The organism is Paraburkholderia phenoliruptrix (assembly GCF_902859825.1).
Taxonomy (GTDB): Bacteria; Pseudomonadota; Gammaproteobacteria; order Burkholderiales; family Burkholderiaceae; genus Paraburkholderia; species Paraburkholderia phenoliruptrix.
The window spans coordinates 1-43989 of record NZ_CADIKB010000043.1 but is presented as its reverse complement, the minus strand read 5'-3'; the positions used below and the strand labels follow the sequence as shown (position 1 = coordinate 43989).

46 protein-coding genes and 1 pseudogene are annotated in these 43989 nt (G+C 60.8%); 27 read left to right on the top strand and 20 right to left on the bottom strand.

Features of this window, described 5'->3' with window-relative positions; all coding sequences use genetic code 11:
* Nucleotides 1–111: 111 nt before the first annotated feature.
* From HV711_RS28160 to HV711_RS28150, 3 genes and pseudogenes are all read right to left on the bottom strand, one after another.
* Nucleotides 112–1125, bottom strand: a pseudogene (locus HV711_RS28160) (AAA family ATPase); the annotation flags it as partial.
* 514 nt (nucleotides 1126–1639) lie between these two features.
* Nucleotides 1640–2083 carry a hypothetical protein gene (locus HV711_RS28155; protein ID WP_035478293.1) on the bottom strand — a complete coding sequence of 148 codons (444 nt, stop codon included), beginning with the start codon at nucleotides 2081–2083 and terminating at the stop codon, nucleotides 1640–1642.
* Between the two features lie 359 nt (nucleotides 2084–2442).
* The gene (locus tag HV711_RS28150; protein ID WP_035478295.1) at nucleotides 2443–3792 is read right to left on the bottom strand and encodes a replication initiation protein; all 1350 of its coding nucleotides are present in this window, start codon (nucleotides 3790–3792) and stop codon (nucleotides 2443–2445) included.
* 350 nt (nucleotides 3793–4142) lie between these two features.
* Between HV711_RS28150 and HV711_RS28145 the strand changes: the two genes are divergently transcribed.
* Nucleotides 4143–4778: a 2OG-Fe(II) oxygenase gene (locus tag HV711_RS28145; protein WP_035478297.1), complete on the top strand. Its 636-nt coding sequence runs from the start codon at nucleotides 4143–4145 to the stop codon at nucleotides 4776–4778.
* A gap of 76 nt (nucleotides 4779–4854) precedes the next feature.
* Here HV711_RS28145 and HV711_RS28140 read toward each other — a convergent pair whose 3' ends face one another.
* Nucleotides 4855–6336, bottom strand: coding sequence for a conjugal transfer protein TraH (locus HV711_RS28140; RefSeq protein ID WP_035478300.1), 1482 nt, complete (start codon nucleotides 6334–6336; stop codon nucleotides 4855–4857).
* A 2-nt stretch (nucleotides 6337–6338) separates the two neighbouring features.
* Nucleotides 6339–7361 carry a conjugal transfer protein TraF gene (locus HV711_RS28135; RefSeq protein WP_082201392.1) on the bottom strand — a complete coding sequence of 341 codons (1023 nt, stop codon included), beginning with the start codon at nucleotides 7359–7361 and terminating at the stop codon, nucleotides 6339–6341.
* A gap of 42 nt (nucleotides 7362–7403) precedes the next feature.
* On the opposite strand from HV711_RS28135, the gene HV711_RS28130 reads away from it, so the two are divergent.
* The 22 genes from HV711_RS28130 to HV711_RS28025 all read left to right on the top strand — a co-directional run bounded on the left by HV711_RS28130 (nucleotide 7404) and on the right by HV711_RS28025 (nucleotide 27975).
* Entirely contained in the window at nucleotides 7404–8051 is a 648-nt protein-coding gene (locus tag HV711_RS28130; RefSeq protein WP_051223941.1) for a lytic transglycosylase domain-containing protein, read from the top strand.
* On the top strand, nucleotides 8048–8476 hold the full coding sequence (locus HV711_RS28125; protein WP_035478305.1) for a hypothetical protein: 429 nt from the start codon (nucleotides 8048–8050) through the stop codon (nucleotides 8474–8476). Before HV711_RS28130 ends, HV711_RS28125 begins: the two co-directional genes overlap by 4 nt.
* Entirely contained in the window at nucleotides 8473–9753 is a 1281-nt protein-coding gene (locus tag HV711_RS28120; RefSeq protein WP_051223943.1) for a GspE/PulE family protein, read from the top strand. The genes HV711_RS28125 and HV711_RS28120 overlap by 4 nt, the downstream gene beginning before the upstream one ends.
* A gap of 7 nt (nucleotides 9754–9760) precedes the next feature.
* Nucleotides 9761–10468, top strand: coding sequence for a thioredoxin domain-containing protein (locus HV711_RS28115; protein ID WP_035478306.1), 708 nt, complete (start codon nucleotides 9761–9763; stop codon nucleotides 10466–10468).
* Nucleotides 10468–11013 carry a hypothetical protein gene (locus tag HV711_RS28110; RefSeq protein WP_035478308.1) on the top strand — a complete coding sequence of 182 codons (546 nt, stop codon included), beginning with the start codon at nucleotides 10468–10470 and terminating at the stop codon, nucleotides 11011–11013. The genes HV711_RS28115 and HV711_RS28110 overlap by 1 nt, the downstream gene beginning before the upstream one ends.
* 388 nt (nucleotides 11014–11401) lie before the next feature.
* Complete coding sequence (locus HV711_RS28105) at nucleotides 11402–11857, top strand: hypothetical protein (protein ID WP_175145417.1); 456 nt, start codon at nucleotides 11402–11404, stop codon at nucleotides 11855–11857.
* Nucleotides 11854–12132, top strand: a complete 279-nt coding sequence (gene traL, locus HV711_RS28100) for a type IV conjugative transfer system protein TraL (protein ID WP_035478312.1) — start codon at nucleotides 11854–11856, stop codon at nucleotides 12130–12132. Before HV711_RS28105 ends, traL begins: the two co-directional genes overlap by 4 nt.
* A complete protein-coding gene (locus HV711_RS28095) occupies nucleotides 12129–13052 on the top strand; it encodes a TraE/TraK family type IV conjugative transfer system protein (RefSeq protein WP_082201393.1) in 924 nt (307 codons plus the stop codon). The genes traL and HV711_RS28095 overlap by 4 nt, the downstream gene beginning before the upstream one ends.
* Before the next feature lie 442 nt (nucleotides 13053–13494).
* Complete coding sequence (locus HV711_RS28090; RefSeq protein WP_035478319.1) at nucleotides 13495–14250, top strand: TraK domain-containing protein; 756 nt, start codon at nucleotides 13495–13497, stop codon at nucleotides 14248–14250.
* A gap of 2 nt (nucleotides 14251–14252) precedes the next feature.
* Nucleotides 14253–15530 carry a TraB/TrbI/VirB10 family type IV secretion system protein gene (locus tag HV711_RS28085; protein WP_051223946.1) on the top strand — a complete coding sequence of 426 codons (1278 nt, stop codon included), beginning with the start codon at nucleotides 14253–14255 and terminating at the stop codon, nucleotides 15528–15530.
* A gap of 9 nt (nucleotides 15531–15539) precedes the next feature.
* Nucleotides 15540–16118: a TraV family lipoprotein gene (locus tag HV711_RS28080; protein ID WP_175145415.1), complete on the top strand. Its 579-nt coding sequence runs from the start codon at nucleotides 15540–15542 to the stop codon at nucleotides 16116–16118.
* Nucleotides 16119–16207: 89 nt separating this feature from the next.
* Complete coding sequence (locus HV711_RS28075; protein WP_051223949.1) at nucleotides 16208–16531, top strand: hypothetical protein; 324 nt, start codon at nucleotides 16208–16210, stop codon at nucleotides 16529–16531.
* A 175-nt stretch (nucleotides 16532–16706) separates the two neighbouring features.
* Complete coding sequence (locus HV711_RS28070; protein WP_035478324.1) at nucleotides 16707–19130, top strand: TraC family protein; 2424 nt, start codon at nucleotides 16707–16709, stop codon at nucleotides 19128–19130.
* Entirely contained in the window at nucleotides 19127–19867 is a 741-nt protein-coding gene (locus HV711_RS28065) for a hypothetical protein (RefSeq protein ID WP_175145413.1), read from the top strand. The genes HV711_RS28070 and HV711_RS28065 overlap by 4 nt, the downstream gene beginning before the upstream one ends.
* The gene (lepB, locus tag HV711_RS28060) at nucleotides 19860–20372 is read left to right on the top strand and encodes a signal peptidase I (RefSeq protein WP_035478327.1); all 513 of its coding nucleotides are present in this window, start codon (nucleotides 19860–19862) and stop codon (nucleotides 20370–20372) included. The genes HV711_RS28065 and lepB overlap by 8 nt, the downstream gene beginning before the upstream one ends.
* A 70-nt stretch (nucleotides 20373–20442) precedes the next feature.
* Nucleotides 20443–21498, top strand: a complete 1056-nt coding sequence (locus tag HV711_RS28055; RefSeq protein ID WP_175145411.1) for a TrbC family F-type conjugative pilus assembly protein — start codon at nucleotides 20443–20445, stop codon at nucleotides 21496–21498.
* Nucleotides 21499–21500: 2 nt separating this feature from the next.
* A complete protein-coding gene (locus HV711_RS28050; RefSeq protein WP_035478334.1) occupies nucleotides 21501–22655 on the top strand; it encodes a TraU family protein in 1155 nt (384 codons plus the stop codon).
* A 39-nt stretch (nucleotides 22656–22694) separates the two neighbouring features.
* Complete coding sequence (locus tag HV711_RS28045; protein WP_175145409.1) at nucleotides 22695–23162, top strand: hypothetical protein; 468 nt, start codon at nucleotides 22695–22697, stop codon at nucleotides 23160–23162.
* 554 nt (nucleotides 23163–23716) lie between these two features.
* On the top strand, nucleotides 23717–24784 hold the full coding sequence (locus HV711_RS28040; RefSeq protein WP_175145407.1) for a tetratricopeptide repeat protein: 1068 nt from the start codon (nucleotides 23717–23719) through the stop codon (nucleotides 24782–24784).
* 53 nt (nucleotides 24785–24837) lie between these two features.
* On the top strand, nucleotides 24838–25266 hold the full coding sequence (locus HV711_RS28035; RefSeq protein WP_035478339.1) for a hypothetical protein: 429 nt from the start codon (nucleotides 24838–24840) through the stop codon (nucleotides 25264–25266).
* The gene (locus tag HV711_RS28030; protein ID WP_175145405.1) at nucleotides 25259–26485 is read left to right on the top strand and encodes a hypothetical protein; all 1227 of its coding nucleotides are present in this window, start codon (nucleotides 25259–25261) and stop codon (nucleotides 26483–26485) included. The genes HV711_RS28035 and HV711_RS28030 overlap by 8 nt, the downstream gene beginning before the upstream one ends.
* Nucleotides 26486–26667: 182 nt before the next feature.
* A complete protein-coding gene (locus tag HV711_RS28025; RefSeq protein WP_035478343.1) occupies nucleotides 26668–27975 on the top strand; it encodes a hypothetical protein in 1308 nt (435 codons plus the stop codon).
* A gap of 102 nt (nucleotides 27976–28077) precedes the next feature.
* Here HV711_RS28025 and HV711_RS28020 read toward each other — a convergent pair whose 3' ends face one another.
* From HV711_RS28020 to HV711_RS28000, 5 genes are all read right to left on the bottom strand, one after another.
* The gene (locus HV711_RS28020; protein WP_035478345.1) at nucleotides 28078–28293 is read right to left on the bottom strand and encodes a hypothetical protein; all 216 of its coding nucleotides are present in this window, start codon (nucleotides 28291–28293) and stop codon (nucleotides 28078–28080) included.
* Nucleotides 28290–28580 (bottom strand): hypothetical protein, encoded by a 291-nt coding sequence (locus HV711_RS28015; RefSeq protein WP_035478347.1) that lies wholly within the window; start codon nucleotides 28578–28580, stop codon nucleotides 28290–28292. Before HV711_RS28015 ends, HV711_RS28020 begins: the two co-directional genes overlap by 4 nt.
* Nucleotides 28581–28706: 126 nt before the next feature.
* Complete coding sequence (locus tag HV711_RS28010; protein ID WP_175145403.1) at nucleotides 28707–31103, bottom strand: hypothetical protein; 2397 nt, start codon at nucleotides 31101–31103, stop codon at nucleotides 28707–28709.
* Nucleotides 31052–33673, bottom strand: coding sequence for a DNA topoisomerase (locus HV711_RS28005; RefSeq protein WP_051223953.1), 2622 nt, complete (start codon nucleotides 33671–33673; stop codon nucleotides 31052–31054). The genes HV711_RS28010 and HV711_RS28005 overlap by 52 nt, the downstream gene beginning before the upstream one ends.
* Nucleotides 33674–33676: 3 nt before the next feature.
* On the bottom strand, nucleotides 33677–34714 hold the full coding sequence (locus tag HV711_RS28000; RefSeq protein ID WP_035478349.1) for a single stranded DNA-binding domain-containing protein: 1038 nt from the start codon (nucleotides 34712–34714) through the stop codon (nucleotides 33677–33679).
* A 215-nt stretch (nucleotides 34715–34929) separates the two neighbouring features.
* On the opposite strand from HV711_RS28000, the gene HV711_RS27995 reads away from it, so the two are divergent.
* A complete protein-coding gene (locus HV711_RS27995; protein ID WP_028199931.1) occupies nucleotides 34930–35418 on the top strand; it encodes a helix-turn-helix domain-containing protein in 489 nt (162 codons plus the stop codon).
* A 270-nt stretch (nucleotides 35419–35688) separates the two neighbouring features.
* Nucleotides 35689–35982 carry a helix-turn-helix domain-containing protein gene (locus HV711_RS27990; RefSeq protein ID WP_082201401.1) on the top strand — a complete coding sequence of 98 codons (294 nt, stop codon included), beginning with the start codon at nucleotides 35689–35691 and terminating at the stop codon, nucleotides 35980–35982.
* A gap of 389 nt (nucleotides 35983–36371) precedes the next feature.
* On the opposite strand, the gene HV711_RS27985 is transcribed toward HV711_RS27990, so the two are convergent.
* The 3 genes from HV711_RS27985 to HV711_RS27975 all read right to left on the bottom strand — a co-directional run bounded on the left by HV711_RS27985 (nucleotide 36372) and on the right by HV711_RS27975 (nucleotide 39053).
* Nucleotides 36372–37094: a hypothetical protein gene (locus HV711_RS27985; protein WP_035478351.1), complete on the bottom strand. Its 723-nt coding sequence runs from the start codon at nucleotides 37092–37094 to the stop codon at nucleotides 36372–36374.
* A 120-nt stretch (nucleotides 37095–37214) separates the two neighbouring features.
* The gene (locus HV711_RS27980) at nucleotides 37215–38156 is read right to left on the bottom strand and encodes a DUF8359 domain-containing protein (protein WP_035478352.1); all 942 of its coding nucleotides are present in this window, start codon (nucleotides 38154–38156) and stop codon (nucleotides 37215–37217) included.
* 117 nt (nucleotides 38157–38273) lie between these two features.
* On the bottom strand, nucleotides 38274–39053 hold the full coding sequence (locus HV711_RS27975; protein WP_035478353.1) for a hypothetical protein: 780 nt from the start codon (nucleotides 39051–39053) through the stop codon (nucleotides 38274–38276).
* 207 nt (nucleotides 39054–39260) lie between these two features.
* Here HV711_RS27975 and HV711_RS27970 point away from each other — a divergent pair, with 207 nt between their 5' ends.
* Nucleotides 39261–39716, top strand: coding sequence for a hypothetical protein (locus HV711_RS27970; RefSeq protein WP_035478354.1), 456 nt, complete (start codon nucleotides 39261–39263; stop codon nucleotides 39714–39716).
* 10 nt (nucleotides 39717–39726) lie between these two features.
* On the top strand, nucleotides 39727–39864 hold the full coding sequence (locus tag HV711_RS27965; protein WP_156034550.1) for a hypothetical protein: 138 nt from the start codon (nucleotides 39727–39729) through the stop codon (nucleotides 39862–39864).
* A 313-nt stretch (nucleotides 39865–40177) separates the two neighbouring features.
* Here HV711_RS27965 and HV711_RS27960 read toward each other — a convergent pair whose 3' ends face one another.
* The 7 genes from HV711_RS27960 to HV711_RS27930 form a co-directional block, all read right to left on the bottom strand.
* Nucleotides 40178–40480: a hypothetical protein gene (locus HV711_RS27960; RefSeq protein ID WP_035478355.1), complete on the bottom strand. Its 303-nt coding sequence runs from the start codon at nucleotides 40478–40480 to the stop codon at nucleotides 40178–40180.
* A 5-nt stretch (nucleotides 40481–40485) separates the two neighbouring features.
* Nucleotides 40486–40782, bottom strand: coding sequence for a hypothetical protein (locus tag HV711_RS27955; protein WP_035478358.1), 297 nt, complete (start codon nucleotides 40780–40782; stop codon nucleotides 40486–40488).
* A gap of 93 nt (nucleotides 40783–40875) precedes the next feature.
* Nucleotides 40876–41085, bottom strand: a complete 210-nt coding sequence (locus HV711_RS27950; protein ID WP_175145401.1) for a hypothetical protein — start codon at nucleotides 41083–41085, stop codon at nucleotides 40876–40878.
* A gap of 103 nt (nucleotides 41086–41188) precedes the next feature.
* The gene (locus HV711_RS27945; protein ID WP_035478361.1) at nucleotides 41189–41380 is read right to left on the bottom strand and encodes a hypothetical protein; all 192 of its coding nucleotides are present in this window, start codon (nucleotides 41378–41380) and stop codon (nucleotides 41189–41191) included.
* A gap of 27 nt (nucleotides 41381–41407) precedes the next feature.
* Nucleotides 41408–41845: an SET domain-containing protein gene (locus HV711_RS27940; RefSeq protein ID WP_035478373.1), complete on the bottom strand. Its 438-nt coding sequence runs from the start codon at nucleotides 41843–41845 to the stop codon at nucleotides 41408–41410.
* Between the two features lie 66 nt (nucleotides 41846–41911).
* A complete protein-coding gene (locus HV711_RS27935; protein WP_175145399.1) occupies nucleotides 41912–43009 on the bottom strand; it encodes a DUF746 domain-containing protein in 1098 nt (365 codons plus the stop codon).
* A gap of 50 nt (nucleotides 43010–43059) precedes the next feature.
* A complete protein-coding gene (locus tag HV711_RS27930) occupies nucleotides 43060–43650 on the bottom strand; it encodes a hypothetical protein (protein WP_175145397.1) in 591 nt (196 codons plus the stop codon).
* Between the last annotated feature and the right edge of the window lie 339 nt (nucleotides 43651–43989).

Genomic DNA, 43989 nt, shown 5'->3' with positions numbered 1-43989 from the left:
ACGCGCTGCTTCCCTGGAAGCTGCCGGCCAACCTACGCTGATCCGCGTTCCCACCACATGTCACACGCTCCGTCACCTGAATTGAGGGGCGTCGCTGATGGACCGCATACACACAAGGTAAAGCTCCTCCGGCCAGACTTCGGAGTCGACAACTTGGTTTCTCTCCTCTCCGTCGGCAATCAGGCAGCGGACGGCTTCGAAAGTTGTCGATTTTCCCGTGCCACGGCCGCCGATGATGCAGTTGAGGTTCGGACTGAACTGGATCGTCTGACCCGAAAGGAAGCCCCCGTCGATGTTGACGCCCATCACGCGCGGGATCGAAGACGGAACCAAGTCTTCTATCCGTACTCTGGCGTCGGCGTCTTCGAGTGCGATTCGCAAAGCGTCGAAGCTTGGGTCGTCCATCTTGTAGCGGGTGACCTTGCGCGCGCTTTCGGCGTTGCGTCCCAGCGCCGTCAATGAATGGGCGTCTGAGTTGAGGACCCGTGCGAGATACTGCTTCGAACCAAGCTGAAGTCGCTTGATCCGTTCCTCGCCCAGCCGGGTGCGGTTGGGCTCCGGATCACTTGCTGAATACGCGATCACGGACGAGGCGTTTTTGAGTTCCATGCCCAAGAGGGCGGGATGGCACAGGACGTCGGCCTTGTGCGGCGACGCACCGGTGACTTCTTGCTCGAAGCCCGACGGAGCATCCACGTGAGCCAGCAGGCAGAACCCGCCTAGCGCCTGCACCAGGTTGAGACATTCGAGCATCGACTGTTGACACCTTGAGGTGGACAGTCCGCTGTCGAGCAGAGACAGCTGTCCGTGAAAGCGCCGCAGAAGCTGCAGAGACTTGAAGTAGCACAGCAGGTGTCCTTGCAGTGTTGACAATTCGATAGCGGGGATCACGATGAGGGGTGTGCCTACTGCGACCGCCAAGGCTCTTTCAACACTTGAAATTTCGTTATGGTCTGCGATCGCAATCAGGGTTAGTTTCTCCTTCACCGCGGTCGCCACGACCGCTTCCGGCGTCATGGCGGGGTCCGTGACGTCGTGGGAGCCGCCGTAGCAATGTACGTGAAGGTCGGCGCGAACGAATGTCGCCCCGACTGGTTGTTCAAGTATCGTCTCAAGAATTTGCATGCTGCGCTCCCCGAACGTTGTCTTGAGCACATTATGGCCTGGCGGGTCCGCGCAGCCAAAGCACACAACTTGCCGCTCAAGCGAGGGTTCAACGCACCATGTAGTGAGCGACAAACAGCAGGGTGAAATCGCGCAGCCTTCGGCGATTGACGAATGTCGGCTGCGCGTCGACGCAACGATGCTTTCGTACGGCCGCGTCACGCCCTGAGGCAGTCTGTCAAGCGGTTCGGGGCGGACGTGCCGGGCTTCCCAATCAGTAAGACTCCTTTGGCAGTAGGGCTGGCCGCCCGGGGGAATTGCAACGGATCTCTCCCCCCGCACCTGCCACAAGACCCAATGCCATTGCGCCAAAGCGCGCAATGGTAGGTCACTGGTACTGGAGATCGAGGACAATCACCGCCACCGCGAAACCGAAGACAGGAATCGGATTGATCGGCACAAACGATTCCTCATCGGATCGCACACGTCAAGGTCGCTATCCAGAAAGCCCAGTCATTCAGTGACCGACGATACGCTAGGATGCCTCGAAGCGCTCCCATTTGAAGGATTCGCTCATGACTTGTACTACCAGGCCATCAATCGGAATTGAGTCGACCGAGCCGCACCACGCCGCGGGATACGCCTGCTGCAGCTTCCCCGCCGTATACAAGGCCGCCCAGACCTCGTGGGTCATCCGTGCTTTTCGCCGCAGCGCTTCGCCGGCGTACAGTCGTTTAACATCGCAGCCATACCGCACGAGTCCGCCGCTCGCCACGTATGTTTCACGCATCGTCAGGCGGCGCACTGGTTGTCCAGCCTCCTGGCACGCGTTGCCAGCGGTTTGCTCCCAGTGCTGATGTCGCGAGAACCACAGCACTGGCGTCCCGGCAGGCTCGACCCTGATGCCGCCCGGGATTAGCATCCCGCTTGAGCTGATGTGCTGAAATTTGCGTCCCGTCGTGTAGTGCCATGCCAACATCGTTTGCTCCGATCAGATTTGCCAGCCACTGCCATTATTCGTCTCCTGTCTCAACCTGTTCGAAGTGCCGCGATCAATCGCCAGGTCGTTGGAAAAGGTAGCTGCGCATGAAACCGAGTATTGAAGATCCTGTTCGCTTGAGGCCGGGCCCATGGACACATCGGCATCGACCATATGGCACCGGCAGGGGGAATGTACCGCGTCGGCGCGGTACGCGAGTGGCCGCCACGCATGCACGAAGCTACCGGGCGCAAACACCCCGTCTAAACCTGACGGCGAGGCTGACCGGACTCAGGGGAACTCGCGATGATATCGCCGCCGTCCGTCTCGCTGCCCATCGGCAGCTACGTGGCGCCGCGTTACGCTGCCCGGGGTTGGCTCAGGGTGAAGGCGAGCAAATCGCCATCGGTCGGCTCGCCCCAGGTCTTGCGAGCCAGCCAGTCGAAAAAGGCTGTCTCAACAAGCTTTGAATCGAGTCCGCGCCGGCGCCAATCGTCGCGCATGTGCGAGCCCAGGTCCGGCAACTCATCTTCTTCGAACGACTGACGTGCGAGTTGGCGCTCAGACTCGCCCTGCTCCTCGTAGACGGCTCGCGCTTCCTTGCGCCGGAAACCCGAATACTCGCCGAGCAAACGCGCTTTCAGGTCGTCGGCCGGTGCGGCCGCGACTCCCTTGCTGTTGCTGGCTGACGGCAGTGCCTCGACCGGCGGTGCATAGCCTTTCTTCAATGCGTCCTTGAATAGCGCGGGTGCGCTTCGCACAGGTGGCAGCGACGTACTGCGCATGCGCTGTTCGGTCATCTGCAACGCTGCGCGAATACGGTTTTCCTCGTTGTCAGCGTAGAGCGTCTGTGCTTCCTTGAGCGGAATCCCGATCTTGATTATTCTGTCCACGAGCGTGCTATCGAACACGTTCGGATGCTGGTCGAGCGCGAGCATCGGCTGCTTGCTCTCCGTGACGCGGAACTGAATTTCCGCGACGCGCCGACCTTCACGATGTTCGATCAGCTCGACCAGGATGTTGGTGACTGCATTCACTTCGGCGATCGCCGGCCGCAGATAGTCGCGCTTGAAGTATTTGTACTCGCGTTTTGCCTCGTCGCCAGCTTCGGTGTCGGGCGTGCCAGACAGGATAGGCCGCCACCATTCCGGCGGTTCGCGCATCGTCAGATGGCTTGGGTTTGTCAGGTATCGAACGCAAATCTCATACAGCGCGAGGCCCGCGCTACTGCGCAACTGGCTCTGGAACTGTAGGCTCAGGCGCGCATACTGAACAGGGTCGAGCAGCTTTTTCTTGATCTTCGGCGCAAACGAGAATTCGACCCACACCCGCCGCGTGACGGGGTCTTCGATAATCTCCGCGTCGGCGATCAGCGTGGAAATCCCCCACTTGCGGCCCGGCTTCTGGCTTGAAGTACCCGTACTCCATTCGACCTGCACCGACACCATACGCCGCAGGTGCTCCTTGACGAGCGCCGTGTCGTTTGAATCGAACGACGAGTTCGCGACAATATCGGAGAGCAGCGCGCGGTACGTGTCGCCGGACTCGTCCGCCTGCTGGGCAACAGCGAGCAGCACGTTGAACAGCTTCCGGGTGAGGAGCGTGATCTTGCCGTGCTTGGGCTGAATTGCGATCGCCTCAACGGCTTTGCGCAATTCGGCTGAGCTTGGGCTCACCAGATCGGTCTTCTTCGCGCGCGTTGTGGCCATGCATCCGGTCGAGGAAGGATTTTGTGCGAGCATACCGGCTGGGGTGATGCGCGTCTATAGCGTTTATCTCACCATTTACGGTGAAGTGGGTTGGAGAATCGCAACTCACCTTGGTTTACTTCGGTAAATGGAGGAATTGGCCCATCCCCCTACAAACAGTTCCGCTTTCGTTTGCAGTCGATTCCACGCTGGACCCATACGACGACCACGCGAAGTGCGGGCGTCGGGCCTCGGGGCTTGTCAGACGTCGGTGTTAGTATCTTTCGCACAGATCAAGCCCACCTTGCCGATACCCGCCTCGGACGGCCGTTCGAATTTCTACCCAGCACCTCCGTTCGAAGGAACAAGCAGTGACCCGACCACACTCGCCGGCGCGTCTCGATGCACCCGGAGATGATCAGCATCGACGTATCGTGGATGCCATTCATGACCATGGCTGGTCGGAACAGGACAATTTTTTCCCACCGGATTTGACGCTCGCGCTGGCGTTGGAATGTGCAGCGCTTTCGACGGCCGGGACACTCACATTGGCGCGTGTCAGCCAGGGCGCGGCGCGTTCGCTCCAGCCCGATGTGCGCGGCGACAGGATTCAGTGGCTGGAGGCGGGCCAGTCCGAAGCCTGCGACCGGTATCTCGCGATCATGGAAATGCTGCGTATGGCGTTGAATCGCGGGCTCTTTCTGGGACTCGAAGAATACGAAAGCCACTTCGCATGCTACGCTCCGGGCGCGTCGTATCAGCGACACCGCGATCAATTTCGCGATGACGATAGCCGCACGGTGTCCGTCATCGTCTATCTGAATGCGGACTGGCTGCCTGAGCACGGCGGTGCGTTGCGGCTATATCCAGAGGGCTTGAGCACGCAGGACATCTCGCCACTCGGCAGCCGGATCGCAGTGTTTCTATCCGCCGACATGCTGCACGAAGTATTGCCTGCGACGCGCGACCGCATGTCGCTCACGGGATGGTTTAGACGCCGCTCGTGATCCCCCTGGCGGTTCTCATGCCTTCCCCTTCCTCTCGTCGGCGCCGCCGGTACTTCGCCGAATACTCCCGTGAGCATCAATGCGTGCTGCTTACCATGCTGTTTTCGGAACGAAGCTCCTTGAGTTCTGCCACGACCGCCATTACGCGCTGCGCACGCGCTTCATAATCGCTCTTCACCTGTGCGTCACGCTCAAATTTCTCGAACGCCGCTTTCTGTTCGGTGCTCATCGGAACGATACGCTTGAGTTGATTGTCGATCGACTGCGAGGCCTGTGAGGTCGGGTTGTAGGCCTGCTGGACGGAACTGATGATCGTGAATGCAACCGACGCTGTTACCTGGTCTGCGATGACGTCCATCAACTGGTTATACAGCTGGATGGCGTCGTTCTGGTTCAACCCGGAAAGCTCTATCATCATCCGTTGCATGTTCACTCCCAGCACGTTCACAAAGGACTGCTGAGTCGACGACAAAGCGATCCCGGCGTTGAAGTTCGCAATGATCGATCCAGGCTGGATCGTCGTAATGATGTTCCCGGGTTGTCCCGCCGTAGCCCCTGACGCTGTCGGCTGCACGCCAGCCAGCTGATCGATCAGGTACCGGCGGATTCCCTGATAGGTGAACGCCGTCTGTGTGACCCGCTGGCATCCCTCGTCGTTCGCCTGGAAGTCCATGCACTGATATACGACTCGCGGTTTGGCCGGGTCGTAACCGTCCTTCAGGTCTTCCCACGTCAGTGTCGCAGGGAAAACCTTGTCGTCCTTCGGGGAAGTGGAGACCGGACTGTTGTTCAGGTCAGGTGTGACGGACGTTCCGAAAAGGCTCATCATCAGTTCCATGCCTGGCTCGGCGCCACCCAGCACACCCAGATCCATGGTGTTCGGAGCCCCCGTCGCGTACATGGTGTTGAAAAATGTGTTGCGATACGCCGTCGTGTCGTCCTGGCGTGCTCCCCGAGATACGTTCGGGCCGTTGGAAAAAGCCGCCGTGAGGCCCGCGTACATGTCCGAGTACCAGCCTTTGGCGACCGCAGCCTGCTTCTCGACATCCTGCTGGAATGAGCCGCCGACCTCGTCGTCGAGACCCGTTGCGTGAATCGCAGAGCCGATCACCGCCTTGGAGACCGCACACGAATTGATCTGCCCGTTGTTGAGCATGTCGGCGTAGTGTTTCATCGCGGCCATGATCGAGTAGCAGTCGTCGCATACCGCCTTGATCGCAAGCTGCATCAGGTACCCGGGAGCGGCCTGAATGATGTTGCGCACCAGCGATTCGAGCTGCGCTCCGGAAACCATCGAGAAACTTCCGAAGAACGTGTCGATTCCGGAACAGCCGGCCGCAAGCCGCGGCGGGTCGATGTGCACGAGTTCATAGCTCTGGACTGGAGCCCGCATGTAATACGAGGGTCCGTAGACCCCCATCCCGTTCTGCCCCGTCACTGTACCGCCTGCTGACGAGGTCCACATCGCATTGAGGGATGAGTTGATATCTGCGTGAGAGCCGATACAGACGAGAGAAAATGCCGTCGCGATCGCGACATGACTGAGCCGAAGTTTCATCGCTAATGATCCGGGGAGTTCTGTGTCAAATCCGGCATGTGCCGTCCCACTGCCTCACGCATGAGCTTCACGAGCTGCTGCGGGTCGTCGGTATCGGCTGCGGCTGCCTGCGCTTTCATCCGTTCGATGTCACCTGGGCTCACAATGCCGCGCTCCTCAAGCTGCGCGATGTCCATCAGATCGTGGGGCACGAGTTGGCCATCGATCGCTGCCTCCACAATCTTGCGCTGCAACTCGTCTTGCGCCATCGCTCCGTGTGCGACAACCATCGCCGTCGCCGGCGGCACTACCAGTACCACCGCCGGTGTGAGCTTGAGTTCGAAGGCCTTGAATGTCCCATGTCCACGATCGACGACCATCGCGGCCCGCGCCATGCCTTGCAGAGGCGCACCATCCTCGGATATGAGCTGCAGAGGGAAGTGATATCGCTCCGCTATGCCCTTCACTACGGGAAGTTCTTGCGCGCAAAACGCGCAGCGTGAATCGAAGAAGAACCACAGTCCCGCGCGGCCAGAGAGGTTCTTCAGGATCTCGTCGCGCGCGCGGTCAATCTGCCACAGGGCGTTGCTTCGGGCGGCAGCGGCGGTCGGAAAGCGCACAGCCTCGTTGAGATAGGGATCGTCCGCGGCCACCTTCGAGCCGACATCCGCGAAGTTCTGGCTCATGTCGAGCATCATCCGCTGCGCCCACATGAAGGCCTCGAGGTTCTCGACGGTTGGATGGTTCATCGAGTTCAACTGCAGGATCTTGATCTTCTGACGCAGCCATTCCACCGAAAACGGCTCCGGCTTTGCCTGGTTCGATGCGGCCGCGGGCGGCGCAGCCACAGGCGCGCTGGTGGTCGGTGCCGCCTCGGACGCACTTACGGTCGACCCCGGGGGCGTGCGTCCATCGTCATAAAAGTACCAACCCTGTCCCTTCCCCTCGTAAAAACCGTCCGCCTCCACGCCAGGGCTCCCAAGGCCGGCCGCTGCGGCAAGCAGGACCGCGTAGGCGAAATTTCGGCTGGCTCGGCTGGATGGCATCGTCGATTAAATTCACAATCTGAATGAGATTATAGTAACCCGATGATGAGTGATTATTTTTTCCAGATGAGCCGACTGATAATTTCCTTCATTTTCTTTACTGTGTCGACGGCCGTGCTGGCCGCGCCAGGCTCCGATATCAGCGCGTGCTTTGAGGCTTCTGGTGCGAAATATCACATCGACCCTCGCCTGCTGTGGGCCATGGCCGAAACCGAGTCGAGCGGTCGCGCTTCGGCGCAGAACCTCAACCACGTTTCCCGGACAGGGACCGTGGATCTTGGCCTCATGCAAATCAACTCGTCCTGGCTACCGACGCTCGCGCGCTACGGGATCACCCGCGAACAGCTGATGGCGGATCCTTGCCTGAACATCGACGTGGGTGCGTGGGTTCTCGCGGGCATCATCAAACAGCAAGGAGCCCGCTGGGACGCTATCGGTGCTTACAACACCGCCTGCACCCAGCTCAAGGGCGAGGCCTGCACCGCGTCACGCGCAGCGTACGTCCGCAAGGTCTGGAGCTGGTATCAGGACTCTCGTCCGGCGACGTTGCCCGCGGTCGGACCTGACGCAAGTAGCCGGGCACGACGTTCCCCGCTGACGGCTGCTTCGCAACCTCAACGCGCACCCGTGCTAGGCGCATCTGCGAACGGCTCAGACATCGTCTTTACCGCCGAGGATGGCGCCGAATGAAAACAGTCATCTCCTACGTTGCCGGCGCCGCACTTGTCGGCTGGGTTGCGTATATCTTTGTCTCAACCGAACCGGCCACCCGGGTTAGCCGCACCTGCATGCCGGTGGGGGGCGCAGTGCGCGCGCTCGGATCGCTCATGCGCATGCTCGACGAGGAAACCGGCCAGGATCTGGCGGACGAGGCCCTGCCATTCATCCAGGCCTGCCGGTCGTCGGTCTGGTACTGGGCATACGACGGGCAGCCACTTCCTTCTTTCAATGATGTGGATGCGGTATTCGGCGACTATCGTCCCCGCGGAAGCCCGGCGCTGCGTGTCGACACCCCTTCGTCCAGCCCATCCGCGACGTCTGGCGCGCACCGGCACGAAGGCGACGCCGCGAGGACCGCGCCGGCGTCGGGGGCAGACGATGGAGAGCGCCTGTGAACGCCCCTGACCTTGTGCAGGCCACTGTGCCCGATTTCAGTCCGCTGCTCGTCTCGTCGACGGGATACCTGCGCGAGGGGCTCGATCGCTTTATCTCCACTGCCAACGGTGACAGCAAGGTTGTCGACTTCCTCAACTACCTCTTTCCGGCGGCCTGCCTGGAAGGCGCGTCCGACATACACATGCGGCATCACCCGGATGGCTTTCGCATCCTCGTGCGTGTCAATGGTGTTCTCCAGGAGCGTTACTTCCTGAACAGCGCGGCGGCTCGCGAAATCAATATCAAGCTGCGTTCCCGATGCCGCCTCGAAGTGTCCGACACTGAGTCGCCTCTTGACGGCAAATTCGCGGTCGCTCTCGGGAACCGCCGCGTCGAGGTCCGTGTATCACTCCTGCCCAACGACCTGGGCCAGTCCATCGTCTGCCGCCTTCTTGACGAAGCGAATGCGGCGCGCCAGCTTGACGACATCTGGATGCCACCGCTTTTACGGGGGGCGTTGATGGAGGCGCTCGCGTATGAAGAAGGGATCATTCTCAACGTTGGACCGACAGGCTCCGGCAAGACGACGACCCTCTACGCCTGCCTGAACCACCTGAACGAGCCCGGTATTCATATCATCACGGCCGAAGATCCGATCGAATATGCACTGAAGGGCGCCAACCAGGTCTCGGTTCACCCCCCTTACCGGACGTTCGCGAAGATCTTGCGCTCTGCGTTGCGTCAGGACTTCGAAGTCGGTCTCGTTGGAGAAATCCGCGATTCGGAAACCGCGAACATTGCGTTCACTGCGGCTAACACCGGGCACCTGATGCTCTCGACTCTCCATACACGGACCACGCTTTCGACGATCACCCGGTTGCTCGATCTCGGCGTCAAGCCCTACGAGATCGCTGACGCGCTACGCCTCATCACCGCCCAGCGTCTTGTGCGCAAAATCTGCGACAGTTGTTCAACGCTGTTCGTCCCCGCAGCGGAGCAAGTCAGGGCGCTGCGTGCTCAGAACGGTGGCGAGCGAATCGAACTCGATCGCCCCTTCTACGCCGTTAACCCCCGCGGCTGCGAACATTGCAAGGATGGGTACCAGGGGCGGATTCCCGTTATGGAAATGCTGGTCGGCACTGCGGCCCTTCGCGAAGCGGTCGAGCGCGGTGATCGCCAGGCAATGCGTGAAGAAGCTTTTTCGCAACCGCAGTATGCCCCGCTCCTGCAGATCGGAATGGAGATGAGCTCAAAGCGCTTTGTTGACTTCCACACGGCACTCAAGTTCAGCCAGTGAGCGACTCATGACCAACCGCCGACGCTTTCTCCTGTCCGCCGCTGCAGCTGGTTTTGCCACCCTGGGCGGCGCAGCTTCGCCGATTGCCCGTGCGCAGGCCAGCAACGACGACGATGTCGTAACAGGGACGCCGAACGTGCCTGGCCGCGGCTCGCAGGAAGACTCGAAGATCAACATTCGTCCCTATCTCGAGATCGGCAATTTTGCTGAGGACCGTAATCGTGTCTTCATGTTTTTCCTCTACACCTGTCCTTTCTGCGCCCAGTATGCGCAATCCCTTGAGTCGTGGGGCAAAACGATGCCGAAGCCGATGCTCTTCGTTCCTGTACCTCTGATGATCGACGATCCCGTCGCGCTTTCTGCCGCCGCCGCATACTACGTCGCGCGCTCACTGGTGCCCGACAGGATGGCGGACTTTGAGGGGTTCGCATACACCGCAGGTCAGCAGCACTACCCTGCTCCTACCCCCGTGGACTTCCCCCAGATCCTCTACCGCATGGGCCTGCAGCGCAATGCGGTCCTCACGGCGCTCCATTCGCAGGAAACCCGCGACCGCCTGCAGCGTGCAGCGGCTCTTGCCCGACGCTATCGCATCAATGTCACTCCTGATTTTGGCGTTGGTGGCCGGTTCGTCACCAACGCGAATTACACGGGGGGCAACTATGACACCCTCGTCCAGCTCCTGAATGGTCTTGTTTCGAAGGTCATGAGTTGATGAAACGTCGCCACTTTCTCCGCGCGAGCCTTGGCAGCCTCGCGACGATCGGCATGTCCGCTTCTGGAGCGCTCGCGCGCGCTGCTACGGGCGTGTCCGAACGCCCCGACCCGCCGCGTGTCGATCTCACGCAGCTTCACTTCATCGTAGACGAACGGTCCTTGGGCAGGACACCCCTATGGTTCATCCTTGATTCAGGCTGCAGCATTTGCCGCACCGCATATTCTGACCTCCGCTCACGCGCCGCGCTTCACGATCGCACGTTCGCGACCTTTCAGGTCCGCTTCGTTCCCGTGGGCGATACCCATGACTCTGCGCAGGCGGCCGCCCGTGCCTTTGCCGCACATAGCATGGAGGGCTTCTTTGTCCCCGGCTGGGATATCCAGCTGGTGCCGGGCGTGTGGCAGACCGTCGAGGAGGACGTGAAGCGGAACACGGCAGCGGCCCGAACGTTGCCCGGCTATCCCGCCTTCGTTATCGAGGGCCGACCGATCAAACTGGGGTATGACGGATGGCACGGCCTTTCCGACTGGCTCTCATCCTGATAATCACAGCCGCACTCACCGTACATGCTACGGGCGCGGCGCGTACCCAGAACAGCCATCCACCGACAGTCTCCACGAACCAGGCCCCGTGGGCAGCACCTCCCGCGCTCGCACGCTGCGACAGCTGGCAAGTCCGTAGCCCGTTTCTCTCGGCCGTCCTGTCAACGCTCACGCTCAGCCTGTGGCCAACCAGTTTCGGCGACGATTGCCGCCCCGTCTCCGTCATCGCAGAGAAGGGGTGGACCTCGGCGACGTTAGACCTCGTCAAGCCTCACGCAGAAAACGCGTTTTTTAACGCAAGGAGGATTATTTACCTCATTGAGATTTTGTTACTCTGGCGAATCATCAGACCCGTACGGGCTTTGCGGACCTTGCGCAGGAGCAAAACTTGAGAGGTTTCATCCGGCCGGTTACTGCCAGTTCAGCACGTGCGGTCTGTTCATACCTGCTTTCCACGTCAGGCGCGCTGATTTTGACCAGCGTTCTCTGTTTGCTCGGCGGGTGCGTCCCCGCACAAGCTCCTGAGCCGTTCGTGGCCAAGCGCACATGGCTCGGTGTCGAGACGCGATCGACCGGCTCCGACTACGCAACGCTCGGTTATTCCCAGGAGGCGGTCATCACCGCGCAGCCCGTCCAGTCATTGCCAAAGGACTCGTGGCAGGTCCAGCACACCGAGCCGATCGAAGTTTCCGTGCCAGTTGAGATCGTGGAGATGCCGGGTGACCAGCCGTCTGTGCGTCGCGGCCGCCGCGCGTATCGCGCGGGCGCACGTCACGTCGCAAAGCACCTGCCTGCGCGCCCGGCGGCCATGTGCCGTGAATCGAAGCCACGGACCCCGTCATGATCGAACGCGATATCCCTCAGATGATCGACAACTTTCCGCAGATCGCTTTCTGGGAAACGGACGACCTGATGCCGATCATTCTCTCGATGTTCGTCGGCGTCATTTTTGATGTCATGACCATCTCGATCATTAGCGGCCTCGTTCTCAGCACGATCTACATTCGCTACAAGCGCAAGGCGTTGCCGGGTTCTCTTCATCACATCGCCTACTGGTACGGCCTGTTGCCGCTGAACCGGATCTTCACCAACGGGCTTGCCAGGGAATACATTCAATGAAAATGCCGCGCCTCTTCGCCACGTGGAACGGCACGCGCAGCGCCAACTACTGCCTCTCGGTGTCTGTTGGTGGCCTCGTTCTGATAAATCTCATGTTGACGTTCAAGGTGGTGTCCATGCACGAGCGCCTCGTTGAACAACCGCCCAACATGACCGCCGAATACTCCGTGGGCTGGGACAGCGCATCGTCCAACTTCTACGAGGCGTGGGGTCTGTACGTTGCCAGCGCGGTCGGATCGGTCACGCCGCAGACCGCACATTTTGTTGCTGATCATCTCGCGTTCATCGTCGACGCATCTATCTACCCTGCAGTGCGCGACCAGATTTATGCGATCGCCGATGATCCGGCCTACGTCTCAAGCGGGTCACTCAATGTCTTCGTGCCACGCAGCAGCAAGTGGGAAGCATCAACGCACCGCGTATTCATCGAGGGTACGCTTAACACAACGGCATACAAGACCACTGCACAACCCCTCGCACAGCTGCCCGTGACGTACGAACTGACCATGAAGATGGTGGCTGGCCTGCCCAGGATCACCGCCTTTACGTCGTATGTTGGTGAGGCCCGCACACTTCAGTGGCAGAAGGCGCATCCGCCGACGACAGGGGTGGCCTCTGGCCACGATCGCCTGCATCCGAATATCGTCCCTCAGGCGAATGACATCCGGCACGCACTTGAATCCGGTCAGGGGCGTGTCAACCCCGCTGACAACACAGCCATCCCGTCGACCGCGCCTGCTACGCCAGCGCGCGGGGCGCGCGCCCTCACGGGGAGCGCGACCGGTGTCGCGCAACCTGCAGCGGTCGGGTCCCAGTCGCCTGGGAACGGCGGGACAGAAGGTATTGCCGGGCCGTTGCCTGCGCTGCCAGTCGATCCGGCACAACGCGACAACGCGAACGCAGCATCCGGACGCCTATAAGGGAAAGACCGTGCCCATCCTTCCGTCCCTCACAGAGCACCTGACTCGCCGCACAGCCCGACCCGGGGTGTATTACTCGACGTCGGCGCGCGCTCTCGCGCCCTTCATCCTCGCGATCGCTGCAGTGGCAGGCCCTGCGGCTGCCCAGGACGACGGCGTGGTGCGCAACGTGCACATCCAGATGGATCCAGCCGGCGTCGCGCCCCCGCCCCCCGCGACTGGAATACCGATATCGTCCGCCCCGGTGCAACCGCCGGTGCTCACACGCGCGGACATTTCGAGGCTCATTACTTCGCTCAAGAGCGGGCAAAACGACGGTGCTGCCGCGGCTGTGCCGGTTGTGCCGTCCACCGATGTCTCCCCGCAGCGCGCCACGGCATCTATCCCGTCGGCCCCTATCTCTCAGGGCCTTGGCCCCAACGAGACTGTCGTACGCACGGTCATGCAGCAGCTTGTCTCCGCAGGGGACCGAACCGTGCTGGGTAACCGGGGACATTTTCCGGCGCCGCCGACGCCGGCCGTGGCCCAGATGCCTGCCGAGAATCCAGCGGTTCTCCACGTTCGACATGGCGTGACGGCTGACTTTGAAGTGTCTGCCGCGCAGCCGAACATGGTTGCGACACCATTCATGAAGCCCAAAGTAGTTAACAAACGCGTCAACGGTGAGGACCTGTCGGGCTCGCGCGTGTGGGGGAGCGATATCTTTTTTTCGCCCAAAGAGGAAACAACAGTCTTCATCAAGGATTCAGGGCTGCCGAACTCGCCCGTTGTATCGCTGCATCTGCTGCCCCGGAAGATCGCCGGGCGTTCGGTCACGCTGGTGCTCGACGGTGCGATTCCGCAGGGCCGCGGCGATCCGCACAGTTCCGGTGAAGAGTCAGGGTATGTCGAAGGAATCACGGCCACGATGAAGCAGGCCGTGCTGGGCCAGGTTCCAGATGGATACACCGAAGCCCTGCTCGATGCTCCGATGGCTATTTCCGGCCCGATCAAGGCCACGCCGATCGGGCGTTATGCGGGAACTGACGCCGACATATACCGCTATCGGCTGCTCAACACTGGCACAGAACCCATCACGCTGTCCGAAGAAGCGTTCGGCAGCGACCATGTACTCGCCGTGACGATCTTTCCCAATCTGGCGGTGAGACCGGGCGAAACGACGGACGTCCTCATCATGTTCGCCAAGCAGGTAATGTAATCATGTTCGACCAGCTCAAACGGAACTGGGCGCTGATGACGCCCGCGCGGCAAAAGCGGACCGTGGTCGTCGGCACCGTGACCGCGTTCGCCGTCGGCGCCTGGATCTTCAGCGTGAAGACGACACCGCCGAAGCCGCCCAGCGACCATCTGGCTGTCAATGTCGTTGCTCCGCCACAGCGCAATACCGACCTGGCAGACGTCAATGCATCCGTCACCGCCCTGCAGCGCCAGATTTCCGACTTCGATCACCGTCTGCAGAGCCAGCAAGATCAGGTTGATCACAGGTTCGACGTGCTGGAGGCCCAGCAGCGCGGCGGCGCCAGCAATTCCTCAAGTCACGGAACCGCACCGACAGGTACCGGAGCCAGCGCCCAGCTTCCCCCGCCCGGCACAGGCGATACCATCACCCCTCCCGGCTCGGCGCCGTTTCCGGCTGGCGGACAACCTCGATTGAACAGTTTGCTGCCAGGTGCGGCCGGCGCGGGCAGCACCGCCTCCCCCATCAGTCCCGGGCGTACCGGTGCCGACTCTGCCACCACCCCTGACGCCGAGCCGGCCGATGGCATCCAGATCGTCGGAGACGACGGCGACGGTGCAGCCGACGCCGCGACCGGCGCGGTCAGGACCGCATCGGCGAAAGCGGCCGAAGTTCCGGAGACGTTCCTTCCGATGGGCTCGATCGTTACGGGGTTTGCGATCAACGGCGGCGATTTTCCGACTACACGATCGGCGCAGCGCAATCCCATGCCGATGCTCATTCGCGTCAAGAAGGACGCGATTCTCCCCAACAATCAGCGAGCCTCCGTCAAGGAGTGTTTCATGATGGTGTCTGGCAATGGCGAGCTCTCCACGGGCCGCGCCCAGCTGCGCGCCGAGCGTATGTCGTGCGTGCTCAAGAACAAGCGTGTCGTTGAGGTTGCCGTGGACGGCTATGTAGTCGGCGAAGATGGTAAGCCGGGGCTGCGCGGCAATCTCGCGTCCAAGGACGGCGCCGTCATCGCCAACGCCATGCGTGTCGCTCTGATTGGCGCGGCCGGCGAGGGGCTGGCAACGGTCGTTTCGAACGAGGCCTCCAACATCCACAGCGCTGGTGTCAACGTGCAGCTGGGAAGCAACAGCAACAGCGGTTCGCAGATGAGCGCGCCGATCGGCACCGCGTTCCAGAACATTGCCCAGTACTACACCGACCTTGCCAAGGAAATCGTGCCTGTCGTGGAGATTAATCCCCTCCGGCAGGTCGACGTGATTCTCGTCAAGGGCGTGAGCATTCCCATTTGAGGACAAGCCGTGCGAATCCAATCCATTCTGATGACCTTCTTCGGGTCGGCACTGCTGACCGGGTGTGCATCCATGTTTGGCATCGGCACCTCATCGCCAGCCTGCCCGGGCGGGCAGGGGGTCGGTTGTGTGTCGGCACGCCAGGCTTACGCCATGTCGAACAATTCCGCCGCCGTTGAAGCGGCCGAGGCGGCCGGCTCTGGTCAAGGCAATCGCCGCTCGAGCCTGGATCCGGAACCGGTATCCGCTATCCAGGTGAGCCTGCCGGAACCGATCCAGCAACCCATGCCCGTGATGGAGCCGGCGAAGATCATGCGCCTGTGGATTAACACGTGGCAGGACGATCGGAACCAGCTGCATTTTCCGAGCATCGTGTTCGCCGAAGTGACGCCGCGGCGCTGGTCGATGGGCAACAATGCCGCGATATCGGAGGCTAGGGTCCTCACCCCCTATCGCATAGAGGCGAACGCGAAGTCCAATGCCAGCCTCGTGACTTCCGGGCCTGGCGGTGGACGTCCGACACCGGCGCGAGTTGCACCATCGACGCCCCAGTCCAGCCCGTTGCCGACGCAAGACACGTCCCGCTGACCTCATCGAAATACTATTAAATTAAAAATTAAATCATTTGGCGATTATGAATTACCATCCGGAACACTTTCTCCCAGCACGGAGTCGACATGAGTAAATTCAAGGAACGCTGGACGGACCCAAAATCCCGCAAGAAGCTGCTGATGAGCCTGGTCATTGTCGTCGTGGCCGCGCTGCTCGTCGTTCACGCGTACGCCGGGTCCGATTCAACCTTCGACACGATCAATCTGTGGCTCACTGGCGTACTGCAGGGCTCTGGCGGCAAAATGCTCGCCATTCTTGGCCTTGCCATTGCGCTCATCGCGGCCACGGTACGCGGCTCTCTCGTAGGCATGGGCATCGGTCTGGGTATTACGCTGGGTTCCATCTACGGTCCGAACATCCTAACCGGGATGTACACCGCCATCTTTTGACTTCGGCTCTCTCAGGACGGGTTACCCCTCGGAACCCTTTCTGCCTGACCGCCCCTTCCGGGCGGTCTTTTTTTATCTGCTCGTAGCACCTTTGAAGTGTAAATAATTCTCTCATTGCGATTGATGCTAATCTCAATCAGGACATCCAGTCACATACGTCTTCAACGGAAACCTGATGGGCGCAATCGACCGCATACGCGAAATGATGAACCGCGGGCGGCCGGCAGACAGTTTCACCTGTCTGGCGGCCGACGACGACATCTATTTCTTCGAAGAAGGGGCGTTGGGCTGCCTCCTGCAGGGCGACTTCATCACTGGCGCGGACCTCAACATCCAGAAGATGCTCGAGAACATGCTGGGCGAGCATTACCCACCGGGGACTTTTATCCAGGACATACAGATGGCTGTCCCGGACCTGGAGGGCGCGCTCGAGATCTACCGCGAGGCGCGGATACACAGCCCGAGGGGCAACCGCATCGCGCAGACCGCATGCACTGAGCGGGCTGACTTCATCGCTGCTGCAGCCCATCGGCCCCTGGCGCCCACGCTGCACACCCGCGTACTGGACACACGCCATTACGTCACTCTCAAGGTTCCCACTCGTGGTCTGCCGTTTCCGAAAGACGTCGAGATTGCCGAGTTCCGCGAACTGCGTGACCGGCTCCAGTCGATGTATGAAGCCGCCAAGCTGGATATCCAGCCAGTCGGTCCCGACGAGTACCTTTCGGTGCTGCGGCGCTACTTCGACATGTACGGTGCATGGAACCGTTCATATGACGAGAGCACAACACTGCGCGATCAGATCTTTGAACCGGCCCAGCGAATCAGGCAGTACAAGAACACGATCCGCGCGGATTCGCCGGGGACCTCGGGCCACGTCCATATCGGACTGATGACGACGGCCAAATATCCCAAAAAGGCGAGCCTCCATCTGATGGACGTGCTGCGCGGCACACCTGACGGAACCGGCACGCAGATCAGCATGCCGTTCGTCCTGACCACCACTATCCACATCCCCGAGCAAAGCGCAAAAATCGGCAAGCTTCGCACCAAGTCGACTCTGGTCACGCAGCAGGCGTTCGGCCCGATGCTCAAGTGGGTGCCCATTCTGGCCGCGAAGAAACGAGGCTTCGACACACTCATTGCCTCGCTCGACGCCGGCGCGAATGCGGTGGAAATCAACACGACGCTGGCCCTCTTCGATCGTTCGCCGCGTAGGATCAACAAGATGATGTCGCGTCTGAAATCCTACTTTGCCGGCCAGGACATGCAGATGGCGCCTGAGAAACACATCATCTGGCCGAATTTCTACAACACATTGCCACTATGCCCGACGGCCAGGACGATCGAGAATACGCGCCGGTTTTTTACGATGGCGTCGACCCACGCAGCCCAGTTCCTGCCTGTGATCGACGAGTGGCGTGGGTACGGCCGCGCCATGCTGCTGACTACCCGGCGAGGCCGCCCTTTCCGTTATGACGTGTTCGATCCCCGCAATTCGAACTTCAACTGGATATGGACGGCCGACCCTGGAGCAGGCAAATCATTCGCCGTGCAGCGCAAGGTCCAGGATTACCTCGCCTTGGGCGCGGTTGTCCGCATTCTTGATATCCGCCGCTCGCACGCGAAATTCACGCGTGCGCACCATGGCGACTACATCGAATTCTCAGAGCACGCCCGCTGCAGTCTCAACCCGTTTACGCACGTCACAAATATCGACCAGAGCATCGGCGTGCTGCAGGCGCTGCTGTGCAAGATGGCGAATCCGCATGAATCCACGGGTTCGTCCGAGGCAGTTCGGATCATGTCGGCCACCAAGAGCGTGTGGGCATCATACGGCCCGGCCATGGAAATTACGGGGGTCTACCTGTACCTCATGAATCAGGATGACGACATCAGTCGTGAGCTTGCACGAAAGCTTTATCCATTTACAACCGAAGGCCCCTACGGCGCGTGGTTCACGGGGCCGAACACGCTGCGCGCGGACGCTCAGCTGACCACCTTCGAACTCTTCGACCTGCGCTCACAGCCTCACCTGCAGCAGGTCATCCTGCAACTGCTGATGATTCGCTGCGAGCAGGACATGTATGAGACCAAGGGCAGCAGCCAGCAAAAGCTGCTGATCATCGAGGAGGGTGGCGATCTCATGCCCGACGAGCCATTCGCGCGCTTTCTCGCGCAGCTCTATGCCAAGGTCCGCAAGGAAACCGGGTCGGTCGGCCTGGTCCTGCAGAACCTGACACAGCTCTACAACAGCCCCCACGGTCCGACGATCGCGGGCACCGCAGCCACGAAGTACATCATGAAGCAGACCTCCGAGGCCATCAACCTCGCACGGCAAAGCGGCTGGATGGATATCGGCGAAGGCGAGGCCAACCTTCTGCGTACTGTGCACACCATCAAGGGGCGCGCCGGATACTCCGAGATCTATTTGCGCACCGAACACGGCTCCGGTATCGCGCGCCTCGTCGAATCGCGCTTTAACCAGGTCCTCTTCTCGTCCGAAGGCCGGGAACGGGACGAAATCATCGCTGCCCTCCAACGAGGTGACGACGTTGTTCAGGCCGTACACGAATTCATCCGCGGAGAAACAGCATGAGCGAGAGCTCACAACGGCCAGACGCGTCACAAACGGTGGCGGGCACTGATCGTCCTGTCGATGCCGGAGCACCGGCGCTGCATCAGACGCCTCCGCCGCCGCAACTGGCGTCGATCAGTGAGGCTTCTGACGCCACAGCGACGTCCGTGCCACCGCAGGCGTCGACCCCGGCCAATGCCGGCGGGACATGGGGCATGATGCGTCTCGTAGTCGTCGTCATTCTCGCCTGCACCGGCCTTCTTTTCGGCGCGCGCGCACTGTTCGCGCATCTGCCCCCGATCTCATCCCTCGCCGCACCCTTCAGGCATGCGAGCGCCGGCGGCAGCGCTTCCTGCTACCGAACCATCGACATGAGCCGTCTGACAGCGCTTGTGGTTTCGGACCTACTGGCCCGCACTAACGGCAAGAACCAGTCGGAAGCCCAGGCGCTCTACCACGATCAGCTTCGCAAGATGGATGCCGCGGTGAGCGCGGTCGCAGACAGTTGCCTGCTGATCCGGCGCGAAGCGGTCGTGGCCTCCCCGGCCGACGTTGACGTCACCGCGCAGATCGCGGGCCAGCTCGGGCTGGACTGGTCACGCGGCCAGAAAATGTCCGCGCCCGATGCGCTCCCTGGCACGCCGGCGGCAGCGCCGGCTTCTCAGCCGGGAGCGACGGTATCCCCGAGCGCGCCCGCGACCCCATCAGCCCGTGGGCCAGCGAGCGAATCCGCAGGCAACCCATCCCTCGATGACTAAGCTGCCTGCCCGCAACGCGATGCTGCTTGCCGCGACTCTGGTCCTCGCACCGTTCCTGCTGTTCGGTGCAAAAGCAACCTCGACCGCGATGCATCGCCATGCGTACGTCTTCTTTGACGGTGAGGAAACCGGATGCCTGCCCTGGGAGTGGTATTGGGGCACCCGGCAGGTGGGCACCCTCTCGCGTGGCGACATGGTGACGTTTCGCAATGAGCAGGCATCACTCTTTGCCCGTGGCGCACTCATGACCAAACTGATTGCGGGTGTGCCCGGTGACACCGTCGTGATTGAGCAGGGCGTGATCAGTATCAATGGCCGCGTACTTGGCACGCTCGCGCGCGGCGCCCAGCATTTTCTCAGACCGATTAACGCCTGGGACACCCGTTATCGCATCGCCCCCGGTCACTACTTTGTGTTCGGGTCTGAATACCGTTCGTACGACTCCCGCTACTGGGGAACGATTCGCTATGACCAGATCATCACGAAAGACATGCTGCTGGATTAGACAGTTCGTTATGCTTCTCTGCAGCGCCTGCCTTCTCAAGCCAATCGCGCGAGCGGAAACACCGCCCGCCTTGGGGACCAATGCCTCGCCATCGGCTGACATCCTCTCGATCGTGCGGCAGCAGAACCAGCAGATCCGCAAGGGAGCCCTCGCCGCCCAAGGGGTCTTCGGTGGCCGGACTTCTCACGACAACGGCGTCAATCCGGCTGCCCGGATGGTGCGAGGCGCGAAGACCGTCGTTTTCATCTCAATGTCGATGCCTGACCGCGAGCTCTCTGCGATGCTTGAAGAAGCACGTGGGAAGCGCGACGTTGTGTTTTTTCTGCGCGGCCTTGAGGCAAACGACGGACACAGGACCGCAGAACATATCAAGGCGGTCTCTGGTTTCAGGGATCACCTTCGCGAGCCACAACCTGTCGTCGCCGTGCTGCCGCAGGCCTTTGCCCGTTGGGACGTCACGCAGGTCCCCGTCGTCATGCATGAGTCGATCGCAGACCACAAGTGGTATCGCGTGGACGGCGCCCTGTCCATCGAATCGGCCACCCGCGATATCGATGCCGGCGTCAAATCGCGCAATGTCGGCATGACCTGGCCGGTTCGGGAAAAGGACCTCGCCGAGGTGTTCCGCGACCGCATGCAACGGTACAACTGGCACGCGTGGCAAGATCGCGCTGCCAAAGCAATGACGGACCGGTTGGACCGCGGCACGCCGCTGCCACGAGCAGAGCGCGACACTCGTTACACGGTTGATCTGGGCGTGACGTTCCCGCAGGATATCCGCGACCAGAAAGGCAATCTCATCGTCGCCAAGGGAACTCGCTACAACCCGCTCACCAAAGCCGGCCTGCCCGGCGCAGCAATTGTCGTCGTGGATCCATCCGACCAGCGCCAGATTGTCATGGCGCACACGTGGTTGCAACGGTACCCCCAAGGACGGCTCTTCGTCACCCACTACGACGAAGAGGGCGTGCGGTCCCTTACAGAGGGGACCGGCATCAAGCCCATGCTGCTCGATAGCATCATCGTGAAACGCTTTCAGCTGCGCGCAGCGCCGAGCCTGTTGACCGCCGAAGACGGCAAACTCGTGGTGCAGACATTGTCTCCGCGCGTCGAAGGAGGCATGTAATCGTGAAGCATCTGCTGCGCATTCTCACCGTCGCTGTTCCGCTTTTCCTGTGTGCCGGCAATACCCAAGCCCAGAGCGTGGCCATGGGCTGTAACGTTGCGTCACCGTCGGACCTGTACACGAACTTCTGCTATGACTCGATTTTCCCGTTCCTGATCTCCGGCGTCGACGCGGTTCCGCCTACCGACGTCGACGCTCCCTACGACGCGTACCGGGACCCAGTCTGCTATTGCGACGGCCCGTTCGACATTCCCATCCCCGGTTATCCCGAGGGCATGTGGGTACCGATTTCCGTCATCGAAACCACGCGGGCACCCGGTTGCTCGCCGATGCTGGGAGGTCTGAACCTCGGCAGTGAGCTCGGCGCCGGGCGTCGCACCGGCGGCAGCGGCGGATCCGCAGAAACCGGCTCAAATGCGGAGGGCGGGTTCCGTCAGTTCAATCTCTACGACTTCCCGCTGGCCTCGATGTTCGCGAGTATTGTCGGGACCAATTGTGCCGCCGTGGGTACAACGGACGACTCATACATGTCGTCGCTGCTTCTGCCTTTCTGGGATGACTCCGCCCTCTCGAACCTCCTGTTCCCTGAATCGGCCGTCTTTGAAACGACTGCGGCGATGATCGCCGCGCCGCTAGACTGCGCGGCGCAATTGGCCTCGGGTCTTCTCAACATCTCGAGCCCAGTGGGCGACGCCATGTTCTGGTGGATGGGCTGCTGGGGCGCGACCTACCCACTCACCGGCAACTTCGGCAACAAGAGCGTCACGACTGGTTCGTCGCTGGTCGCGGCGAAGGCAATGTTCACCATGAACGCAATGGCCCGCTATGGCGCAGTCAATTCGAAGTACGGGGTTACCACCGTCGGCCCTGCCGTGGTCAACGGTGCCTGCTCCCCGCAGCCCATGCCGGTGATGAACAAAAGCGAATTCAAGATGACCATGCTCTTCCCGGTCAGCGAAGCTGGGCCGATGGTCGCCACCGACGGCGATCCGGGTCTCAACGCAGGGTCCATCAATCCGGCTTCGTTTCTCGAAAATCGCTGCGCGCACAGCGTGGGCTCGTCCGAATATCTCTGGGGTCTCGGGCGCAAGGTTCCCGGCTCTGGCGAAGACGAGGCGTATCTCGTGTGGCGTTGGGTTGATTGCTGCGAACTGTGAGGACGTGAAGTCACGCAACCGTGTTCAAGCGAGGCGAATATGGATTGGAAGGCCGTAACACACAGTCTGACGGGCTGGCTATCACGCATGCTGCCGCAGCGCTGGGTCGGGCGATTCGAGGCGTTGGCTGACGCGGACATCGAGGCGATGATCAGCTGGGGTATTACCAGTGAGCTTGCAGCGGTGCCGGTCGAATATCTGCAATTCCTGCCACCGGACGTCGCGAATCTCGTGCAGCGGGCAAAGGACCTTCACCAGGTCGTGGCACGTGCGCAGGCGCGGCAGGTGTCGGAAATTGCCAGCCGGCAGATCGGCTTTACACCTGTGCATCACGTTTTCAGGACGCTAGGCGTATGCGCTGGCAACTACGTGGCACTGCCGGCTGGCAAAGCGCCGGTGGATCTGGGTGACGAGGCCCTCAACGAGAGGACACGCATTCTCGAGACCCTGATTGCCCAGGAAAGCGAAACCACAGTCTGCGACCCGTGGGGCGGCGAGCCGCTGTAAGCGAAGCCGTGCACGGCGCAACCTGCGTCTCCAACAATGGGAAAGACAGAACGGAGTCCGTATGCAAAGAAAACTCATCTGGGTCACTCTCCTTTCCGGACTGCCGGTGGCGGCGACGCCGGAGGCCGCTACCGCACAGGTTTCCGACGGCTTTTTCGCTGCGGCCGGTGCCGCTGGGTCCCTCACCTCGGCGGTGCAGGGCGCGGGCCAACTGGTCTCTTCGGCAGGGTCCACGCCATCGGGCACGACCGGCCTCACCCGGTCCACCCTCGGCGGGTCGACAGCAATGGGGACGGGGATGACCAACGCATCGAGTGCTTCACCGTGGACGCCGGAGCAACAGGCAACGGCCATGCAGAACGGCGCAGTCCGCGCGGCCAACGCCCTGTCGTCGATGGGGCTGCCAGCAGGTTCTGTCGTCATTCCGTGTCCTGCGTGGATTCAGGCCATGCAGGCCTACGCGGCCTCCTACACGAGCGGTGGCGCAGTCAACCCGAAAGCAGCCAGGCAGGCCTTTCCAAGTATGGCGCAGCTCTGTGCCGCGCCGACGGACGGTGCTGGAGGTGATGGGCCCGCCGGCGGCAGTGATGGTTCGGGCGGCAGTGATGGGGGTGGTGGGAGTGATGGAGGCGGTGGTGGCAGCGAATAACCCGGAGACAGTCAATATGCGACGACGTGCCGCCATTGTTGCGGTCCTCGCGGTGGGTGCGGCCTCTGCCACGGCACACGCGCAGGTGTCCCCTTTCAGCCTCTTCGACAACGGTGAAAAGCGGGCCTACACCCTCTACCGCGCTGCGGCGGCAGGAAGCACCGCCGCGTTCGAGGAGCTACGTCGTCGCGGCAACAACGGCGATCGCTGGGCGGCGTTCCAGTTCGGCTTCCTGCACCACGTCGGCAAGGCTCCCGGTGCTGGCAAGGACATCGCAATTGCAATGAAGGCGTACCGGATCGCATGCCGCACAGCTGCGGACAATGCGGCGATCACCGGCAACACCCTCGCCAGCTACAACATGGGACTTATCTACCTCTACGGCGATGACGGCGTGCCTCCGGATCCGGCGATCGCAATCAAATGGTTTACGGCGTCGGCTGGGGACGATCAGCACGCTTTCGTTCCGGCGGCGATGAACCTTGCCAATGTCTACGAGCGCGGCTACATGGATGTGCAACGGGACCTTCCGGAAGCTGCGCGCTGGTACAGGGCTGCGGCCGCCGGTCAGGAACCGTACGCGCTGTACAAACTGGGCCTGTGCCTGCTGCGAGGAATCGGTATGCCGGCCAATCAGGCTGAAGCCAACCTGAAGCTGAACGCCGCCGCTGATCTCTGGAGCCGCGAAGCGATGTACACCCTCGCCCTCATGCAGACATCGAGTCCCAATTCGCTCATCGAGCGCAATCCGGTCGCTGCAGCACGCTGGTTGCTCATTGCGATGGAGGGATATCCGGCGTACGAGAAGGCCGCGCGGGCAGCCATGGACCGTCTCACCCCAACCCAGCAGGATACGGCGCGCCAAAGTGCACGTCTGTGGATGCAAAACCACGCGCGCGTGCCCGAGCGCGTCGACTACAGGACGCCGATGAACACCGAGCCAACCTACGGGACCAGTAACGTCCCATCGTGAGTGCTTTGCAAGCACAGCAGCCCCCAGGAACCACCTGCCACAGTGGACACGCCATGCGACACGCCATTCTCTCGTCCGGTCACGGTGTGACCCGTTCGACGGGCCGCAAGATCGACGACTTCCTGCGCTCGATGAGTGAATACGTACGGGCGACCGTCTACGGCGTCCCGCGCATGATTCACTACACGGCAGGCAACGTCATTCTCGACGTCGACGTGCCGGAGACCGTTGCCGAGCTTGCGGCGCGCATTGAGCGCAGCGTGCCGGCAAAGCACGGTTACTTGCATTACGAGCTCGCGCGTGTCAGGGCCATTCGCAGCGCATCGCGCGCGCTGAACGTGATCGCACGGGACGCACTTCTGCATTATGCGCAAGCGCTCGACAGTGATCTCGAGCGGCTCGAATCGAACGACGGCCGCCTCTGCGTGGATGCCACGCCCCTGTTGTCCTCAACCCCCTGCGACGCTTCAAGTCATGACTAAACACCCGACGTCCAGCCCCCTGTTTCGCAACGCAGATCCCGACGCCCCCCTGAACACCGGTCGCAACGGCGCGCGCCCGGCGGGCCTCCTTCACCAGGCGCTGCACACACTCCCGCGTTTGGCGTGGACCGGCGAATCGGCGGAGCTCGCCGGCGCCTGGCTCGCCTGTCCGCGTGTGAGGGCGATCTCGCTGCGCCATGCTTACGTGTACAGCTGCGACGTCGACGACCTCCTCATGAATACCTGGATCATCCTCACGGAGAAACTTATCGGTGGCCTGGATGACCCCGCCAATGTCTACTCGCTCGTCTTCACGACCGCGGAGAACTGCGCGCGCACGCTGCGCAACGCGCAACGCGAGGTTCTGCTGGATGGTGGCAACGAGGATACGGGCGACGCCATGGACCGGATCGCCGATGACGCCAGCATGAACTTGATCGCCGAGGGCAGCGCCGTCGAAATCAACCTTGATCAGTACATTGCAAAACGGGCGCTTGCGGCCAGAATCGAGAGGCTGGGCTGGCCACAGGATATACCCCGCAGCGATACAGGTTATCGGCGCGCCGGTCGGCCGATCGGTTCTCGCAATAAAATAGACCCTTATAATGCGCGAAAACCGACTGGCGACTCTTCCATGAAAACGCAGCTTTCTCCTTACCTGACCCGAGGCAAACCACGTAGCGCCGACCACGGGCTCGCGCGCGAGATCGAGCGTCAGCTTGACAGCACGAAAGGGCAGGCATCAGCGGAAGTGCGCGAGCTCGAGCCTGTAGCCCGCCAGCTGCTCGACATCCGGCTTGAACTGGGGATGACGAACCGCAGTTTCGCGCAGGCACTCGAGGCGTCAACCTCGGTCGTATCCGCCCTCCTGACGGGCAATGTTTATCGCCACGAGCAGGCCCAGGCACTGCTGGCACGCGCGGAGGCCTTCCGTGCGCAGCTGCTTAAAAAGCGGGATATCGGCTTCCTGATTACGAACGATATGCAGACGATCATGCAGAACTGGCGCAAGCGTCTTCGCATCAAGGACGTGCCGGAGAAAGCGGCGCGGGAGATCGCCGCGCGCTGCTCGGCGATCATGCCTGACGGGCAACGCGTCAGCGAATCGACGATGTATCGCTGGTGGCAGCAGAATCGCAAACCGGTCGATCTCGAGACGCTCGTCCATATCCACCGGTACGTGCTCGAGCTCGAAAAGCGCGCGAAAGCCACAGCCTGAGGTTGACCGGATGAAACGTGCCATCAGTTTGGCATGGGGGAAATCACCGGGTCATATCTGCACGGCGGAACGAAAGTGTCGAGGAGCCGAGTTCGGCGCACATAGGATTTGTCATCAGTCGCCGATCGGTGGGCGGCGTTGGGGCTCGGGTAACCTAACGCTTTCCCCGCACCGGAACATACATGCCGATTCTCGAAACTGACGTCTATCTCTCAAGTGCGCCGCGCCTTTTCCAGCGGTTCGTCACTGTGATTGAGGACCGGCACTGGCTGCGCCGGGTGAAGCTCCTGAAGGATCATTCGAAGCGCAACGACTTTCTGCGCGCGCATCATGCGAGCGAAAATGCAATCGCTTTCCAGCTCAACACATGCAGCGAACTCTCGAAGAAATATGGACATCTGCGTCCGGAAGACGTCGAGCAGCACGGACTGATGCCGGCGCTCGGCATCATGACTCAAGTCCTCTCGCTGCAGGACGGTCTGCCGGCGCCGCAGCGCAAAGCGTTGATTGGACGTGTGCGCGGCACGTTGTCGAATCCGGAGGATATGCGCGCGTTCCAGCTTGAAATGATGGTGGCCACCCACTTCGGGCTTCGCGGCAATCTGGTGCGTTGGCCGGAACTCGAACCTGACCATCCGACGGTTCGGGGCGCAACGTTCGACCTTCTCATTGAGGACATCGGAGAGTCCGGCCTCGAGGTCGAATGCAAGGCGGTCTCGCATGACAAGGGCCGTACGATTCACCGCGCTGGCGCGCTGACTTTCTACGAGGAACTGCGACACGAACTGGCGCCCCTGTCCGGAGAGATCCGCACCGGCCTCGTGGTAATCGTCACAGTGCCTGATGCGCTCCCCGCAGCCCGGGATGGCCAGCGTGAACTCGCCAGCCGCGTTCACAGCCAGGTTATCGCGGGCAGCTCTGCAACCTTCGACGACGGTGTGCAGGTACGCATCGAGCCGTTTGATATGGCGCGGCTGCGCGACGTGGAAATCCGGCCAGACACGCCTGCCGCGCGTGCAGTGGTCGACAGCGTGACCGGTACCCGCAACCGTGGCGCGCTGGTGATGGGGCGACGTAACGTCGGCGCGATCCTTGTGGTCGTGCAAAGCATGAAGGACGACAGTCTGATGTCTGCCGTCTTTGATACTGCGCGCGTGGCCGCTCGTCGCCAGTTGACTGCGCAGCGGCCGGGCATCGTACTGCTTGGATTCAACGGGATCGAAGCAGACCAACTGGCGAGCATCGCGCAGCAGGATTCCGATCCTTCGCAGCCGCCAACTGCCGCCCGCGTCGCCGTAAGCGAGTTTCTCGGCAGCAGCGGGCGCGCCCATGTGGTCGGTGTCGGGTTCCTGAGTCGGAACGAGCTAACACGGCGTGCCGACGGCCAGATGGACCATGGCGGCCTCTCCTACTATTTCCACAACGAACCGAGCCCTTTCTGGCGACCCGATTTCAGGGGAATGTTTGGAGTCACGGACCGTTCTGCTTGACGTTCAGATGCAGCGTCGCGAGCTGCACTTTCGATTCCAGGTCCGGCGGCGGCGTCTGTTGTCTGATCTCGCTGCCACGCCTATTCAAGGATCCAGTCTGTCTCAGATGTCGCTGGCAGTCAGCTTCCCCAGCAGCGCTTTGGTCTCTTCAAGCACGGCATCCAGTCGTTCATGATGCGCCTTCGCGACTGGACTTCTGATTCTGGTGGACTGTCTCAGCTCCTCGGACTTCAGCAGAGCTTCGGCTATCTTGGTTCGTAACAGGATCAGTTGAAACTCGGTCATATCCGCCTCCATGAAGAACGGTATTTCCTTCATCCCTGGCGCTCGTTGTGCGGAGCAGTGCGCATGAACTGCGCTTGCCGCCAAACAAGCCACTTGCACCTGCATTCGGGCTCGATGACGTAGGTCACCGGCTCGCTGGTAGTCTGCCTGATCGTGTCATCCAGCATAGCTTGCAAAAACGCCGTCCGCGAGAAATCGTCCAACGCCAGCACGCCAACCAGGAGTAAGCCACCGATCACGATCAGGTGATCCGGAAAACTCGACATCAGAAAAATCATCAACGCGCCGAACAGCACGCGTTCCTCTATCTGATATGCCATCGCGATTCATTCTTTTGACTCGAGAGCTTGCGTTCTGTCGCGCCACACGCACCAAATTGCGCATGGTCGGCAGTTGACGTCGGCTTCCGCAATGTGGCCGCTGCCGATGAACTCATTCGCAGCTTTCTATCCTTTGAGCTCACGCTGGATCTGGTAGCACACCCCAACCACCTGTACGCCGTCTACCACACCCTGCCTGATCGCCTCGTCCATCTGATCGAAGGTGTACGTGAGCTTCGCGCGGGTGGCCACGTATGCCTTGACGTCCGCGGTGCGGCACATCACGAGACTGCCCGGAGTATCGTCGTACGTGCCGATCTCGCGATGCGCGAGTTGTCCCGTTGAAATGCCGGTCCATAACATCGAGCGCACCGCTTTGCCGAGCGTGCGGGGCGAAGCAAGAGGCTTGCCTCCGCCCTCGGTCGACGATGTGCCATCTACATCCTCATGCCGTGCGACAGGCCCCCGATCCTCTGTGCGGTCATCGCCCGAAAGAGGCACGTCCGGTGTCGGGTCAACGGCCCCTTCGCCCTGCCCGGTTTCCTCCTCATCCCAAGGGTATGCCTCTGTCTCGCTGGTCGTCGCGGCGCCGGGCTCCTCGTCCCATGGCGCCCCGCTACCGGATGCCGGATGTTCATTGTTGGCTGCGGGCTCGAGCTCCTCATCCCAAGGCGTTTCGGCGTCCACGCCGGGATGCCCCGGCTGCGCGCCCCCATCGGCCGCGGAGGCCGCCGGCGGATTGCCGGCAGCCTCCTTTGCACGCCTTATGGCTTCCTGCGCCTCGAACGCGGCTCCGAGTGCATCAAATGCCCCCGACGCTGCTCCATCTGTTTGCTTTTCGGTGCCGCCAGCACTCACGGTCTCCTGCAACTGTTCGCCCAGCGCGAGATCCGCGAGCGTCGTGCGGGTCCCGGACCCGGCGGCGCCAGACTTGCGCACACCTCCCATTCCCAGCCGGGATTTGCCGATCACGGGCACCTTGTCGAAGTCGGCCAGTTGCCCGAGTGCGGGAAACAGCGCGTCAGGCAGGACGACGATCACGGAGCCCAGTCGGAACGCCGGCGCGCCGCGCTCTTCCTCCCGCTTCGGCACCTTGTGTTCCCGGTCGGCCCAGTAGCTTTTTGGACTGAAGAACTGGACGTTGTAGAGGGCCGTTGTCGGACTGCGCTCACGGTCCGTGTACAGCAGGCCGCGATCGTTCAGCAGCATGAGCACCTTTTTTGAAACCGCCGACACATCGTTTCTCAGTTCCTGGATCGTGTTCGTTACCCCCGCCTCGGCGCTGACCGCGTCAACGAAATCCTTCTCCACCAGGTAGACGAGGTTCGCTCCACTAGCCGGGTCACGATACTTGAAGCCAATATTGCCTGATCCGGTACGGCCGTTGATCGTGCCAACACGCGTGAGGACGGCTTCCACGGCCTTCCACAGATCCTTTCCCTCGACCGTCTCCACGAACTGACTCTCGCCACCCAATTCGCTCGTCGCAGCGGCCTCGGCGAGTCCAGACTCACGCTTTGACGACAAAACGTCAGCGCGAATCAGCAGCTCGAGCATCGCGTGATTCCGATCGGAGAGAACTTCAAATCCATCGACGGTCGGCATGTCTTGTGGATGGTGATAGTGACCGACCACAAGCGACAGCGTGTCGCGATCTGCATCAGGCAGGTCCCAGAATTCCGGCATCCGCGCGAGGATCCGCGAGCCTGTCAAGTCGTGGTCGCGCCGACAGCCCGTCAGGTTGCCGCCCTGGTCGTACTCGTAGCATTCGATCTTGCCGATATCGTGTGCGAGTCCCACGATCGCGATCAGCGGATCTTCACTATCGAACTGGTATCCCGACTCCTTGAGCTTGAGCGAAATCTTGAAGTCTGGGAGCTTGATCGTGCCGTTATACGTGTGCGCGGGCGCAAGCCTGACCATATACCAGCAAACCAGCAGACTGTGCACCAGCAGATTTCGTCCGCCGTGGCCGCCTGGCACGTGTGTCGCGGGCAGTGCGCGGTGCTGCGCCAGCATGCGTTCGAGGGCCGACATGAGCCTGCCGTGCTCAGGCGCACTTACATCAAAGCGTGCGTGCCACTGCCGCATAAAGTCCGTCGACCCATCCGCCCGGATCTCGCGAACGTCCGCGATGTCCTGCTCCGAGAGTCCATTTTCGGCGCGTGGAAGATCGCCTAGATGGATTGGGATCGGACCAATGGTCACGCTCACGCCTCGCTCGCTTCGGCCTCTCAACGCCAGTTGGACCTGCCGCCGATCGAACCAGATGGAATAGGCCGTAATGGCCACGCCCGCGATCGTGCCGGCTATCGTAGCCACGATGGTGGCAAGGGAGTACTCCCATCCCATCGCCGTGCGATGCAGCACGATATCCCGCAGGCTCCACCCTCCGTGCCAGAGCGTAAGAATGCTCCACCAGAACACGGCGACGAACGCTGTCGCCCTGATGACGGGTTGCTGACGCGCAATCACGACCGGTCCATCCAGAGAAAATACTTGCACCCGGGGAACGTTGTACATCCCGCATACGGCCGCCCACTCCTGGGTGCCGATCGCAGCGTGAGCGTGCCCTTGCGGCACCCCGGACATGTCGAGCCGATCGGCCCGCCTGTCGTCTGGCCAGCGCTTGCCTCGGATGGCTTCGTGGCGATCGCGACCGTACTCGCTGCGGAGTGCACCTCCGCACCAACTGCGTCAGCACGGGTTGGTTGGGGTGGCGGCGAAACGGGCACGGTCAACCGCTCGACCTCCGTGCGCGTGGCCTTCCCCCCTACATTTTCGGTTCTCACTCCCGGTTTCCCGTTGTCGTCCGGAAGCGTTCCGTTGCAGTCGGGGTAGGCGCTGCAGCCCCAGAAAAAGCCTTTCTGCCCCTTGCGGCGCGTCAACGGCTTGCCGCACTTCGGACAGGGTATCGTGACGCCGGCCGACGTTGCCGACCGGGCTCCAGCGGAAGCATCCCGCGATGCACCCGGCTTGCCGTTGTCGTCGGGTAACGTTGTCTTGCAGTCCGGATAGCCTGTGCAACTCCAGAAAGGCCCGCGGGGACCTTTGCGTTGCGCCATCGGCTTGCCACACTTCGAACACCCAATCGTGATGTCGGACGGCATCGCGTGAGAAGTGCTCGACGAAGCGGCGCGGGCGGCGCCCGGCTTGCCGTTGTCGTCAGGCAATGCTTCCTTGCAGCCGGGATAGCCGGTACAACCCCAGAAAAGCCCCTTGGGGCCTTTACGGCGAAGCATCGGCTTGCCGCATGCTGAACACGTTGCCGCCGGCGGCATTTGCAAGCCGCGCGAAACGATATCAAGGGTGAGATTCTTGATGCCGTCGAGAAAATCAGAACCCTTCCCCTGCCCTGCCTCGATCGACTTTAGTTTGGCTTCCCAGTCGCCGGTCAGTTCCGGCGATAGCAGCAGCTCAGCCTTCAACCTGGTGAGCAGCTCTTTCAATTTGAATGCCTTCGCTGTTGGCACCAGATTGCGCTTCTCGCGCGTCATGTATTCTTCGCCCAACAGCTTCTCGATCGTCGCCGCACGCGTGGCGGGCGTGCCCAACCCTTTCTCAGCCATCGCAGCGCGCAGCTGTTCGTCCGACACTTCTTTGCCGGCATGCTCCATTGCCGAAAGGAGCGTTGCTTCGTTAAACCGGTCTGGCGGTTTGGTCTCGCCCTTGACGACCTTCATCGATGCGGTCTTGCCGCTCTCGCCGGGGGCAAGCGCCGGCAACCTGGCAGTTGTTTCGGCAGCAGTCGCGTCCTTGGATTTTTGCTCGGGGGCTGCCTGATAGACTGCCTGCCAACCCGGAGCGACCAGCACGCGACCGCGTGCAACAAAGCGGTCCGTGCCGATCCAGGCTGTGCGCACAGTTACTGCATACTCTGCGTCAGGATGAAACACCGCAAGCAGGCGTCGCGCGACAAGATCGTAGATTTTACCTTCGTCGGCGGTAAGGCTCTGTGGTGTGGCACCCGTTGGGACGATCGCGAAGTGATCAGAAATCTTGCTGTTGTCGAACACCCGTTTCGTTGGCTTGATCCAACCGTTATCAAGCACCCTTCGCGCGGCTTCCGCGTATCCCTGCGTCGCAAGTGCTTCTATCGTGCGGGTAACCGTCGGCACGTAATCTTCCGGCAACGCCTTCGCATCGGTACGCGGGTAGGTCAGCACCTTGTGCGTCTGGTAAAGTGCCTGGGCGATTTTCAGCGTGTTGTTTGCCGACATCCCGAAGCGCTGGTTCGCTTCACGCTGCAATGTCGTCAGATCAAAGAGCGCCGGCGCTGCGGAGCGGCTCGGCGTCGTGGTCTCGTCAATACGATCCGGATCCTTACCCTTGCAGCGTGTCGCGACCGCATCGGCTTCAGCGCGGTCCCATATCCGCTCCGCCGGCTCCCTCGGACGAACCTTGTCGGCCGGACACTGCCAGATCGCGTCGTAAGCTCGAGCCGTCAAACTAATTGAAGTGTGCACCTCAAAGTATTGCCGCGCGATGAACGAGCGGATGGCCTCCTCGCGGGCCACCACGATCATCAGGGTTGGAGTCTGAACACGCCCCGCAGTCGTCATGTCGCCAAAAATAACCGAGCAGATGCGCGTCACATTGATGCCGACAAGCCAGTCCGCTTCGCCGCGCTTTCTGGCCGCGTCAGCCAACGGGCGCATCTCTGCATCGCTTCGCAGGTGCTGCCTGTAGGCGTCACGGATCGACTGTAGCGTCATCGACTGCAACCACATGCGCTTGATCGTCTTGGTGGTGCGCGCGTACTCGGCGATCAGCCGGAAAATTTCCTCCCCTTCCCGACCAGCATCGCATGCATTGATCAGGACGTTTACGTCCTTACGGCTCATCAGGTCGACCAGCTTCCTGAGCTGGGACTGAGTCTTCGGCAAGGCCTCCAGCTCGAACTTCTCAGGAATCACCGGCAAGAGGTTCGCTATTGCCGGCGGTGCGGCCAACTGGACCAGATGCCCCACGGCGTTGGAGATCACCAGTTGATCATTTTCCCAGTGCCCGGCACCGGCTATCGGCGGTACGTTGAGTGCCTTCGCAATGTCCTTTGCTACCGACGGCTTTTCGGCAATGATGAGCGCCTTCATGGCCTACTCCCCGAGGATCATCTTGCGATGCTCGGGATCCTCGCGGCACAACTTTTGATGCTCCGGCGACAGTGATGCCCACAGCGGATGGCTTTCGAGATCGACCGTCGCCGTGTCCGCCTCGATACTGTTTTTGGTCTCAGGTCCACCGCTTGCTGCGGTCGCTGCAGCTTGTGCCCCTGATCCGTTGGCTGGCCGCTCAGCGCGTTTCGCCCCGCGCTTGAAGCGCTGATGCATGTCGATCATCCATGCCGGATACTTGTCCGCGGGGCCGCCGATATAGACGATGTCGATTGCGGTGGGCAGTGCCGGCTCCTGGATCTGTATGAACGGAACGCGTCGCACCTTCGGCTTTCCGTCAATGAGTTCGCCGCCGATCTCGACCGGTTTGACCCGGTATTTACCGTCGGCGTAAATCATGTCGCCTGGTTTGATGTACGACGCGACCGTTTCCGCGAGCTTGCCGTAGTATTTAACTGGTATGACGTTTTCCTCGTCCGCATCCTGCCGCAGCAGGATCGTGCAGGCACCTGATTGCACGACGGCGCCGTCCGGATCCACTTCCGTCTTGCGCACACTTATCCCGACCACCATCCCAGCAATCTTGACCTGATTGCATGCATTGCTGGCACGGTATCCACTGCCGTACGGTCGAAAATCCCTGTCTTCCGGCGCGCGATCGGGAACCGCCTTTTCAAAAGCACTCTTGTTGGGAAGCTCCAGCACGTTCGGCCGCTCGAACGAGCGTGCGTATACGCGCAGACCAGGCTCCCCGTCATCTTCCTTATGCGGCTGAACCTGACAGATCATCTTGACCGCTTCACGCACCTTGAAGGGTCTCGGCAGGCGAATTCCCGGAGGTACCGCGACCGGCACAAGGAGATTCAGGTTGTTGGTCAACTGCAGCCAGATCGTGCTGCCTTCGATCGAATGAATATGGCCGGTGAGATAGACGACGTTTTTGAACCCACGGTAGTACTGGTGTTTCGCGGGCACCGAGCGCGCCGCAACGGACAGCAGGGTGATCGACTTTTCGGACATGGAAAGCTCCCATTTGAGGAAGTCCCATCCTAGTTTAAAATCTTCGCAAGAAATAATTTTGGCCCGGCGAGGCTGGCTGCTGGCTTGGGATCAGGAGTTCGGCTGCCGGCCCGAACCCTGAGGGGATTCTGAAAATATTTGAGCGATTTTCATAAATTGGGTATATAAGTAGCCGGCCCATATCTTTCCTACCGTCCAGAAGGACATTTTTGAACATGGATCATCCATACCTCGAGCAGCAGCGTCAGCTCATCGTGCAGGTAAAAACCTTGATGGGGCGACGCAACATCGACGCCAGGCAGCTCTCGGAAATACTTGGACTGTCGTATTCGCACGTCGTCGGCATTCTCGCTGGTGACCGATGGCTTGGTGGGGGCAACAAGGAGAATGTGCAAAAGTTCGCTACTTTCCTGAACGTCCCTGTTCTTCAGGTTTATGTATGGTGCGGCGTACTTTCGCCTGAAGACTGTGTCGTCACACATGGTCTCAAGGAACAACTTGCACTGGCGCTACGCAAGATGGAGCTTGATCCCGCTGTGGGCATTCTTGCGCCTCGCCAGGAGGACTGGGATGAAACGCCGGTGAATGTTCAGCTTGCGTTCATGATGATGTACGAGACGTATTCGAAGCAGACCCTTCTGGAACACGCACAGATGGAACTACCTGACGATGCGTTTAACAAACCCTTACCAAAGGCGGAATAGTTCGGCTTTCCACCAGGTATCTGAACCGCCCGCCTCGTTGTCCCGTCATGCGCCGGGCGATGTAGGTTGCCCTCACCGAACCAGACGGACCAACCCGAAGTAAATCATCTCCAGGGTGCCTTGGGGCTGTCCGACCGAGGCGCAGAGCCGAGCGCCCAATATAGGAAGCCGGTTAGATCCCATTCTCCAGATGAATGATGGTTTTCATCGCGTTCTGCGTGGGCGCCTGACAGGCTTTCCGCATACATGATGTAAAAGCCGTGGATGCAAATGCTGCGAGTTGAAAGCATTGCACCCTTGCCGCCCTCGCTAAAGCCACCTTCTCCCTCACAGTCCCTTACATCGCTGCGCGATGTGCTCGCCTACAACGTCCGCGCATGTCGTGTGGTAATAGGCCTGTCGCAGGAACAACTTGGGTTCTCCGCCAATCTCGACCGAACATTCATCAGTCAGGTCGAGCGCGCCCCCTTCAATGTTTCAATCGACAATATCGAGAAGCTCGCTACGGCCCTGGGTGTCAGCGCTTCAGCTTTGCTCGAACGTCCGGCGTCTACCCGTCGCTAATCGAGCGCGTCGACGTGCGGCTTTTCGGAAATCACTCGATGGAAGCACCCGTGCGCCCCACCCCTGATACTGCCCGAAGGCGGGACGTCCTCGCCGCCGGACGGGCTCGGGGGTTGGCATGGAACAACGATGCCAGCCCCATGCCCTTGAGCGTCTATGGGCGGGTGAGCGCGTCAATGGTCCGCTTCGCCGGACGTGCCGCCCGCCATTGACCCGCTCACCCGCCCAAAAGCGAGGATATGATGCCTGCTCGAACGGGAGGAATAGACCGGCGCTCACGAGTTGTATTGAAATATGTAGTCCGAATTAATAATTTCGTTTTGAAGATAAAAAAATGCCGCGCCTCCGGAGAGTACGCGGCCATTGAGTTGCGGTAGCGCAGCTTTCGCCTATGCTCCGGATATCGCGGCTTCGAGCGCTGCTGGTGTGACTGCCATCAGGGTCAACCTGCGACACATCTCCTCGTAGTCGGGATCGACTGGCAAGCTTTTCAGTCCCCGGCCCTGCAGGTCGTGAAATGCGTCGTAAGCGCTATCCTTGTGGGTTATCTGGACGCCCTCGGCATTCCGTGAAACCACTACGACCCCGGAGTCGGCACCGATACGGTAGAAGATACCGTGGAATTCACTGATCGACGGGCCGCCTTCTTCTGCTGGCTCGAAGAAACAGTAATACCGTTGCAATGCTAGTAACCATGGAGTATCCGCCGGCGCTTCCGTCACGCAGGTTCGCATAAGTGTGCTACCCGACACCGGGAACCCCTTCATCTCGAGTGCCCGACAACGTTCGGCCAGCTCCAGCGCGTCGCGCCTGCTCTCTGAGGGGTCGCTGTGTGAGTAATGTTCGATCTGCTTGCCCTTCCAGTACACGTACCCTTGCTGATCGCGCGTCATATTTTCTATGCCGTGAAACCAATGAGGTGTGCTCGCATACGCGCCCGACGCAACCGAGCTGAAAAGCGTCTCAAATGCCTGCTTGCCCTCTTCGTTCAGGAAGTTATTGACCGCCATCTCGACGAGTTTGAGATCCCTTGGTTCGAGCGTGTCGCCGTCGCGTGTTTGCCGAAGGATTTCGATTGCCTTGTCTTCAACCGTTAGCTGTGCGCTTTCCATATTTCAATCTCCTGTGAGTAAGTCCGCCGCCGCGGACGATGAACTGAGCACAAGAGATGTACGGGCAAAAAAAACCGCCTGTCCGAAGACAGACGGCTCGTGAGTTGTAGTCCTTTGGCGTTAGCGTCGGGACCGGATGCGAACTGCTTCCGGAATGTGGATCTCCCATGTTGGGCCGGAGATCTGCATCGGCAGGCTATCAGTGTCTTTTCGCCGCGTAGCAATCTCGGTTCCGAGAGCGATCGCGGCGTCGCGATCCTGCAGGCTGAAGTAGTGCGAGCGCTTGATGTTCGAGTTATAGGCCGACGTGACGAAGACCCCTGTTCCACCGTGATTGCACCCGAAGCCGAAGGTCTGGACCACGTAGCGCGGCTCGTCACGTGGGCGATAGGCAATGCCGTCCACAATCAGGTGCTCACGAGCAAACGCACGCAGGCGTCTGGTCACCTCTTCACGCGACAGGCCATGTGGCTCGTGATACAGGAAGTCGTACGACTGGTTTTTGCTACCCAGACGAAGGTCCAGCACGGGTTCCCAGACCGGCCAGTCCCAGTTGTCCTCGCTTGCATACCGACCGCGCGGCTCACCGTTACCGTCGACGTTCAGGGACGTCCAGAGTCTGCCCTTCCACCAGCGATATTCCACGGCGTAGGAGGCGTCATCGCGATGGATGAACGTTCCATGTGCGCGAAGCGCAACCGGAGCATCGTCACCCGTCACCTCAGTGATACCGATTTCGATTTCACCATCCTCGTGAAACGTAGGCCGGGGCTTTCGGCACCGCGGTGGAATCATATGCTCGGTGTAGCAGAAGCGTACGACGACCGTCTTCCTGTTCTTCTGCAGCAAGCGAGGAACAGGCTTCGCAAGAGCCGGAGCATGTGTCGGGCAGTAGTACACCTCGAGCCCGCACTCCAGGCGGACCGCGGTTGCATCCTTTGCCGGAAACTGGTCCCGGCATTGCCAGCAATATCGGGTGTTGAAAGCGAGAAAGGGTGTCAGGTTGGTTCCAGCGAATGCACGACCGGACGTCGAAGGGGCGTTGGACAATTTTCGCTGCATGATTGATCTCCGTGAGTAAGCCCGTGCTACCGGGCGATGAACTAAGCACAGGAGATGTCACGACGAAAAAAAACCGCGCGTCCGGAGTGGATCGCGCGGGTTGTGGATTGCGGGTGACTAGGTCTCGTCTTTCTCCACCTCATCGGTCAGGCCGGACCATTCCCTCGCGAGGCGTGCGATCGCCTCGTCTGGCTCGTCGACGACCTCGCCGCTTTCGATTTGAATCAGCACGTGCCCCTCGCCAGGAATTGCTCCCGGGTCGTACTCCATTCGAAACCCGGCGGATTTCAGCACCTCCGCGATTTCCTCGCGGCGATCTTCCATGCTGTCGGGCGAATCGGTCCTGTTGGCCAACGCGCGCTCCGCGAGGACCGCCGAACTTCGCACGAAATGATGCGCGTCGTTTAAGAGCGCATATCGGGCCTGCGCACTGCAGCGCGTGAATAGCAGATCCGCGACCTTGGCGCGCGCGCCCCAATCCAAGTCGAGCAGGCGTGTCGCTGTGACTTCCTGCAGCGAAGCCAGCCGGCGTATTTCTTCCTCACGCAGGGCATACAGTTGCTCAACGAGCTCCGCCGGCATGCTGCCTTTTGCCGGATAGCGTTCGCTCAACTCCCGGGACGACAGCACCACGTGAGCGCCAATACCGAACTCGACTGAGTCAGCCACGCGATGGTGCTTCGCCGGATCGATGACGAACTGCCTGTCGCTTTTCAGAAGTTGCCTGTATTCCACAGCCGGCACGAGCCACTTGCTTCTCGACTGCACATCATCGCGAACGCCGTCGAGACTCGCGATCACGCCGATCATCCCGCTGGGTACGTTCGCGGACCATGCACCGAACGCTGCAATGACAATCCATGTACGGCCTGCCTGCACGTCGTTTTCGCTTTCCATGATTTGAAATCTCCTTGTGTGAGCCCGTGTCAGTGGGCGATGAACTGAGCACAAGGGATGTCGCGGCGAAGAAAAGTCGCGCGTTCACATTCTTTGTGGCACCGCATATCCGGGCGCCATGTATATGATTGCGCTCACGCTCGCCGGACGAACCTGTCTGGCAAAGCGGGACGGCTGGCGACCGGAGCGCTTCTACGGAGAAAAAACATGCTTGAAGATATAATGTGGCTGTTCATCAACCTTGTGCTTCCAGTTACCGCACCCATTTTGGGTATGTGGCTGGAAATCGTGTCCGCCCGAAATATCCGGGACGACACCGAGAGGTTGGAGGCGCTCAGGCGGCGGCGGATTGTCATGTTGTTCAAGGACGGCCAGCTCGGATGGGTCGGCCTGCTGATGTGCTTTGCGGCGGTCTCGGACATGCTTGACGGGATTCGCAGGCATGGACTCCCCGTCTGGGCGCCTCTTGTTGTCGTTGCCTTGCTTGGACTTGTATATACAAGTGGGTATTTTGCAACGAAAGGGGCCGTGGACACGGCTGAGGCACTGGATGGCTTCGCGTGGAGGCGGTTCCCCGAGGACTACCCGAGCGCTTTTTACACTATAATTTTCACGTTGATTTCGGCAGTACTATTTGCTGGCACCCATTTTTGGGCTCAATAAGGGACAGAACATGACTACCATCGCACATCGCCTTTTTCCTCGCGCGCATGGCAAGGAAGCCATCGTCGCACTGTCCGCCGTGATTGCAGGCGGCATCGGATCCGTCGCGGCGCTCGCGACCGTGGTGCTGATCATTCTCGGCCATTGAACCAGCTGTATGCAGCAACCTCACGGGGTTGCCAAACCGCTTGTGCCAAAGCCGCCCTCTAAACCGGGGCGGCTTTTGTTTTTGCAGGCGCTACGTCACCTTCCTGCAAGCGGGTTCGGCCAGATGAACGTCGGTCGTCGCCGTGCCGGCGACAGGATCATTTCCGCTTTTCGTGTAATCGGCGCCTTCAGCCAGCTTCGGTCTTTGTCGGCAGCATGATTGCGACAACAGTGTATCCCTCGGATCGCAAACGTGTAGAGTTAATTTGGACTGCTATGCATTCGGCGTCGACAAACTGGTGCGGTACTCCTTGTCACTCCCGTAGCGCAGCCAGGTCCGAGAGGCCGCGTTCGGCCCAGTCAACGAATGCCTGAACGTCCGTGCGAAGCCTGTCCAGTTCATCGGACTGGGAGGTTGAGGTCATCGTTCGCAGGACCATCAACCATGCCTTCCCGGTTTTGACGAATCCGTCCAGCAGCGAGCGCCGGTTCTGCATGAAATGGATCTTGAACTCGTCAAGCAACGGAATCTTCATGTCCGTGGCGTTCCGCCACATCTCCATCGATACCCGCATGAAGCCGGGGTCGAATTCGACAGCTATTTTCTCGTCGGCCACCTCGGTTACCTCCCGGGACGAAGCATGGGTGCAATCGTTTCCAGCTCAGGATCGCCGTTCGGATCATAGCGACGTACCTCCGTGAAGCCGAGGTCGAGCAGAAAGGCCCGCACGCTGTTCTCCGTTTCGTGGGGCAGGAACCCGCGCAATCCGCTGGCGCCATCACGCTGCCAGAAGTCAACGACTGGATGACCGTCGAACTGGCGGCCGAAGCGAAACAGGCTGTCCGGCACGACTTTCTTTCCAGCCTCGTCATTCATTGCCAGCATCCAGCCGTTTTCGAATTCCCGATACACCATCATCCCGATTCCCCGGACTGTTACTACATTTCCCAGACCGTTCGCTGGGCCATCGCCGACTGATTCCGACTGCCCGGTCCCGAGTGCACGAGATCATCAAAACAAGGCGGCGAGCGGGCTTTCCCCACCTCTTGCGGTTCGAAGACCGGTTGATCGCACGCGGCGCGGTCGACGGCGGTGCGTCTTGTCGGCCAGCATCGATCGCACGCGATTCAGCCGCCGATCCAGATCCGACCAGTCAGGTTGCGCCAGCGTACCGGTACCGACCAGCAGAGGGAGCGTTGTTTCAAGTTCGTTCAGAAGCATGGAAAGTCTTGCGAATGATCCCACTCGCCGCACATCCGGATTCATCAACGCTACCTCCTATCTGTCGGATAACACGCGGTTACTCTAGCATAGCGTCGTGGCGTCATTCACCATCGAAATGCAGCGGCAGCCCAGGCTGGATTGACAACGACGCACGTCGAATTTGCTCCGTGGCGCGTTGGCTGTTCGCCGGCGGCGCCACGGGGAAAAAGACGTCACGGTGAAAGACCACATCCGGGCCGATACGCACCAGATGGTCAATTTTGTCCCGCTCAGCGTCCCGGGAATGCTGCATGCCGTACCTCGCAATTTCGTGTGATGCTCATGAATCGCCGAGCATCGTCCCGCGACATGAGCGCGACCCACAGTGACACGCGTACTGTTCTTCGACTTCGTCGGTTCGAACGTCGTCGACCGCCAGCGCATAACTGATACACAGTTCCTCTCCTTCGGCGATATCGATGGCAGCTTCGATGAACACGCGGCCTTCAATTTCGAAGGCGGTGCAGTTGGCGTCGCACGCGTGATTAAGCCATCGCGCGCTGTTGCCCCCTCGCCCACCGTCGATCACGTGCCCATCGGTCAATCCGAACAGGAAGGTATGCCCTGTGTTTCCAGCCTGTCGATATCGGTTTGCGGCCCGACGCCAGCTGATCACTTCGCCTTTGTATTCGAACACCCGTTCACCGGCAACCAGCGAACGCAGCGCGAACACACCTCTTCCATGCACCGGCGATCGCCGGACGCTTACCCGTTTCATATGCGCTTGATAACCATTCAGACGGGCGAAGTATACGCGGGCAGTGAGGTCCGCCACACCGGTTGTTCAGGTTTTTCGCGGCCGCTCGATCGGCATGTCGAAAAAATGATTGCAACCAGTGCAACGGAACAGGCGGCGCCCGAGTGTCAGCGCGGATTGCGTGCGGGTCCGCTTGAACCCGTGTGGCCTTGCCGTTGCTTCTGCCAGGCAATGCGGACACGGAAGTACGGGCCACGGCACCTTCAGGCCCAGCTTGACGCGCTGTTCGTACTGCCCCGAAGGGTCGAGCTCGAGCAGCCAGACGCGGAAACGTCCGACCCGCGCCTTTATCACTTCCGGCGACGTGCCAAACTCGGCCGCAGCGTGCGTGAGCGGTCGATGTTGTGAGAGCCACGGCAGAAACGCAAACAGCATGTCCTTTCGCAACATATTCGCCATCGGCATGCGCGTTGCGCGGGTAAAGTACCGCGTGCACCCGCGACAATGAAAACTCGGCAAAGTTGTTGATGTACGCGGTCGACTCGACAGGCGCGTATCGATGCCAGCACAATGCGGACAGCGAGGTGGATCTGTGTTGTCGGAAAAAACCCGGCTGATTTCGCTTGTGAGAAACGTGGTGAGGCGCAGGTCTTCTACATGACGGCGGGGCAATGGGCTGTTTGCGCGCAGCGGCTGGTTGAAGTCGAAACGTCCAGAATGAGGAGCAGGGACGGCCGGGGCGTCAACTAGCTGAACGGTCGTCCTCGGTGGAACGCTGAGCACTGCATGGTCGGCACTGGCCAGTTCCGGCGCATCGTGCCCGGCCCGCTTTCGACGTGCGACCGCAGTCAGCGCGAGATCCTTCACGACACGCACTGTAATTTCCGCACCCTCGGCATCCCGAGCCATAGACCAGCCCCGTTTGCAGTGCGGGCACAGTGCGCGGCGGCGTCCGTCTGCGCCAAAACCGCCGTTGAGGAGTTGGCCATGAAAATCGCAATGCGGGCACGTTCCTTCCGGTCGGTACTTCACACCGAGCAGCACCCGTGAAGCCCATCGGGCGTCTGGGTCGTGATGCGCGATCAACTCGCGAAACCGCATCAGCCAGTTCGACAGCGCCGTATAGTCGACTCGAAGTCGCCGGCTGGCCTCCTCGAGCGGAATCGGTTGACCGAGGAGTCGCACGAAAGCGGGCACCTTTGCCGCAAACCGCAACCGTGCGAGTGGCGTACCGGTCAGACGGCTATAGATGCGTTGGCAGTCGTTGCATCGGAAAAACGGCCGCGCGTGATGGCGATTGGGGCGGCTCTGCAGTGCAGCGCGCTGAGACAGGCGGTCGTACCCGCAAAATGCTCACCGGCGCCATCGGCGCCCATCACGCGCGCCGTACCCGGCAGTAGCCGGTCCGCCCACGTGGAGGCGATTGCGGGCGTGGCGCATAGCTCACCCCAGTAATCACCCAGGTACTCGATATACGGCATCTGATCGTTCTGCAATGCGTCGAACAGACGCTCGAGCCAGCGCTCCCGCGTGGCGGCTGTCGGCTCAGCCCCGGCGATGACCGGCACAAGCACCTCGATCGTGCGGTTCACGGCGGCGCCGAGTGCACCGGAAGAGCTGTCAACCTGTTCAAGCGCAGGCGACAGTTTTTCGAGCAAGGTGACGGCGCCATCAGCCGCGAGGACGTGATCGCTGCGGGCGATCTGCCTGATTTCCGTGACAGCTTCCTTCAGACGCTGGATCGGAAGCGCGGATTTCCAGCCAAACGCGCCGCGCCGGAACCGGGCCGAGAATGTCCACTTGTGAGAGGGTGTACGAGTCATCATCTGCGAGTTGCGCCAGATCAGCGCGTTTTCATGTAAGCGGCGTACAGGCCGCCATGCAGATCGCGCAACGCCTTGCGGCGCTCGACCAGATCATGGTGACGGCCCTGACGTTCAAGACTCAGGATCTGCCACAGCATTGACGTTGCCCGTTCGGCATCGACATGTCGCGACAACCGTGCCCCACGCAGGCGGTCCGCCAGTGCCGGTTTTACCGTGAGCAGCCATGCTGTATGCGCAAGCCAAGAACGATTTCGTGATACTCGCAAGCTGTGTTAAAGCGGACATTAACACGAACACAGCAGAGGATCCGGGCAATGACGGCAAGACGAACCACCATCC

Excerpts from the sequence above, each read along its gene's own strand:
- HV711_RS27970 (WP_035478354.1), top strand. The coding sequence starts at position 39,261 with ATGCTTGAAGATATAATGTGGCTGTTCATCAACCTTGTGCTTCCAGTT.
- HV711_RS28125 (WP_035478305.1), top strand. The coding sequence starts at position 8,048 with ATGAAAACAGTCATCTCCTACGTTGCCGGCGCCGCACTTGTCGGCTGG.
- lepB (WP_035478327.1), top strand. The coding sequence starts at position 19,860 with ATGACTAAGCTGCCTGCCCGCAACGCGATGCTGCTTGCCGCGACTCTG.
- HV711_RS27995 (WP_028199931.1), top strand. The coding sequence starts at position 34,930 with ATGGATCATCCATACCTCGAGCAGCAGCGTCAGCTCATCGTGCAGGTA.
- HV711_RS27955 (WP_035478358.1), bottom strand. The coding sequence starts at position 40,782 with ATGATGGTGTATCGGGAATTCGAAAACGGCTGGATGCTGGCAATGAAT.
- HV711_RS27950 (WP_175145401.1), bottom strand. The coding sequence starts at position 41,085 with ATGCTTCTGAACGAACTTGAAACAACGCTCCCTCTGCTGGTCGGTACC.
- HV711_RS28045 (WP_175145409.1), top strand. The coding sequence starts at position 22,695 with ATGGATTGGAAGGCCGTAACACACAGTCTGACGGGCTGGCTATCACGC.
- HV711_RS27930 (WP_175145397.1), bottom strand. The coding sequence starts at position 43,650 with ATGATGACTCGTACACCCTCTCACAAGTGGACATTCTCGGCCCGGTTC.
- HV711_RS28015 (WP_035478347.1), bottom strand. The coding sequence starts at position 28,580 with ATGGCATATCAGATAGAGGAACGCGTGCTGTTCGGCGCGTTGATGATT.
- HV711_RS28095 (WP_082201393.1), top strand. The coding sequence starts at position 12,129 with ATGAAAATGCCGCGCCTCTTCGCCACGTGGAACGGCACGCGCAGCGCC.
- HV711_RS28065 (WP_175145413.1), top strand. The coding sequence starts at position 19,127 with ATGAGCGAGAGCTCACAACGGCCAGACGCGTCACAAACGGTGGCGGGC.
- HV711_RS28130 (WP_051223941.1), top strand. The coding sequence starts at position 7,404 with ATGATGAGTGATTATTTTTTCCAGATGAGCCGACTGATAATTTCCTTC.
- HV711_RS27975 (WP_035478353.1), bottom strand. The coding sequence starts at position 39,053 with ATGGAAAGCGAAAACGACGTGCAGGCAGGCCGTACATGGATTGTCATT.
- HV711_RS27945 (WP_035478361.1), bottom strand. The coding sequence starts at position 41,380 with ATGCAGCATTCCCGGGACGCTGAGCGGGACAAAATTGACCATCTGGTG.
- HV711_RS28075 (WP_051223949.1), top strand. The coding sequence starts at position 16,208 with ATGAGTAAATTCAAGGAACGCTGGACGGACCCAAAATCCCGCAAGAAG.
- HV711_RS28135 (WP_082201392.1), bottom strand. The coding sequence starts at position 7,361 with ATGCCATCCAGCCGAGCCAGCCGAAATTTCGCCTACGCGGTCCTGCTT.
- HV711_RS28090 (WP_035478319.1), top strand. The coding sequence starts at position 13,495 with ATGCAGCAGCTTGTCTCCGCAGGGGACCGAACCGTGCTGGGTAACCGG.
- HV711_RS28085 (WP_051223946.1), top strand. The coding sequence starts at position 14,253 with ATGTTCGACCAGCTCAAACGGAACTGGGCGCTGATGACGCCCGCGCGG.
- HV711_RS28005 (WP_051223953.1), bottom strand. The coding sequence starts at position 33,673 with ATGAAGGCGCTCATCATTGCCGAAAAGCCGTCGGTAGCAAAGGACATT.
- HV711_RS27985 (WP_035478351.1), bottom strand. The coding sequence starts at position 37,094 with ATGGAAAGCGCACAGCTAACGGTTGAAGACAAGGCAATCGAAATCCTT.
- HV711_RS27990 (WP_082201401.1), top strand. The coding sequence starts at position 35,689 with ATGCTGCGAGTTGAAAGCATTGCACCCTTGCCGCCCTCGCTAAAGCCA.
- HV711_RS28030 (WP_175145405.1), top strand. The coding sequence starts at position 25,259 with ATGACTAAACACCCGACGTCCAGCCCCCTGTTTCGCAACGCAGATCCC.
- HV711_RS28140 (WP_035478300.1), bottom strand. The coding sequence starts at position 6,336 with ATGAAACTTCGGCTCAGTCATGTCGCGATCGCGACGGCATTTTCTCTC.
- HV711_RS27940 (WP_035478373.1), bottom strand. The coding sequence starts at position 41,845 with ATGAAACGGGTAAGCGTCCGGCGATCGCCGGTGCATGGAAGAGGTGTG.
- HV711_RS28110 (WP_035478308.1), top strand. The coding sequence starts at position 10,468 with ATGAAACGTCGCCACTTTCTCCGCGCGAGCCTTGGCAGCCTCGCGACG.
- HV711_RS28155 (WP_035478293.1), bottom strand. The coding sequence starts at position 2,083 with ATGTTGGCATGGCACTACACGACGGGACGCAAATTTCAGCACATCAGC.
- HV711_RS28115 (WP_035478306.1), top strand. The coding sequence starts at position 9,761 with ATGACCAACCGCCGACGCTTTCTCCTGTCCGCCGCTGCAGCTGGTTTT.
- traL (WP_035478312.1), top strand. The coding sequence starts at position 11,854 with ATGATCGAACGCGATATCCCTCAGATGATCGACAACTTTCCGCAGATC.
- HV711_RS27965 (WP_156034550.1), top strand. The coding sequence starts at position 39,727 with ATGACTACCATCGCACATCGCCTTTTTCCTCGCGCGCATGGCAAGGAA.
- HV711_RS28000 (WP_035478349.1), bottom strand. The coding sequence starts at position 34,714 with ATGTCCGAAAAGTCGATCACCCTGCTGTCCGTTGCGGCGCGCTCGGTG.
- HV711_RS28020 (WP_035478345.1), bottom strand. The coding sequence starts at position 28,293 with ATGAAGGAAATACCGTTCTTCATGGAGGCGGATATGACCGAGTTTCAA.
- HV711_RS28035 (WP_035478339.1), top strand. The coding sequence starts at position 24,838 with ATGCGACACGCCATTCTCTCGTCCGGTCACGGTGTGACCCGTTCGACG.
- HV711_RS27980 (WP_035478352.1), bottom strand. The coding sequence starts at position 38,156 with ATGCAGCGAAAATTGTCCAACGCCCCTTCGACGTCCGGTCGTGCATTC.
- HV711_RS28025 (WP_035478343.1), top strand. The coding sequence starts at position 26,668 with ATGCCGATTCTCGAAACTGACGTCTATCTCTCAAGTGCGCCGCGCCTT.
- HV711_RS28150 (WP_035478295.1), bottom strand. The coding sequence starts at position 3,792 with ATGGCCACAACGCGCGCGAAGAAGACCGATCTGGTGAGCCCAAGCTCA.
- HV711_RS28010 (WP_175145403.1), bottom strand. The coding sequence starts at position 31,103 with ATGTACAACGTTCCCCGGGTGCAAGTATTTTCTCTGGATGGACCGGTC.
- HV711_RS28070 (WP_035478324.1), top strand. The coding sequence starts at position 16,707 with ATGGGCGCAATCGACCGCATACGCGAAATGATGAACCGCGGGCGGCCG.